Annotated in this window: 50 protein-coding genes and 1 pseudogene (1 of these 51 only partly in view); 17 read left to right on the top strand and 34 right to left on the bottom strand. The window is 64.9% G+C overall.

What is annotated here, in order from left to right:
- Positions 1–203: the 5' portion of a DUF2147 domain-containing protein gene (locus tag H1B27_RS35215; RefSeq protein ID WP_197969205.1), read on the bottom strand. 451 nt of this gene lie to the left of the window's left edge; only the first 203 of its 654 coding nucleotides appear in the window; its start codon is at positions 201–203; its stop codon lies off the left edge, out of view.
- A gap of 142 nt (positions 204–345) precedes the next feature.
- Between H1B27_RS35215 and hpnO the strand changes: the two genes are divergently transcribed.
- Positions 346–1737: an aminobacteriohopanetriol synthase HpnO gene (gene hpnO, locus H1B27_RS35210; RefSeq protein WP_028176727.1), complete on the top strand. Its 1392-nt coding sequence runs from the start codon at positions 346–348 to the stop codon at positions 1735–1737.
- Between the two features lie 10 nt (positions 1738–1747).
- Here hpnO and H1B27_RS35205 read toward each other — a convergent pair whose 3' ends face one another.
- From H1B27_RS35205 to H1B27_RS35190, 4 genes and pseudogenes are all read right to left on the bottom strand, one after another.
- Positions 1748–2053 carry a HigA family addiction module antitoxin gene (locus H1B27_RS35205; protein WP_197969204.1) on the bottom strand — a complete coding sequence of 102 codons (306 nt, stop codon included), beginning with the start codon at positions 2051–2053 and terminating at the stop codon, positions 1748–1750.
- A 12-nt stretch (positions 2054–2065) separates the two neighbouring features.
- Positions 2066–2331: pseudogene (locus H1B27_RS35200) on the bottom strand (type II toxin-antitoxin system RelE/ParE family toxin).
- Between the two features lie 315 nt (positions 2332–2646).
- Positions 2647–3525, bottom strand: a complete 879-nt coding sequence (locus H1B27_RS35195) for an alpha/beta fold hydrolase (protein ID WP_197969203.1) — start codon at positions 3523–3525, stop codon at positions 2647–2649.
- 12 nt (positions 3526–3537) lie between these two features.
- On the bottom strand, positions 3538–5157 hold the full coding sequence (locus H1B27_RS35190) for a GMC family oxidoreductase (protein ID WP_197969202.1): 1620 nt from the start codon (positions 5155–5157) through the stop codon (positions 3538–3540).
- A 174-nt stretch (positions 5158–5331) separates the two neighbouring features.
- Between H1B27_RS35190 and H1B27_RS35185 the strand changes: the two genes are divergently transcribed.
- On the top strand, positions 5332–6504 hold the full coding sequence (locus tag H1B27_RS35185) for a M20 aminoacylase family protein (protein ID WP_061878061.1): 1173 nt from the start codon (positions 5332–5334) through the stop codon (positions 6502–6504).
- A gap of 188 nt (positions 6505–6692) precedes the next feature.
- Here H1B27_RS35185 and H1B27_RS35180 read toward each other — a convergent pair whose 3' ends face one another.
- Both H1B27_RS35180 and H1B27_RS35175 read right to left on the bottom strand, forming a co-directional pair.
- Positions 6693–8135, bottom strand: a complete 1443-nt coding sequence (locus tag H1B27_RS35180; protein WP_197969201.1) for a UdgX family uracil-DNA binding protein — start codon at positions 8133–8135, stop codon at positions 6693–6695.
- Positions 8135–9370, bottom strand: a complete 1236-nt coding sequence (locus H1B27_RS35175; protein WP_061878059.1) for a putative DNA modification/repair radical SAM protein — start codon at positions 9368–9370, stop codon at positions 8135–8137. The genes H1B27_RS35180 and H1B27_RS35175 overlap by 1 nt, the downstream gene beginning before the upstream one ends.
- A 163-nt stretch (positions 9371–9533) precedes the next feature.
- On the opposite strand from H1B27_RS35175, the gene H1B27_RS35170 reads away from it, so the two are divergent.
- The 5 genes from H1B27_RS35170 to H1B27_RS35155 all read left to right on the top strand — a co-directional run bounded on the left by H1B27_RS35170 (position 9534) and on the right by H1B27_RS35155 (position 15974).
- Positions 9534–10322: an ImuA family protein gene (locus H1B27_RS35170; protein ID WP_197969200.1), complete on the top strand. Its 789-nt coding sequence runs from the start codon at positions 9534–9536 to the stop codon at positions 10320–10322.
- Positions 10219–11814, top strand: a complete 1596-nt coding sequence (locus H1B27_RS35165) for a Y-family DNA polymerase (protein ID WP_197969199.1) — start codon at positions 10219–10221, stop codon at positions 11812–11814. The genes H1B27_RS35170 and H1B27_RS35165 overlap by 104 nt, the downstream gene beginning before the upstream one ends.
- On the top strand, positions 11811–12530 hold the full coding sequence (locus H1B27_RS40505; RefSeq protein ID WP_246515920.1) for a PHP domain-containing protein: 720 nt from the start codon (positions 11811–11813) through the stop codon (positions 12528–12530). Before H1B27_RS35165 ends, H1B27_RS40505 begins: the two co-directional genes overlap by 4 nt.
- Complete coding sequence (locus tag H1B27_RS35160; RefSeq protein WP_311977552.1) at positions 12446–15148, top strand: error-prone DNA polymerase; 2703 nt, start codon at positions 12446–12448, stop codon at positions 15146–15148. Before H1B27_RS40505 ends, H1B27_RS35160 begins: the two co-directional genes overlap by 85 nt.
- A 136-nt stretch (positions 15149–15284) precedes the next feature.
- Positions 15285–15974: a hypothetical protein gene (locus tag H1B27_RS35155; protein WP_197969198.1), complete on the top strand. Its 690-nt coding sequence runs from the start codon at positions 15285–15287 to the stop codon at positions 15972–15974.
- 271 nt (positions 15975–16245) lie between these two features.
- Here H1B27_RS35155 and H1B27_RS35150 read toward each other — a convergent pair whose 3' ends face one another.
- Entirely contained in the window at positions 16246–17016 is a 771-nt protein-coding gene (locus H1B27_RS35150) for an SDR family NAD(P)-dependent oxidoreductase (protein ID WP_197969197.1), read from the bottom strand.
- A 164-nt stretch (positions 17017–17180) separates the two neighbouring features.
- Positions 17181–17468: a hypothetical protein gene (locus tag H1B27_RS35145; RefSeq protein WP_197969196.1), complete on the bottom strand. Its 288-nt coding sequence runs from the start codon at positions 17466–17468 to the stop codon at positions 17181–17183.
- A 139-nt stretch (positions 17469–17607) separates the two neighbouring features.
- Here H1B27_RS35145 and H1B27_RS35140 point away from each other — a divergent pair, with 139 nt between their 5' ends.
- From H1B27_RS35140 to H1B27_RS35130, 3 genes are all read left to right on the top strand, one after another.
- Positions 17608–19008 (top strand): CoA transferase, encoded by a 1401-nt coding sequence (locus tag H1B27_RS35140; protein WP_197969195.1) that lies wholly within the window; start codon positions 17608–17610, stop codon positions 19006–19008.
- A 144-nt stretch (positions 19009–19152) separates the two neighbouring features.
- Complete coding sequence (locus tag H1B27_RS35135) at positions 19153–20397, top strand: efflux RND transporter periplasmic adaptor subunit (RefSeq protein ID WP_061878053.1); 1245 nt, start codon at positions 19153–19155, stop codon at positions 20395–20397.
- Between the two features lie 206 nt (positions 20398–20603).
- Positions 20604–23720 (top strand): efflux RND transporter permease subunit, encoded by a 3117-nt coding sequence (locus H1B27_RS35130; RefSeq protein WP_197969194.1) that lies wholly within the window; start codon positions 20604–20606, stop codon positions 23718–23720.
- 3 nt (positions 23721–23723) lie between these two features.
- Here the strand turns inward: H1B27_RS35130 and H1B27_RS35125 are convergent, their stop codons facing one another.
- The 4 genes from H1B27_RS35125 to H1B27_RS35110 form a co-directional block, all read right to left on the bottom strand.
- Positions 23724–24686, bottom strand: coding sequence for an amidohydrolase family protein (locus tag H1B27_RS35125; protein ID WP_197969182.1), 963 nt, complete (start codon positions 24684–24686; stop codon positions 23724–23726).
- A 181-nt stretch (positions 24687–24867) separates the two neighbouring features.
- Complete coding sequence (locus H1B27_RS35120; protein ID WP_156504852.1) at positions 24868–26298, bottom strand: TolC family outer membrane protein; 1431 nt, start codon at positions 26296–26298, stop codon at positions 24868–24870.
- Between the two features lie 186 nt (positions 26299–26484).
- Entirely contained in the window at positions 26485–27264 is a 780-nt protein-coding gene (locus H1B27_RS35115; protein ID WP_061878049.1) for an enoyl-CoA hydratase, read from the bottom strand.
- A 144-nt stretch (positions 27265–27408) separates the two neighbouring features.
- Positions 27409–28080 carry a hypothetical protein gene (locus tag H1B27_RS35110; RefSeq protein WP_197969180.1) on the bottom strand — a complete coding sequence of 224 codons (672 nt, stop codon included), beginning with the start codon at positions 28078–28080 and terminating at the stop codon, positions 27409–27411.
- Positions 28081–28370: 290 nt separating this feature from the next.
- Here H1B27_RS35110 and H1B27_RS35105 point away from each other — a divergent pair, with 290 nt between their 5' ends.
- Together H1B27_RS35105 and H1B27_RS35100 are read left to right on the top strand one after the other, a co-directional pair.
- Positions 28371–28916, top strand: a complete 546-nt coding sequence (locus H1B27_RS35105) for a sigma-70 family RNA polymerase sigma factor (protein ID WP_197969179.1) — start codon at positions 28371–28373, stop codon at positions 28914–28916.
- A gap of 2 nt (positions 28917–28918) precedes the next feature.
- Positions 28919–29557 (top strand): NrsF family protein, encoded by a 639-nt coding sequence (locus H1B27_RS35100; protein WP_197969177.1) that lies wholly within the window; start codon positions 28919–28921, stop codon positions 29555–29557.
- Positions 29558–29573: 16 nt separating this feature from the next.
- On the opposite strand, the gene H1B27_RS35095 is transcribed toward H1B27_RS35100, so the two are convergent.
- Both H1B27_RS35095 and H1B27_RS35090 read right to left on the bottom strand, forming a co-directional pair.
- Positions 29574–30677 carry a DUF2336 domain-containing protein gene (locus tag H1B27_RS35095; protein ID WP_197969176.1) on the bottom strand — a complete coding sequence of 368 codons (1104 nt, stop codon included), beginning with the start codon at positions 30675–30677 and terminating at the stop codon, positions 29574–29576.
- Between the two features lie 63 nt (positions 30678–30740).
- The gene (locus H1B27_RS35090; RefSeq protein ID WP_197969174.1) at positions 30741–31898 is read right to left on the bottom strand and encodes a GGDEF domain-containing protein; all 1158 of its coding nucleotides are present in this window, start codon (positions 31896–31898) and stop codon (positions 30741–30743) included.
- Positions 31899–32333: 435 nt separating this feature from the next.
- On the opposite strand from H1B27_RS35090, the gene H1B27_RS35085 reads away from it, so the two are divergent.
- From H1B27_RS35085 to H1B27_RS35070, 4 genes are all read left to right on the top strand, one after another.
- A complete protein-coding gene (locus H1B27_RS35085; protein WP_061878044.1) occupies positions 32334–32903 on the top strand; it encodes a sigma-70 family RNA polymerase sigma factor in 570 nt (189 codons plus the stop codon).
- Complete coding sequence (locus H1B27_RS35080; protein WP_061878043.1) at positions 32900–33595, top strand: zf-HC2 domain-containing protein; 696 nt, start codon at positions 32900–32902, stop codon at positions 33593–33595. Before H1B27_RS35085 ends, H1B27_RS35080 begins: the two co-directional genes overlap by 4 nt.
- Positions 33596–33611: 16 nt before the next feature.
- Entirely contained in the window at positions 33612–35324 is a 1713-nt protein-coding gene (locus H1B27_RS35075) for a S8 family serine peptidase (protein ID WP_197969173.1), read from the top strand.
- A gap of 586 nt (positions 35325–35910) precedes the next feature.
- Positions 35911–36687: a TIGR03809 family protein gene (locus H1B27_RS35070; protein WP_061878041.1), complete on the top strand. Its 777-nt coding sequence runs from the start codon at positions 35911–35913 to the stop codon at positions 36685–36687.
- 129 nt (positions 36688–36816) lie between these two features.
- On the opposite strand, the gene H1B27_RS35065 is transcribed toward H1B27_RS35070, so the two are convergent.
- The 19 genes from H1B27_RS35065 to H1B27_RS34975 all read right to left on the bottom strand — a co-directional run bounded on the left by H1B27_RS35065 (position 36817) and on the right by H1B27_RS34975 (position 54467).
- Positions 36817–38187, bottom strand: coding sequence for a TIGR03808 family TAT-translocated repetitive protein (locus tag H1B27_RS35065; protein ID WP_197969172.1), 1371 nt, complete (start codon positions 38185–38187; stop codon positions 36817–36819).
- 223 nt (positions 38188–38410) lie between these two features.
- The gene (locus tag H1B27_RS35060; RefSeq protein ID WP_197969170.1) at positions 38411–39064 is read right to left on the bottom strand and encodes a pyroglutamyl-peptidase I; all 654 of its coding nucleotides are present in this window, start codon (positions 39062–39064) and stop codon (positions 38411–38413) included.
- A complete protein-coding gene (meaB, locus tag H1B27_RS35055) occupies positions 39061–40047 on the bottom strand; it encodes a methylmalonyl Co-A mutase-associated GTPase MeaB (RefSeq protein ID WP_061878038.1) in 987 nt (328 codons plus the stop codon). The genes H1B27_RS35060 and meaB overlap by 4 nt, the downstream gene beginning before the upstream one ends.
- 5 nt (positions 40048–40052) lie before the next feature.
- On the bottom strand, positions 40053–40412 hold the full coding sequence (locus H1B27_RS35050; protein WP_061878037.1) for a HepT-like ribonuclease domain-containing protein: 360 nt from the start codon (positions 40410–40412) through the stop codon (positions 40053–40055).
- Positions 40413–40727 (bottom strand): nucleotidyltransferase family protein, encoded by a 315-nt coding sequence (locus H1B27_RS35045; protein ID WP_197969168.1) that lies wholly within the window; start codon positions 40725–40727, stop codon positions 40413–40415. It lies immediately after the preceding gene.
- An 87-nt stretch (positions 40728–40814) separates the two neighbouring features.
- Entirely contained in the window at positions 40815–42326 is a 1512-nt protein-coding gene (locus H1B27_RS35040; protein ID WP_197969167.1) for a tripartite tricarboxylate transporter permease, read from the bottom strand.
- Between the two features lie 4 nt (positions 42327–42330).
- The gene (locus H1B27_RS35035; RefSeq protein ID WP_197969165.1) at positions 42331–42822 is read right to left on the bottom strand and encodes a tripartite tricarboxylate transporter TctB family protein; all 492 of its coding nucleotides are present in this window, start codon (positions 42820–42822) and stop codon (positions 42331–42333) included.
- A 271-nt stretch (positions 42823–43093) separates the two neighbouring features.
- Positions 43094–44086 (bottom strand): tripartite tricarboxylate transporter substrate binding protein, encoded by a 993-nt coding sequence (locus H1B27_RS35030; protein WP_197969164.1) that lies wholly within the window; start codon positions 44084–44086, stop codon positions 43094–43096.
- Between the two features lie 136 nt (positions 44087–44222).
- Positions 44223–44609, bottom strand: coding sequence for a hypothetical protein (locus H1B27_RS35025; RefSeq protein WP_061878033.1), 387 nt, complete (start codon positions 44607–44609; stop codon positions 44223–44225).
- A complete protein-coding gene (locus H1B27_RS35020) occupies positions 44606–46090 on the bottom strand; it encodes an AbeC-like domain-containing protein (protein WP_197969162.1) in 1485 nt (494 codons plus the stop codon). The genes H1B27_RS35025 and H1B27_RS35020 overlap by 4 nt, the downstream gene beginning before the upstream one ends.
- A gap of 199 nt (positions 46091–46289) precedes the next feature.
- Positions 46290–47060, bottom strand: coding sequence for an RsiV family protein (locus H1B27_RS35015; RefSeq protein ID WP_246515922.1), 771 nt, complete (start codon positions 47058–47060; stop codon positions 46290–46292).
- A gap of 57 nt (positions 47061–47117) precedes the next feature.
- Positions 47118–49274, bottom strand: a complete 2157-nt coding sequence (scpA, locus tag H1B27_RS35010; RefSeq protein ID WP_061878030.1) for a methylmalonyl-CoA mutase — start codon at positions 49272–49274, stop codon at positions 47118–47120.
- A gap of 23 nt (positions 49275–49297) precedes the next feature.
- Positions 49298–49762: a GFA family protein gene (locus H1B27_RS35005; protein WP_197969160.1), complete on the bottom strand. Its 465-nt coding sequence runs from the start codon at positions 49760–49762 to the stop codon at positions 49298–49300.
- A complete protein-coding gene (locus H1B27_RS35000; RefSeq protein WP_197969159.1) occupies positions 49759–51630 on the bottom strand; it encodes a methylmalonyl-CoA mutase family protein in 1872 nt (623 codons plus the stop codon). Before H1B27_RS35000 ends, H1B27_RS35005 begins: the two co-directional genes overlap by 4 nt.
- Before the next feature lie 81 nt (positions 51631–51711).
- Positions 51712–52203: a 2-amino-4-hydroxy-6-hydroxymethyldihydropteridine diphosphokinase gene (gene folK / locus H1B27_RS34995; RefSeq protein ID WP_197969158.1), complete on the bottom strand. Its 492-nt coding sequence runs from the start codon at positions 52201–52203 to the stop codon at positions 51712–51714.
- Between the two features lies 1 nt (position 52204).
- Positions 52205–52573, bottom strand: a complete 369-nt coding sequence (gene folB / locus H1B27_RS34990; RefSeq protein WP_028176687.1) for a dihydroneopterin aldolase — start codon at positions 52571–52573, stop codon at positions 52205–52207.
- Positions 52570–53430: a dihydropteroate synthase gene (folP, locus tag H1B27_RS34985; RefSeq protein ID WP_197969157.1), complete on the bottom strand. Its 861-nt coding sequence runs from the start codon at positions 53428–53430 to the stop codon at positions 52570–52572. Before folP ends, folB begins: the two co-directional genes overlap by 4 nt.
- Positions 53431–53668: 238 nt before the next feature.
- Positions 53669–54076 (bottom strand): DUF4332 domain-containing protein, encoded by a 408-nt coding sequence (locus H1B27_RS34980; RefSeq protein ID WP_028176685.1) that lies wholly within the window; start codon positions 54074–54076, stop codon positions 53669–53671.
- Positions 54077–54101: 25 nt separating this feature from the next.
- Positions 54102–54467 carry a hypothetical protein gene (locus H1B27_RS34975; RefSeq protein WP_061878025.1) on the bottom strand — a complete coding sequence of 122 codons (366 nt, stop codon included), beginning with the start codon at positions 54465–54467 and terminating at the stop codon, positions 54102–54104.
- Between the two features lie 344 nt (positions 54468–54811).
- Between H1B27_RS34975 and H1B27_RS34970 the strand changes: the two genes are divergently transcribed.
- Entirely contained in the window at positions 54812–56434 is a 1623-nt protein-coding gene (locus H1B27_RS34970) for a helicase HerA-like domain-containing protein (RefSeq protein ID WP_197969156.1), read from the top strand.
- The last annotated feature ends 317 nt before the right edge of the window (positions 56435–56751 follow it).

Genomic DNA, 56751 nt, shown 5'->3' with positions numbered 1-56751 from the left:
ACATCCGGATTGTTCTCGTCGCGCCCGCCGGGTTGCTTTTCCCAGGAGACCGCGCCCCACATGCTGCCATAACATTGGGCGACACGAATGTTGGCAACGCTGTCGGCCACCCGCCAGTCGCCGGTCGGGTCTGCAGCGAGCGCGGGTGTCAGGCAGGTGTAACCGCCAGCCAGTATTAGTCCGGTGTAAAGGGCTAAACGCATGATGGTTCCTTGGCAGTGCAACATGATCTAAAAGCTGTGCTTGCGAAGATGGTCCGAAAAAGGGCAAAAGGCCGCACAGACCGTTTTCAGCAGCGGTCCGTTTTCAGTTGACGAGACGGCCTCCAATCGAAGTATGTAGCGGATGCACAGCCCAAATCCAGACATGTCTCAGCTATTCGCGGACCGTCAGGCCCAGCGCAGCACCCTGCATAACCGGTATCTGAACGAGCAGTTCGTCCGGGTTCTCAAGACCATCGGCTACGATGTCGGCTTCCAGAAGGGGCAGGGGCAGTACCTTTACGATCGCGAGGGCGCTCGCTACCTTGACCTGTTGTCCGGCTTTGGCGTGTTCGCGATCGGGCGCAATCATCCTGTCATGCGCGATGCGCTCAAGAGCGTCCTCGATGCCGACCTGCCCAACCTCGTCCAGTTCGACGTCTCGACGCTCGCCGGCGTGCTGGCCGAGCGGCTGCTGAAATACGTCCCCTATCTCGACAAGGCGTTCTTCGCCAATTCCGGCGCGGAATGCGTCGAGGCCGCGATCAAATTTGCGCGTGGCGCGACCGGCCGCCCCGGCATCGTCTATTGCGCCCACGGCTACCACGGCCTGACCTATGGCGCGCTGTCGCTGACGGGCGATTCGAACTTCCGCACCGGCTTCGAGCCGCTGCTGCCGGGCTGCACCCCGGTCCCGTTCAACGATCTGGCTGCGCTGGAAAAGGCCCTGGCCTCGCGCGAGGTTGCGGCCTTCGTCGTCGAGCCGATCCAGGGCAAGGGCGTCAACATGCCCACCGACGAGTTCCTGCCCGGCGCGGCCGCGCTCTGCAAGAAATACGGCACGCTGTTCGTCGCCGACGAGATCCAGACCGGCATGGGCCGCACCGGCCGCTTTCTTGCTGTCGAGCACTGGAACGTCGAGCCCGATATGGTGCTGCTGTCGAAGTCGCTGTCGGGCGGCCACGTGCCGGTCGGCGCCGTGCTGACGCGCAAGAGCATCTTCGACAAGATCTTCAACCAGATGGACCGGGCGGTGGTGCACGGCTCCACCTTCTCCAAGAACGACCTCGCCATGGCTGCGGGCATTGCCACGCTCGACGTGATGGAATCGGAGAAGCTGATCGAATCCGCCGCCAAGCGCGGCGCCGAGCTGCGCCTCGCATTGACGCGCATGGTGCCCGGTTACGAGCTGATGAAGGAAGTGCGCGGCAAGGGACTGATGATCGGCGTCGAGTTCGGCCCGCCGAAGTCGCTGCGCCTGCGCGCCTCCTGGAACGTGCTGGAGACCGCCAACAAGGGCCTGTTCTGCCAGCTCATCACCGTGCCGTTGTTCAAGGATCACAAGATTCTGACCCAGGTCGCCGGTCACGGCAGCCACACTATCAAGCTGTTGCCTCCGCTCACCATCACCGAGGAAGACTGCAGCTGGATCGAGCGCGCCTTCGACGACGTCATCGCCGGCAGCCACAAGGTCCCCGGCGCGATCTGGTCGCTCGGCAAGACGCTGGTGGACAACGCGGTGCGACGGTCGGCGTAGGGCCGGTCGCTCAGGCTGCCTTGGGCTTGTTGACAGTCTCGATGCGGTCGAGCGCCTTGCCGAGGTCGCGTCTGGCGATCTGGATATCGTAATCATTCTGAAGATTGAGCCAAAGCTCGGCCGTTGTGCCCAGTGCCTTGGCGAGCCGAAGTGCGGTGTCGGCGGTGACGCCAGTCTGCTCACTCGCAATCCGCTCAATACGTGTGCGCGGCAGGCCGCATGTCCTGGCAAGCGCGCCGGCGGACATGTTCAGCGGGACCAGAAATTCTTCCCGCAGAACCTCGCCAGGATGCATGGGCTTGAGTTTCTTGGCCATCGTCGCGTTCTCCTAGTGATAGTCCACGATCTCGACCTCCGCGGGGCCCTGTGCCGTCCAGACGAAGCACACCCGGAACTGGTCGTTGATCCTGATCGAATGCTGTCCCTTGCGATCAGCCGTGAGGGCCTCGAGGCGGTTAAATCGGCGAGTTCACCTGCGGCGTGAAGATAGCGCAATTTCCGGCGTGCAACCTTCACGAGGTCGGCCGGAAAGCCTTTGGGACTATCGCCGTTAAAGACCGCTTCAGTCGCTTTGTCCCGAAACGTCCTGATCATGCGCGTAGTGTATCACTGTATGATACGTAAGGAAAAGAAATTGTATCGATTTCTGATACATTCCTGTAGCCCCCTTTGAGGCGCTGCAATCCCTCCACATTCTCCTTCATTGCCGCCTCGAACTCGTCGACGAATTCGGCGGGCTCGTCGGCGCCGATATCGCTGATGAGGCGGCAAGCGCGGAGACCGCCGAGCCGATCGCAAAGCCACGCAGCACGGAGCGGCGGGACCCAACAGGCTGCACAGTATGCGGCAAGATGGGCCCCGGCTCTCGAGCGTATCACTGTGTGCTGCGCGGCATCCGGGGCACCAGACCTATTTCGCGAACTCCCGCACGGCTGCGGCCACGGCCGCCGGCACTTCCTGAGCCACGCAATGGCCGGCGCCTTCGAAGACCAATGTGCTGACGCGCGGGATCAGCGACACGGCGCGTCGCGCCATCTCCTTGTAGATCGGCCCTGAATTTGCGGCGGTCGTGACGCGCACCGGGCAGTCGATCTCGGTCAGCCAGGCAAACGGATTGCCGCGGGCGTCGCCCATGTACACCTGCTCCATCGCCTCGTAGATCGGGCGCAGGATCGCGGACTCGATCTCGGGTGTGCAGCAGAGTCGGACGCGGCCATCGTCGAGCGGCACGAAGCCGTGGCGCACATAGGCGCGCAGCGAGGTCTCGGTCCAGTCCGCGAAGGCCGGCACGGCGCGATAGCGCTCGAACACGGCGTCGGCACTGTCGAACTCAGCGCGTCGGCGCAGCGTGCTCTCGACGCGGGACAAGGATTCCTCGCTCAGTCCGCCGGAGCGCGTCCTGCGCGGATCCATCACTGTCGGCTCCATCACGAACAGGCGCGTGAAGCGGCCGGGCAAGAGTTTCGCCGCGAGCAGGAGATCGGTCGCCCCCGCGCTGTGCCCAATGCCGTAGATGTCGCGGAGATCGAGCGCATCGATCACGTGGCAGACGTCCTGCGCATAGTCCAGGAAATGATAGGCGCGGGGCTTGTGGCTCGCGCCATGGCCGCGGCGGTCGAGCGCATAGACCGTGTAGGTCGATGCAAGCTCGCGCGCGACCTCGTCCCAGACGTCGGCGACGAAACCGGTGCCGTGCACGAGGAGAGCGGGCGGCTTCCCGCTCTCGCCCCATTGCAGCATGGCGATTTGTGCATCAGTGGGGCCGATTGAAAAGCGCTGACAGATCATGGTGATCGGATGCTACCTCGCATCCTCCAGGATCATCGTCGCGCCTTTCTCCGCAATCATCGCCGTCGGTGTGTTGGTGTTTCCGGACGTGATCGTCGGCATGATCGAGGCATCGACGATGCGTAAGCCCGAGAGGCCGTAGAAGCGCAACCGCTCGTCCACCACAGCCATCGGATCGCTTGCCGTCCCCATCTTCGCGGTGCCGACGGGGTGGAAAATGGTGGTGCCGATGTCGCCGGCGGCCTTCGCCAGAGAAGCGTCGTCATCGCCTACCGTCGGCCCGGGCAGATATTCGCTTGGACGATATTTTGCGAGCGCCTTCTGCTGCATCAGGCGTCGCGTGGTGCGGATGGCGTCGGCGGCGACCTGGCGGTCGTCGTCGGTCGACAGGTAGTTCGGCGCGATGATCGGCTTCTCATCAGGTGTCGCCGCGCGCAAGCGAACGGTGCCGCGAGAGGTCGGCTGCAGATTGCAGGCGCTGACGGTGATGGCGGGAAAGCGGTGCAGGGGATCGCCGAACTTGTCGAGCGACAGCGGCTGCACGTGAAACTGGATGTTGGCGCGGGCGCGCGTCGCGTCCGAGCGCGTGAAGATGCCGAGCTGCGACGGCGCCATGGTCAGCGGCCCGCGTCGGCGGAAGGCGTAGTCGAGACCCATCAGGCCGCGGCGGAAGAGATTGTAATAGGTCTCGTTCAGGGTGCGGACGCCCTCGACCCGGTAGATCGCGCGCTGCTGCAGGTGGTCCTGGAGGTTGCGTCCCACACCGGGCTTGTCCATGACGATGTCGATGCCGAGCGGCGACAGCCAGTCGGCCGGTCCGATGCCGGAGCGATGCAGCACCTGCACCGAGCCGATCGAGCCTGCCGAGAGGATGACCTCGCGTTTCGCGCTCGCCTCGACGATCTCGCCGTTCTGGATGAAGCGGACGCCGACGGCGCGGCCTTGCTCGATGATGAGGCGGTCGACCAGCACATGCTTCTCGAGCCGCAGATTGGGGCGGTTCAGTGCGGGCTTGAGGAAACCGCGCGCCGACGACCAGCGCCGGCCGCGCTTCTGGTTGACGTGGAAATAGCTCGTGCCTTCGTTGTCGCCGGTGTTGAAATCCGGAATGCGCCTGATGCCCATCTCCTCGGCGGCGTCACCGACGGCGTCGAGAACGGCCCATGACAGCCGCGGCGCCTCGATTCGCCAGCCGCCGCCGGCACCGTGATGATCGCTGGCGCCGAGGAAGTGATCTTCCAGCCGCTTGAACAGCGGCAGCACGTCGTCATAGCCCCAGCCGGTCAGCCCAAGCTGGCGCCAATGATCGTAATCGGCGGCCTGTCCGCGCATCGAGATCATGGCGTTGATCGCCGAGCAACCGCCGATCACCTTGCCGCGGGGATAGGCGAGCGAACGACCGTTCAGGCCGGGCTCCGCCTCGGTCTTGAACATCCAGTCCGAGCGGGGATTGCCGATCGCGAAGAGATAGCCGACCGGGATGTGGAACCAGATCCAATTGTCGTCGCCGCCAGCTTCGAGAATGAGGACTCGGTTGTTCGGATCGGCCGAGAGCCGGTTGGCGACGATGCAGCCGGCCGTACCGGCTCCGACGACAATGTAGTCAAACTCACCTTCGAGCCGCCTTGGCATTCTGTTTCCACCCGGATGGTCACTTCGCGTTTCGTCTAATAGGCAGACGCAGCGGATCGGGACAAGCCCGGCCATGACGAGAGAACAGAGCTACCCTGGACCCTCCGCCGGTTGGGTGGACCGGCGCTTGCATGGTAGAGAGTCCTGTATTGCCAACAAAGCTCGAGACCTTCCATGCCCATCGTGAACCGCGTCGCCGACCTTCAGCCCGACATCCAGGCCTGGCGGCGGGACATCCATGAGCACCCCGAGCTGCTGTACGACGTTCACCGCACCGCAGCATTCGTCGCGGATCGGCTGCGGGAGTTCGGGTGCGATGAGGTCGTGACCGGTCTCGGCCAGACCGGCGTGGTCGGAGTGATCAAGGGCAACAAGCCGGTCGGCGAGGGGCCCAAGGTGATCGGCATGCGTGCCGACATGGACGCGCTGCCGGTCGAGGAGCAGACCAATCTGCCTTACGCCTCCAAGATCCCCGGCAAGATGCACGCCTGCGGCCATGACGGCCATACTGCGATGCTGCTGGGGGCCGCCCGCTATCTCGCCGAGACCCGCAATTTTGCCGGCGATGCCGTGGTGATCTTCCAGCCGGCCGAGGAGGGCGGTGCCGGCGGCGCGGCCATGGTCAAGGACGGCCTGATGGAACGCTTCGGCATCGACCAGGTCTACGGCATGCACAACGGGCCGGGCATCCCGATCGGTTCGTTCGCGATCCGCCCGGGTCCGATCATGGCAGCGACCGACGAGGTCGACATCATGATCGAGGGCGTCGGCGGCCACGCCGCGCGTCCGCACAAATGCGTCGATTCCGTGCTGGTCGGTGCGCAGGTGATCACGGCACTGCAGTCGATCGTCGCGCGCAGCGTCGATCCGCTTGAATCGGCCGTGATCTCGATCTGCGAATTCCACGCCGGCAACGCCCGCAACGTCATTCCGCAGACCGCGACGCTGCGAGGCACCATCCGCACGCTGACGCCGGAGGTGCGCAAGCTGGTCGAGAAGCGCGTGCATGAAGTCGTCGCAGGCGTGGCGCAGATCACCGGCGCCAAGATCGACCTGCGCTACAAGCGCAATTATCCCGTCGTGAACAATCATGCGGCGGAGACCGAAGTGGCGCGGCGCGTCGCCGAGCAGGTCGCGGGCGAAGCCAATGTGCACGACATGGCGCCGCTGATGGGCGGCGAGGATTTCGCCTACATGCTGGAAGCACGGCCCGGCGCCTTCATCTTCTGCGGCAATGGCGACAGCGCCGGCTTGCATCACCCCGCCTACAATTTCAACGACGAGGCGATCGTCTACGGCACGTCCTACTGGGTCAAGCTGATCGAGCAATCGCTGGCGGCGTCGTAACGCTCCGTCGTCATTCCGGGATGGTCCGAAGGACCAGACCTCAGGTGCGCAATTGCGCACCGGGGAATCTCGAGATTCCGGGTTCGGTCCTGCGGACCGCCCCGGAATGACAGCCTGGTACTTGGGACGCGCCTAGTCGTCGGGCGCGTCCCCTAGCCGCATCGCACTGCGATGCAAGGGCCGGGACATCAGGCAGCGCGGGCGGCCTTCTTCTGCAAGGCAGCGGCGATCTTCAAATCCTCGACAAAGCGCCGATACTCCAGCACCTTGGCTTCCGGATCCGGCAGCCGCAGCAGATAGGACGGATGCACCGTCACGAGTGCTTTGCGTCCGTCGGGAAGGTCAATGAGCCGGCCGCGGTTCTTGCCGATCGGGGTGATCTTGCCGAACACGCTTTGCGCGGCGGTCGCGCCCATCGCCACGATGAGATCGGGCTGGATTGCCGCAACTTCCCGCTCGTACCATTGCCGGCAGGCTCGGATCTCAGGTGTGTTCGGCTTCTGGTGCAGGCGGATTTTTCCACGCGGCACGAATTTGAAGTGCTTGACCGCATTGGTGACATAGACCTTCCTGCGGTCGACGCCGGCTTCCTCCAGCGCACGGTCGAGCATCTGACCGGCCGGACCGACAAAAGGATGGCCGACGAGGTCTTCCTTGTCGCCGGGCTGTTCGCCGACCAGCATGATGTTGGCGGACTTCGGGCCTTCGCCGAACACGGTCTGGGTCGCGTCCTTGTAGAGATGGCAGGAGCGGCAATGCGCGGCCTCTTCGCGGAGCGCTTCGAGATCGTCGGCAGCAAGCTTGCGTTTCATCGGGGCCTCCGGCCGCTTCTGAGGCTTGTGCGGATCGGTTGCGGCATTGGCGATCATGGCACCGGTCATGCGCTCGGCGTCCTCGATCAAGGGCTTAATGATCGAAGCCTCGGGCAGGTTCCTCCAATATTTCTTCGGCATTTCGCCCTGCATCGCCTTCACCTTGAGCCGTGCCGGATTGAAGATGCTGGCGTAGTAGCGCCGCCAGGTTTCTTCCAGCCGGTCTTCGCTCGGTGCTTCGCTCCTTCTGACGCCGGATGTGAACGAAAGTGCGTGGCCATCCCAATGCGCGCAGAGGTCCGGTGTCAGGATCGACCAGGGCATGTCGGCAAAGCGCTTGGTGAAGAACGGCGCAGCGAGCTCGACGATATGATGCTCAGGCTCGAACCAGGCGACGTAATGCGCCTGGCGTTCCCGGCCGATCTCGCGGAAGCGGACGAAGGCATGCATCTTGTGCTCGTCGCGATAGACCGCTTTTGCCATGGTCGTGACCTGCGCGACGTCAGGATCGGTCGCAACCTCGATGAGGTCGTGATTGTCCCTCAATCGCCAGAGTAGGCGATAGAGGATCGCAAAACGCTCGACATCGCGGTGCAGGATGGCGGCCTTGGCCAGCTCGACGAATTTTGCTGATACGTTGAAGGTGCCGTCGTTCACCTCGAGGATCGGAGACGGCGCGGGTGGCGCAAACAATTCCACTTCGCCACCTCGCACGGTCCAGGTGATATCACGCGGCTCCACATGATGTAGAACGAGCGTACGGGCGGCTTTGCGCCAGCCGTCGAAATCGGTTTCGGTATCGAGGGTGATGTACTGCATCAGAAGCCAAACCCCAGTTGCGTTGCCTTCGGCTTGAACCGTTCGATCAGCCCGGCAGCGTCGAGCCGATGGAGCGAGGGTCGGTGATCGCTGAGGACGATGAACGGCAGCGCCTTGTTCCGGGGCACGTGTAGCCGCGCGAGATCGGCAAGACGGATCGTGGTGGTGCGCCGCGTCGCGATGATGCGTTCGACCGCCTTGGTGCCGAAGCCCGGCACGCGCAGCAATTCCTCGCGGCTGGCGCGGTTGACGTCGAGCGGGAAGCGGTCGCGGTGGCGCAGCGCCCAGGCCAGCTTGGGATCGATGTCGAGCGGCAGCATCGCGCTGTCGTCGACGATCTCGCCGACATCGAAGCCGTAGAACCGCATCAGCCAGTCGGCCTGGTAGAGCCGGTGCTCGCGCAGCAGCGGCGGCGCCCGCAGGGGCAGGGCGCGGCTGGCATCGGGGATCGGGCTGAAAGCGGAGTAATAGACGCGCCGCAGCCGGTAGGCGCCGTAGAGATTGGCGCTGGTGTGGAGAATGGTGTGATCGGAGGCCGCGTCGGCGCCGACGATCATCTGCGTACTCTGGCCCGCCGGCGCGAAGCGCTGCGGCTTGACCTTGCTCTTTGCGCTGCGGCTGTCCTCGGCCTCGTCCAGCTTCAGTCGCAGCCGGCCCATGGTGCGGCGGATCGCGCGCACGTCCTTCTCCGGCGCGAATTGCCGCAGGCTGGTCTCCTCAGGCATCTCGATGTTGATGGAGAGACGGTCGGCATATTTGCCGGCCTCCGCGATCAGCGCGTCGTCGGCTTCGGGAATGGTCTTCAGGTGAATGTAGCCGCGGAAGTGATGCTCCTCGCGCAGTTTTCGCGCGACGTTCACCACTTGCTCCATCGTGTAATCGGGGCTGCGGATGATGCCGGAAGAGAGAAACAGGCCCTCGATGTAATTGCGCCGGTAGAAGTCGAGCGTCAGCTTGACGACCTCGTCGATGGTGAAGCGGGCGCGTGGCACGTTCGAGGACGCGCGGTTGACGCAATAGAGGCAATCGTAATTGCAGGCGTTGGTCAGCAGCACCTTGAGCAGCGAGATGCAGCGTCCGTCCGGCGCGTAGGAATGGCAGATGCCCATGCCGGGCGCGGTCGAGCCCATCCCCTTGCCGTCGCTGGAATCCCGCTTCTCGGTGCCGCTGGAGGCGCAGGATGCGTCGTATTTGGCGGCATCCGCCAGAATCTCCAGCTTGCGTTGTACGTCCATGTTTGAATCTCTTTGATTCCGCTCATGAATCTTTGGATGCGCTAATTCGATTGACTCTGCCGGCGCCGTTAGCTTTGTATTAGAACATATCATGAACAAATGAGCCAGCCGCTGGTTCTTATTTTCGAGAACTTCGGCACTCACCTCTGAAGGAGCGGCGAGCATGAGCGGCGCACGCATCAGCGCGCTTGCGACCTTGCGCAGCCAGATCGAACGCATCGAGACGGCGGAGGTCGTACATCAACACGATCGCGTCGCGCTCGGCCACAGCGAGGCCGACACCGCGCTGAAGGGCGGGCTCGCGCGCGCGGCGATCCACGAGGTGTTTTGCGAAGGACGACAGGGCGCGGCCGCGACCGGCTTCGTCATGGGCCTTGCGGGACGCGTGAGCGCGCGTCGGCCGCTGCTGTGGGTGCGGCAGGATTTTTCGGAGATAGAGACGGGTGCGCTGTCGATGAGCGGGCTATCCGAGCTCGGCCTCGATCCGCGCCGCGTGGTGATGGTGCGCGCCGCCGATGTCGAGAGCGCGCTGCGCACCTCGGCCGATGCGCTCGCCTGCGATGCGCTGGGCGCCGTCGTGCTCGAGCTCTGGGGCGAGACCAGACAGTTCGATCTCGTGGCAAGCCGCAAGCTGACGCTCGCCGCGCAATCGTCAGGCGTCACCGGTCTGATGCTGCGCATGGCCGCGCAGCCACTGCCTTCAACTGCCGAAACGCGATGGATGCTGCGCGCTGCGCATTCGCCGCCGGGCTCAGCATGGAGCGCCTGGGGTGCGCCGCGCTTCGATGCCGAACTCTTGCGCAATCGTCATGGCCCCTGTGGCCGGTGGATCATGGAATGGAATTGTGATGAGTGCCAGTTCAGTGAACCGTCGACGTATCCTCAGCCTGTGGCTGCCGCGCCTGCCCATCGACAGGATTCAGCGGTTTTTCGGCAGCGCCGGGCTGGGTAAAGCCAATCATGAGCCTGATATCGTCGTCATCAAGGACAACAATGCGCTGGTGATCCATGCGCTGGACGAGGCCGCCGAGCGCCTCGGCCTGTATATCGGCCAACCCCTGGCCAATGCGCGGGCGATGTGCCCGGACTTGAAAGTGTTCGATGCCGATGTCGCGGCCGATGCGAAGACGCTCAGCGATATCGCCGACTGGTGCGACCGCTTCACGCCGCTGGTGGCGCTCGATGTGCCGCATGGGCTGTTCCTCGATATCACCGGCTGCGCGCATCTGTTCGGCGGCGAAGCCGCGCTGTTGCGGACGCTGGTCCGGGCGCTCGACCGGCAGGGCTTTGCCGTCAGTGCTGCGATTGCCGGGACCTCGGTCTGCGCGCGCACGCTGACGCGGCAGGCCACGGGAACCATCGTTGCAGATGGTGGGGAGGCGGCTGCGATCGACCAGTTTCCGGTGTCCGCGCTCGGGGCAGGCGAGGCGATCACCACCGGCTTGCGCCGCGCCGGGCTGAAGACCATCGGCGATGTCGCCTCGCGCAGCTCCCACGAGATCACGGCGCGGTTTGGTGCGCGGTTCTCCACGCTGCTCGCGCATGCGCTGGGACAGGGCGATGCGCCGATCAATCCGCGCAAACCGCTGCCCGACTACATCGTCGAGAAGCGTTTCGCCGAGCCGATCGCGACCGACACCATGATCGCGATGACGCTGTCGCGGCTGGCGGACACGTTGATCGCGTCCATGGAGAAGCAGGGCAAAGGCGCGCGGCGGCTGGAGGCTGCCTTCTTCCGCACCGACGGCGTGGTGCGCGCGATCACGGTCGAGACCGGACGCCCCGTGACGCGAAGCGCCGTGATCGACCGCCTGTTCCGCGAACGCCTCGATGCGCTCGCCGATCCCCTCGATCCCGGCTTCGGTTTCGACATGGTGCGGCTGTCGGCGAGCCGCACCGAGATCGTGGTGCAGGAGCAGCGCGATCTCGATGCGCATGTCCACGACAATGACGAGATTGCTGCGCTGATCGACCGCATCGCCGCGCGCATCGGGGGCAAGCGCGTCGTCGTGCATCTGCCGCAGGACACCCATATCCCCGAACGCGCGGTTTGGTCCGCCCCCGCCCAGCATCATCTCGCCGCTGCCATGCAGGCCGAATGGCCTGTTCGCACCGAGAGCGAGCCGCCGCTGCGTCCCTTGCGGCTGTTCGACAAGCCGGAGCCGATCAAGGTGCCGTTCGCGACCGTGCCGGATGGTCCGCCGCATCAATTCACCTGGCGCCGCGCGCTGCACGCGGTGGTGCGGGTGGAGGGGCCCGAGCGCATCGCGATGGAATGGTGGCAGCAGGACGGCAAGCAGCTGACGCGGGACTATTTCCGCATCGAGGATGCCGAGGGTCTGCGCTTCTGGATCTTTCGCGACGGTCTCTACGAGGGAGAGACGTTCGACGGCGAAGGCAAGCCCGTTTCCCCCAACTGGTATGTGCACGGTCTCTTCGCATGACCACGCCTGCCTATGCCGAGATCGGCATCACCACAAACTTCTCCTTCCTGCGCGGCGGCTCGGATCCGCGCGCCTATGTGCATCAGGCCAGCATCCTCGGCATCCCCGCGATCGGCATTGCCGATCACAACACGCTCGCCGGCGTGGTGCGGGCCTACAAAGAGCTCGACAATGACAAGGTGCTGCACAAGCCGAAACTGCTGATCGGCGCGCGCATCGTCTTCGTCGACGGCACGCCCGACGTCCTGGTCTATCCGCGCGACCGTGCCGCCTATGGCCGTCTGTGCCAGCTTCTCACCCGGGGCAAGCGCGGCGACGACATCACGCGGATCGAGAAGGGCGAATGCCATCTCGCCTTCGCTGATCTCCTGGAGTTTTCGGAAGGCCAGCTCCTGGTCCTGACGCTGCCGCATCGCTTTGATCCGGCCCAGGCGCTGGATGTTCTCGCAAAGCTCAAGGGCAGCCGCGCCGCGGGCGTGTGGCTGGCGGCGAGCCTGGTCTATCGCGGCGACGACCGGCGCCGTCTGGCGCGGCTCGATGATCTCGCCACCACAGCAAAAGTGCCCCTGCTTGCGACCAACGAAGTCCTCTATCACCACCCCGGTCGCCGTCCCCTCCAGGACGTGCTGACCTGCATCCGGGAAAAGTCCACGATCGATGCAATCGGACGGAATATTTCGGCGGCGAGATCGACGACAAGCTGCGCGCGACGCTGAAGAAGGAGCTCGCGCTGATCGCCGAGCTGAAATACGCGCATTACTTCCTCACCGTGCACGACATCGTGCACTATGCACGCAGCCAGAACATCCTGTGCCAGGGGCGGGGATCGGCGGCGAATTCGGCCGTCTGCTACGTGCTCGGCATCACCTCGGTCGATCCGACCAAGGTCGACCTGTTGTTCGAGCGCTTCATCTCCAAGGAGCGACTGGAGCCGCCCGACATCGACGTCGATTTCGAGCATTCGCGGCGCGAGGAGGTGATGCAATATGTCTATCGCCGCTACGGCCGCCACCGCGCCGCGATCATCGCCACCGTCATCCATTATCGCCCGCGCAGCGCCATCCGCGACGTCGGCAAGGCGCTGGGCCTGACCGAGGACGTCACCGCCGCCCTCGCCGACACCGTCTGGGGCAGCTGGGGCAAGGGCCTCAACGACATGCAGGTCAGGCAGGCCGGACTCGATCCCAACAATCCCATGATCAACCTCGCGGTCGAGCTTGCGACCGAGCTGATCGAATTTCCGCGCCATCTCTCCCAGCATGTCGGCGGCTATGTGCTCACCCAGGACCGGCTCGACACCTATGTTCCGATCGGCAACGCCGCGATGGACGACCGCACTTTCATCGAATGGGACAAGGACGATGTCGACGCGCTTCATATGATGAAGGTCGACGTGCTGGCGCTGGGCATGCTGACCTGTATCCGCAAGTGTTTTGATCTGATCGATCGGCACAAGGGCGAGCGTTTTGTGCTGGCGAGTGTTCCGCAGGACGACCCGGAGGTCTACGACATGCTGTGCCGCGGGGAGTCGCTCGGCGTGTTCCAGGTCGAGAGCCGCGCCCAGATGAACATGCTGCCGCGCCTGAAGCCACGGACCTTCTACGATCTCGTCATCGAAGTTGCGATCGTGCGGCCGGGGCCGATCCAGGGCGACATGGTGCATCCGTATTTGCGGCGAAGGAACGGGCTCGAGAAGGTGAGCTACCCCTCGCCGTCACCGGAGCATGGCGACAAGGACGAGCTCTACAAGGTGCTGCACAAGACGCTCGGCGTCCCGCTGTTCCAGGAGCAGGCGATGCGCATTGCGATCGAGGCTGCACATTTCACCTCCGAGGAAGCCAATGGCCTGCGCCGCTCGATGGCGACCTTCCGCAATGTCGGCACCATCGGCCAATACGAGGAGAAGCTGATCGGCAATATGGTGGCGCGCGGCTACGACCCCAACTTCGCCAAAAGCTGCTTCGACCAGATCAAGGGATTTGGCTCCTACGGTTTTCCCGAGAGCCATGCCGCAAGCTTTGCGCAACTGGTCTACATTTCGTCGTGGCTGAAGCACTACCATCCCGACGCCTTCTGCTGCGGCTTGTTGAACTCGCAGCCCATGGGCTTTTATGCGCCGGCGCAGATCGTCGGCGATGCCCGCAAGAACGGCGTCGAGGTTCGCGACATCGACGTGTCCTACAGCTTTGCGCAGAACACGCTGGAGCAGGGGAGTGGCAAATACTGCGCCGTGCGCCTGGGCTTTCGCCAGATCGATGGATTCCACTGGCTGGACGAGGACGAGGAGAGGCTGAAGAGGGGGCAGCAGCTGCGCAAGCGAAGCGTGGATGAACACGAGTCAGGGGCGCACAAATGGTTGGGCTCTCTCCCCCCTTGCGGGGGAGAGTTGGAGAGAGGGGTAAGCCACGACCAGCGCCCGTGCGGCTCACCCCTCTCCCTAACCCTCCCCCGCAAGGGGGGAGGGAACCCATCCACCTCTCGTGCGGCCTTGGACCAGATGTGCATTGAAGAAGCTGAGCTTGACTGGGCCGACCGCATCGTCGCCGCCCGCAACCGCCATCCCTTCACCTCGCTCGAGGACTTCGCCCGCGACACCGGCCTGCCCAAGCGGGCGCTGATCCTGCTGGCGGATGCCGACGCGTTCCGCTCGCTCGGGCTCGATCGCCGCGAAGCGCTGTGGCAGGTGCGGCGGCTGCCCGACGACGTGCCGCTGCCGCTGTTCGAGGCGGCGACCGCCCGCGAGCAGCCGGACGAGCACGCCAAGCCGCTGCCGGTGATGCCGCGCGCCGAGCAGGTGGTCGCGGACTACCAGACCATCCGGCTATCGCTGAAGGGCCATCCGATGGAATTCTTGCGCGAGATGTTTTCGCGCGAGCGCATCGTCGCCTGCAAGGACATCAGTCACGAGAACGAGCGCCGCCGCGTCCGTTGCGCCGGCGTGGTCTTGGTCCGGCAGCGGCCGGGCAGCGCCAGCGGCGTCGTTTTCATGACGCTGGAGGATGAGACCGGCATCGCCAATGTCGTGGTCTGGCCCAAGATCATGGAACAGTACCGCAAGGAGGTGATGGGCGCGCGCCTCATCCTGGTCGAGGGTTATATCCAGAGCAGCCCCGAAAAGGTGACGCATCTCATCGCCCAGCGCATGATCGACCGCTCGCACGATCTGATCGGCCTCGCCAACGATGCGCTCGGTCGCAAGCATCCGGTACCGGCAGGCGCCACCGTCGTCGAGCCGCTCAACGAAGACCCCCGCGCTCTTGCGGACATGCCAGCCCAAAAAATCCGCCACCCCCGCAACGTCCGCATCCTGCCGCCGTCGCGGGACTTTCATTGAGGGATTATGGACAACCGCGGGAATCGGCCGATCCTGCCCAACGATCAATACGATTTGAATCGAGTCTGTAAGCAACCTGAAAGCGAGGCGCGCCTATCATTCGTAGTGCCCATTTTGACACGGCGGGAGTCAATATTTGCAGCTGAAAGCGCCGCAACGATCGCGCGGCCTCGCCGTCGCCGTAAAGCTTGAGCGAAGGCCCTCCCGCATCGACAGGCTGGGCCTCTGGTTCTCCAAGAGCAGAACGATCGACGGGCTTTGGATCGGGACAACCGAAAGCAAGCCTTACCCGGCGTTGCGCCGCGTGGAAGAGGCGCTCCAACTCATCAAGCGTCACGACACACTCAACTATTCCCGTATCTCCCGCAATCTCGATCGAATATGGGTACATCTGCTCCCCAGCGCCCAGGCGCACTATGATCGGTCACTGAACGCCTGCGCCCTCGATGAACGTTACGTTCTCAACGAGACAATGACACTTGAGCGGATCGCCTCTACCATCGTCCATGAAGCGACCCATGCACGGTTAGAGGGATGGGGGATCATCTATGAAGAATCGAGCCGCTATCGAATCGAGGCGGCCTGTCTTCGGCGCGAGCTCAGCTTTCTCAAGAAGCTGCCTGACGCCGGGTTCATGCAGGAGGAAATCGTTCGTACATTGGAGTGGTGTGAAAGCGACGAGAGCTACCTTTCCGACGCCAGCTTTCGGAGCCGCGAACACCAGGGCCAGATTGATACATTGCGCTATTTGAACGCACCAGATTGGCTCATACAATTTGCAATGTGGCTCATTCGCAGGCGACGTTCGCGCGTATCCGCCCCATAAGCGTCTGTGCCTCTGCGAGGAGAGAAGCGGCGAAGCATCAGACTGTTCCCCGGAAAGATTCCGGGTTTCTTCTCTGAGCCCGTCATCGGGCCGCGCTATGCGCAATTAGTTGGCTCGCAAATGCCGAGTTTGTCGAGAGATCGCGCGCCCCACGCTCAGTCGTCATACCCGCGAAAGCGGGTATCCAGTACGCCGCGGCCTCTCGGCCCAATCACAACCGTCTCTGGAATACTGGATCGCCCGGTCAAGGCCGGGCGATGACAGTGCGCCCTCAGAAATTCACGCGGTTCGAGATCGCGCCGTCCACGACCAGATTCGATCCCGTCGTGAACCCCGACACCGGGCTTGCCAGAAACACCGCAGCGCTCGCGATTTCCTGGGGCGTTGCCATGCGTCCGGTCGGGTTGCGGCTCATCGCATCCTTGTAACGCTCGGGCATGTTCTGCTCGATCATCTCCCAGACGCCGCCCTTGAAATAGACCGTGCCGGGCGAGACGACGTTGACCCGGATCCTCTTCTTCGCATATTGCCGGGCCAGTCCCTTGGCCATGTGGATCAACGCGGCCTTGACCGGACCGTAGGAGCTGGCCGTGTCCGCCTGCGCCGCGGCGATCGACGAGATGATCACGAAAGCCGCATCGCCGCTTCTCGCGCCGCTGGCTTCGAGGAACGGTCGCGCGGCATCGAATGCATGCACGGCGCCGAGTACGTCGAGCCGGAAATTCTGCTCCCAGGACGCGGGATCGCCGCCTTGCGCCATCGCGCCGGCATTGGAGAACAGCAAGTCGACGCCGCCGAGCTCCTTCGCTGCATTCTCGATCCAGGATTGCAGCGCCGCGCCGTCGGTGACGTCGACCGGGCTGCCGGTGGCCTTGATGCCGCTCGCCTTCAGCTCTGCGACGGTGGCCGCAACCTGATCGGCGTTGCGCGCGCACACCGCGACATTGGCGCCTTCACTAGCCAGCGTCGCCGCAATCGCTCGCCCGATGCCGCGCGTGCCGCCGAGGACGATGGCGTTCTTGCCTTTGAGACCGAGATCCATTGTTAGCTCCTTCTTGTTGATCGCAGGGACTGTAGCTGCTTCGAGAGACGCCCAGAAGCCTCCACGTCGACATTGCGAGCGCAGCGAAGCAATCCAGACTGCATCCGCAGCAACGGTCTGGATTGCTTCGTCGCAAGGGCTCCTCGCAATGACGCGGAGAGACCTCACTCCGGTGCCGCCCCCACCGGCGGACCGCCGGGCGGGCGGTGCAGGAAGGTCAGCGACGCATAGGCGCCGGCCCAGGAGCCGATCGCGGCGAACGCGACATAGAACGCGTTATCGGTGTAGCTGATCACCGCATAGGAGGAGAGCAGGTACCAGACCGCGCTCCAGTTCGCCGCCGGCACGCGCTTGCGCGCGATCACCGCCGAGGTGAACATGACATAGACCGCGTCGGTGGCCGCCGTCGCGATGAACACGGCGCCTGCGGTGAGGGGATCGATGGCGGCCATTGCATTCCTTCTCGTGCTGATGAATGGTCGCGAAAATTAGAGCATGATCCGGAAAGGTGTGCAGCCGTTTTCCATCGCGACAAACGCGGACCGCGTTTGCGCGGAGATCATGCTCAAGCTTCAAGGGAGGGCACCGGCCATGCAAAGCCCCGCCGACATTCTGAAGGGTATCTGGACTTCCGCCGGCGGCGATGCGGGTCCGCTCGATCGCGTGCGGCTGACCGGCACCGAGCCACAAATCCCATCCTCGTTTCGTGTCGCCGTCGCCGGCCAGACGACGATAGCTGCCGCGGGGCTCGCCGCCGCCGAAATCTGGCGACTGCGCAGCGGCGAGGTGCAGGACGTCTCCGTCGACATGCGCCACGCCGTCGCCGAATGTCGTTCCGAGCGCTATTTGCGCGTCGACGACAAGCCGCCGCCGCCGGCGTGGGACGCGATCGCCGGCGTCTACTGGACCGGCGATGGCCGCTTCGTCCGCTGCCACACCAATTTCCCGCATCACCGCGACGCCGTCTGCGAGGTGCTCGGCTGCGCGGCGGAGCGCGAGCAGGTGCAGGCGGCGTTGATGCATTGGAGGGGGGAGGATTTCGAAACTGCGGCTTACGCAGCAGGCGGCGTCGTCGCCCTGATGCGGTCCTACGACGAATGGTCCGCCTTGCCGCAGGCGCATGCGCTCGCGCAATTGCCGCTGGTCTCGATCGAGAGGATCGGCGAGGCCCCGCCGAAGCCGTGGCCAAAAGGCGATCGTCCGCTCTCGGGACTTCGTGTGCTCGATCTCTCCCGCGTCATCGCGGGCCCCGTCGCAGGCCGCACGCTCGCGGCGCATGGCGCGGACGTGCTGCTGGTGTCAGGACCGGAACTGTCCGCCATTCCCTGGCTCACCATCGATACCGGCCGCGGCAAGCTCACCACCTTCATCGAGTTGAAGAGCGAGTTCGGACGGGCGCAGCTGCGCGAGCTGCTGAAGGACGCCGACATCTTCTCGCAAGGCTATCGCCCGCGTGCGCTCGCTGCCCTCGGTTTCGCGCCGGAGGCCGCAGCGCAAATCAATCCCGGCATCGTCTATCTCACGCTGTCGGCCTATGGCCACACCGGCCCCTGGGCCGAGCGGCGCGGCTTCGACTCGCTGGTGCAGACCACGACCGGCTTCAATCATGCCGAAGGCCGGGCCGCCGGCATCGATGCTCCCAGGGAATTGCCGGCGCAAATCCTCGACCACGCCACCGGCTATCTGATGGCGTTCGGCGCGATGATGGCCAGGGCGCGCCAGGCCCGCGAAGGTGGCAGCTGGCACGTGCGCGTCTCGCTGGCGCAGACCGGACGCTGGTTGTGGAGCCTCGGCCGGCTCGACGGCGGACTGAATACCCCGGATATTGCGGGCGAGGCCGTACATGCTGCGTTCATCGAAGATATGCCATCTGGCTTCGGCACGTTGAAGGCAGTGCGTCATTCGGCAGTGCTGTCGAAGACGCCGGCACAATGGAGCCGTCCCGCGATGCCGCTCGGCACTCATCCTGCAGAATGGCCTGCGCGAAGCTGACATGAAGCTGACACGTCGCAAAACTTTAACGCAAACCGCAAGGGACCAGCGTTTTTTAGGTTGTTTGAAATCCCAATTCGGCACTATTAGCGCGACCGATGAGGCAGTCATTTGCCGAGATCGTCGCAGACACGACCGGGGCCCATGGTATTTGAAAAGACCAAGCGATTGCAGGTGCTTACAAAACAACGGGTGATCGCATCCGTAGTTCTACTCGCTCTTGCAGGCGCCGGTGCCTACGGCTTGCTTTCTTCGGGGCCAAAGCAAAAAAAGCACTCCGAGATTTCCAGCCAGTCGCGCAGGAATGCGCAGACCTTCACGCCCACGCCGTCCGAATGGGCGACGCTGACGATCGAGCCGGTCAAGGCCAAGAGCTTCCGAGCCGAGTATGTCACAGAGGGCAAGGTCGCGGTCGACGAGGACCGCTCGACGCCGGTGTTCTCGCCCTACGCGGGCAGGGTCACCAAGCTGCTGGCCAAGCCGGGCGAGATGCTGAAGCAGGGTCAACCGCTGTTTACGATCGAGGCCGCCGACACCGTGCAGGCCCAGAACGATTTCATCGCGGCGATGACCTCTCAGAACAAGGCGAAGTCGGCGCTCGAGCTCTCCGACATCCAGTTCAAGCGCGCCAAGGATCTTTATGAGGGACACGCCATTCCGCTGAAGGATTATCAGCAGGCGGAAACAACCCAGGTCCAGGCGCAGAACGACATGCGCTCCTCGGTGACGGCGCTGGAAGCCGCGCGCAACAAGCTGCGCATCCTCGGCTTCACCGACGAGACCATCAAGGCGTTCCAGGACAAGGGCACGATCAATCGGGAGGTCACGATCTATTCGCCGATCTCCGGCACGGTCGTGCAGCGCAAGATCGGCCCCGGGCAGTACGTCAATTCCGGCGCCAGCGACCCGGTCTTCGTCATCGGCGATCTCTCCACGGTCTGGCTCACCGCCTTCGTGCGCGAGAGCGACGCGGCCGCGGTGTGCATCGGGCAGGACATCACCGTCAACGTGATGGCGCTGCCGGGCCGTCCGTTCACCGCCAGGATCAACTACGTCGCCGCTGCGATCGACCCCGCCACCCGCCGCCTTCTGGTTCGCGCCACCATCGACAACAAGGACGGCCTGTTGAAGCCGGAGATGTTCGCCAACGTCACGATCTATTCGGCCGGCGACCGCGCCGCGCCGGCAGTGCCGAAGCAGGCGTTGATCTACGAAGCCGACAACGTCCGCATCTGGGTCGCGCGCGAGGACAAGTCGGTCGAGCTGCGCAAGATCAGGATCGGCCTCATCAACGGCGACCTCGTCGAGGTCACCGGCAATCTCAAGCCCGGCGAGCAGATCGTCACCAAAGGCAGCCTGTTCATCGACCGTGCAGCCTCCGGCAGCTGATCCAGAATGAATGTTGACGTGAATCAGGTCACGCACGGGCTCGCGTCACCTCGCCCCGCTTGCGGGGAGAGGTCGGATTGCATCGAAGATGCAATCCGGGTGAGGGGGACTCTCCGCGAGTCCAACTCTCGCCGTCCCTGCGGAGACTCCCCCTCACCCCAACCCTCTCCCCGCAAGCGGGGAGAGGGGGAAGGCCGTTGACCTGAATGGATCGTCTCGTTGCCCTCGCCGTCGACCGGCGCTTCCTGATGGTCGGCATGTTCGCCGCCGTGCTGATCGGCGGCCTTATCGCGTTCAACCAGCTCAACATCGAGGCCTATCCCGATCCGACCCCGCCGATGGTCGACATCGTGACGCAGAGTCCGGGCCTGTCGGCGGAGGAGATCGAGCGCTACATCACGATTCCGATCGAGACTCAGGTCGCGGGTCTGAAGAATCTCACCACCATCCGCACCATCTCGCTCTACGGCCTCTCCGACGTCAAACTCCAGTTCTCCTTCGCCTACACCTATGACGAGGCGTTGCAGCAGGTGCTGAACCGCCTGGCGCAGCTCGCGCCGCTGCCGGGCAACGTGCAGCCGCAAATCTCGCCGCTGAGCCCGATCGGAGAGATCTTCCGTTACCGCCTGGTCGGCCCGCCCAATTACAGCGTGCTCGACCTCAAGACCATCCAGGACTGGATTCTCCAGCGCCGTTTCCGCGCGGTGCCCGGCGTCATCGACGTCACCGGCTGGGGCGGCAAGAGCAAGACCTACGAGCTCCAGGTCGACTTCAACAAGCTGGTCGCCAACGGCCTGACGTTGCCGCAACTGCTCCAGGCCGTCGGCAATTCCAACGTCAATGTCGGCGGCAACACCGTCGATATCGGCCAGCAATCGGCCGTGGTGCGCGGCGTCGGCCTGATCCGCTCGATCGACGACCTCGCCAACACCATGGTGGCGCAGACCGGCGGCAATCCGGTGCTGGTCAAGGACGTCGCAACCGTCACCGTCGGCCAGAAACCGCGTCTCGGCATCGCCGGCCTCGACGAAACCGACGACATCGTGCAGGGAATCGTCCTGATGCGCCGCGGCGAGCAGAGCTCGCCGACCATCAAGCGGGTCGAGCAGCTCGTTCAGCAGATCAACAACTCCACCATTCTGCCGCCGGGCGTGCGCATCGAGCGCATCTACGACCGCAAGGACCTGATCGACCTCACCACCCACACCGTGCTGCACAACATGGTGGTCGGCATCCTGCTAATCGTGCTGTTGCAGTGGATATTCCTCGGCAATCTCCGCAGCGCGCTGATCGTCGGCGCCACCATTCCGTTCGCGCTGTTCTTCGCCGTGATCATCCTGGTGCTGCGCGGGGAATCGGCAAACCTGTTGTCGGTCGGCGCCATCGATTTCGGGCTGATCGTCGATGCCACCGTCATCATGGTGGAGGCGATCTTCCGCCGCCTGACGCAGACGACGCCGATCTCGGAATCCGAGCATACGTCGCCCGAGATGCTGTTCGGCATGAAGAGCCATGCCATCCTCAGCGCGGCCGCCGACGTCTCGCGCTCGATCTTCTTCGCCGCGGCGATCATCATTGCGGCCTTCCTGCCGCTGTTCACGCTGTCCGGGGTCGAGGGCAACATCTTCGGGCCGATGGCCCGGACCTATGCCTATGCGCTCGCCGGTGGGCTCCTTGCGACCTTCACCGTCACGCCGGCGCTGTCCGCGATCATCCTGCCCGCGCATGTCGAGGAAACCGAGACCAAGGTGATGCTGATCCTGCACCGGTTGTACTCGCCGCTGCTGCATTGGGCGGTCGCCAATCGCAACATCGTCCTCGGCGGTGCGGTCGGCCTCGTGCTGACGACGGTGGCGCTCAGCCGGCTGCTCGGCCTCGAATTCCTGCCGAAGCTGGAGGAGGGCAATCTCTGGATCCGTGCCACGCTGCCGCCGACCATCTCGCTCCACGAAGGCAACAGCTATGTCAACGAGATGCGCAAGGTGATCCGCGCCCGGCCGGAGGTCGAGTCCGTCGTGTCGCAGCACGGCCGTCCCGATGACGGCACCGACGCCGCCGGCTTCTTCAATGCCGAGTTCTTCGCGCCGCTCAAGCCCGTGAGCCAATGGCCCGGAACGCACGACAAGGAAGAGCTGACCGCGCAACTGCTCAAGCAGCTCGACGACCGCTTTCCCGGCGTCGAGTTCAACTTCTCGCAATATCTCCAGGACAACGTCTCCGAAGCCGTCTCCGGCGTGAAGGGCGAGAACTCGATCAAGCTGTTCGGCAGCGACCTCCAGGCGCTGACCGACACCGCCAACAAGATCAAGTCGGTGCTGGCCACCGTACAGGGCGTCACCGACCTTGCCGTGTTCACCTCGCTCGGGCAGCCGACCATCCAGATCGACATCGACCGCGCCAAGGCCGCGCGCTACGGCCTTGCGCCGGGCGACATCAATGCCACTATCAAGGTCGCAATCGGCGGCGACACCGCCGGCGACCTTTATGAGCCCGGAAGCGACCGCCACTTCCCGATCATCGTTCGCCTCGCGCCGGAATACCGCCGGAGTGCCGAGGCGATCCAGAATTTGCGGATCGGCGCGCCCGGGCCGAACGGCACCGTCACGCAGATTCCCCTGAGCGAGGTCGCCACCATCAGCCTCGTCTCCGGCGCGGCCTATATCTATCGCGAGCAGCAGGAGCGCTATCTGCCGATCAAGTTCTCGGTGCGCGAGCGCGATCTCGGCAGCGCCATCCGCGAGGCACAGGACAAGATCGCCGAGCAGGTGCAGCTGCCGCCGGGCTCGCACATGGAGTGGGTCGGCGAGTTCGGCAATCTCCAGGACGCGATCCGGCGGCTGTCGATCGTGGTGCCGATCTCGCTGGCGCTGATCGGCGTGCTGCTCTGGTTCAATTTCGGCTCGATGACCGACACGCTGCTCGCGATGAGCGTGATTCCGATGGCGATCTTCGGCGGCGTGCTGGGCCTGCTGATAACAGGCACGGCGTTCAGCGTCTCCGCGGCAATCGGTTTCATCGCGCTGTTCGGCATCGCCGTGATGGACGGCATCATCATCCTCTCGCAGTTCAACCAGCTCATCGAAGAGGGCATGGACCGCATGAGCGCGGTGGTCCGCACCGGCGAGCTTCAGCTCCGCCCCGTGCTGATGACCTGCGTCGTCGCGGGCGTCGGCCTGTTGCCGGCGGCGCTGTCGGAAGGCATCGGCTCGCAGGTGCAGAAGCCGCTCGCGGTCGTCGTCGTCACCGGCATGATGCTGGCGCCGCTCGTGATATTGGTGACCTTGCCGGTCCTGATCTCGTTCTTTTCCCGCCGCGCGCGCTGACCGTCAGAACCCGTAGAGCCGCGCCGGATTGTCGACCAGGATCTTCTTGCGCACGTCCGCATCCGGCGCCCACACCGGAAGCTGGTTGAGCAGGCGGCCGTCGTCGATCTGATAGAAAGGAGCGATGTCGGTGGGCTTGCGTCCCTCGACGCGGCTGGAATCCGGATGTGGCCAGTCGGTGCCCCAGACGATCCGGTCCGCATTGGCCGCGATCAGCGCGCGGGCATAGGGCACCATGTCCTGATAGTCGGGTGCGAGCTTCGACGAGCGATAGGCGCCCGAGATCTTCACATAGGCCTTGCCGGACTTGACGAGGGCAACCAGGTCGGCAAATCCCGGCTGCTCCAGCCCAAATGAGGCCTCGAGCCCGCCGAAATGGTCGAACACGGCGGGCACGGGCGACGCCTGCACGAGATCCTTTATCGCCGAGATCATCGCCGGCGTCGTGTAGAGCTGCACGTGCCAGCCGCGCGCCTTCACGCGCTCGACGGCTCTGGTGAAGCGGGCGCGGCCGACATTGGGGTCGTTGATGCTCCCGGTCGCCAGATTGATGCGGATGCCGCGGAAGCCTTCCGCCTGCATGGTATCGAGCTCCGCTTCCGTGGTCTTGTCGTCGATCACGGCGACCCCGCGCGCGGTCGCGCCACGCGCCTTCATGCCGAACAAGGTGGAGGAATTGTCGGTGCCGTAGACGCTCGGCGTCACGATCACCACGCGCTCGATATGCAGCGCCTTGTGCAGCGCCGCCATTTCTCCGGGGCTCGCCGGCTCCGGCGTATAGACGCGCCCCGCGAAGAACGGAAATCTCTGGGGGTCGCCATGAATGTGGGTGTGGCAGTCGCAGGCATGCGCCGGGATGTCGAAATTGATCGGCGTTGCGGGTTGCGCCGCACGGGCGCGGGCTTTGCTGGTCATGGCTACTCCGGCGGCAAGGGAGGCAAGCAGGACGCTGCGTCGGTCGAGCACGGCTTCCCTCGTTCTTTGGAAATGCGGCTGGGACGGTATCAGATCCGCCGGGTGAGCTGCTGCCCCTGGCTGCATAGCTGCTCAACAAGGCCCGCAAGCGGACGTGAGCCGTCAACGCGTCCGACCGGGCACCGTCAAGACGGCGACCGGTGCGGAGAGCTTTGGAGGCGCTGCGGGACGCCTACTGCCCCGACGGCGTACGCAGGCCGTGCCAGGCGTCGCGGACCTGGTGGTAATGCACCTCGGGCAGGTAGTCCGGCGTGTTCAGGTTCAACGTCTTGACGTCGAGATGGCCAATGGCGCTGAGCAGCGTGTAGGAGGCGATCACGCGGTCGCGTTGCGCGCCGATGAGGCGGGCCTTGGCCTGGATCAGATCGGCTTGCGAGTTCAAGACGTCCACGGTCGTGCGCTGTCCGCCGGCCGCCTCACGCTGCACGCCCTGGAGCGCGACGGTCGCCGCCTTCACCTCGGACTCCGAGGCCGAGACCGTGACCTTGGCACCTTCATTGGCAACCCATGCGCTGACCACCGCCGTGCGCGCCTGGTTGCGCACCTGGTCGAGCACGAGCCGGCTCTGTGCCGTGATCTCCTTGGCCTGCCGGGTCTGTGCCGCAGCCTGACCGCCGTCGTAGATCGGCGCGGTGACGTTGGCGACGATGGAGGCTTGGTCTTCGGCGAAGGTGCCTAGCGTCGGGTCGTTGTTGCGGCTCTTGCTTGCGCTGCCCTGGATGCTGGCGCTCGGCAGCAGCGTGCCTTCGGCGATGCGGATGTTGGTGGAGGCGACATCGACGTCGAAGCTTGCGGCCATCACCGCCGGATGCTGGCGGATCGCCATCGTCACGGCGTCTTCGCGGCTCTTCGGCAGATAGCGGTCGACGGCCTCGGCGGGCCGAAGCTGCGATGGCGCATTGCCGATCACCTGCGCATAGGTCGCCTGGCTGACGGCGAGCGCGACCTCGGCCGCGTTGAGATCGGCAAGGCCGCGATTGAGACGGGCCTCGGCCTGCGCGGTGTCGGTCGGCGTGACATCGCCGGCGTTGAGACGGCGCTGGGTGACCGCCAGTGTTTCGCGCAAGAACGCGACGTTGGAACGCTGTGCCTCGACCAGCGACTGGTTGGCGAGCACGTTGGTGTAGGCGGTGACCGCATCGAGCAGGACGCCCTGGCCGACATTGCGCAGTGCCTCGCGGCCCGACTGCACCTGGAGTTCGGCGGCCCGCACGCTGTTGGCGGTGCGGAAACCGTTGAACAGGGTCTGCGTCACTGTGACGCCGATGATCCAGGGTTTCAGGTTGGCGGTCTGGATGGTGTTGTCGGGCAACAGATTGCGCACCGATTGCAGGCCGGCGCTGAGGCTGGCCAGGATCTGCGGCCGGTAGCCGGCGAGCGCCTGCGGTACGTTCTCGTCGGTCGCGCGCTGGCGCGCGCGCTCGGCATTGAGCTGCGGGTTGGTCTGGTAGGCCTTGGCCAGCGCCTCCGGCAGGGCCTCGGCCCAGGCGTTAGAGGGGAGGGCGCAAGAGAGCGCCAGCGTGGCCCATGTCGCAAACGCGGGACCCACGCCCGATCGATGCCGCGTCACCCCGCGACCAGCTCTGGCGATACGCCCAATCATATGTTCCCGCGAAATTCCCGGCTGTCCGCCCCCGCCGACGGCGGTCCTCTTAACTGTTAAACCAGCCAAGGTCCCGCAGGCAAACTGCCGCGGGGGAAACCCCCATGAAATCCGTGCTTGTTGCAGCTCCGTCACAGCATTCTGCGGGAGCGCGGCAGAGCCTTACGCCGGCCTGACCGGTTTGCCTTACCGGTTCTTGTTCACCGGCTTGCGCTTCTCGATGAACGCAGCCATGCCCTCGGAGCGGTCCTCGAGCGCGAAAGTCGAGTGGAACAGATTGCGCTCGACGCTCATGCCCTCGGCGAGCGTGGTCTCGAAGGCGCGGTTCACCGCTTCCTTGGCCATCGCGGCCGCAGGGCGCGACATCGCGGCGATCTTCTCGGCTGCCGCCATCACTTCGTCCATGAGCTTGTCGGCGGGTACGATGCGGCTGACGAGGCCCGAGCGCTCGGCTTCCGCCGCATCCATCATCCGGCCGGTGAGGCAGAGGTCCATTGCCTTGGACTTGCCGATCGCGCGTGTCAGGCGCTGGGTACCGCCGATGCCGGGAATGGTGCCCAGCGTGATCTCGGGCTGGCCGAACTTCGCGGTGTCGGCGGCGATGATGAAATCGCACATCATGGCGAGCTCGCAGCCGCCGCCCAGCGCATAGCCGGCAACCGCCGCGATCGTCGGCTTGCGGCAACGCGCGACGCGGTCGCCGCCGATCGCGGCGAAATCCTCCGAGAACATGTCGATGAAGCCCTTGGGCTGCATCTCCTTGATGTCGGCGCCGGCGGCAAAGGCCTTATCGTTGCCGGTCACGACGATGCAGCCGATGGCATCATCTGCCTCGAGATCGTCGACCGCCGCGGCGATCTCGCGGAAGACGCCGAAGGAGAGTGCGTTGAGCATCTTCGGCCGGTTCAGCTTGACGATGCCGACCGCGCCTTTGCTTTCGACGATGATGTGTTCGAACGTGCTCATGCTCCACCCACGCTTTTGATTGGGTGGGCAATGTGCCCGCTGGCGCGATGGGCTTCAAGGGGCTGCAGGCCGCCGGAACGCGACGAGGGCGCGTTCCGGACGAGGTCCGTCAGGCAGGTACCCGGGCCGGGAAGCGGCCGGCAATCACGCCATGAGCATCCGCGCGGCGGACGCCAGCGTCAGCAGCGTGCCGACGCCGATGAAGATCTTGCCGATCAGGGAGCTCTGATCCCAGGCCGAGCTCTGGTGGCTGCTTGCCATCACCGGCGCGGGCCGCGGCTGTGCCTCGGTTGCGGCAATCACCGCCTTCTGCCCCGGCGTCTCCTGTTGCAGGGCGCGATCGATGTCGTTGAGCTGATCGGGTGCGACGACCTGGCTTTCGGCCGGCGCGACGTTGGTATTATCGGCTGCAGCCTGGACATTGTCGTTGGCGCGGTTCGTCATCGCGGAGGCGGCAGCCGCAGTCGGCGTATCCGTGGCGAGCTGCGCGTTGGCATTGGCGACCTCCGGCGGCATCTGGCTCGACACCGGCACCTCACTGCCTGCCTTGTTGTCGTTCTTGTTGCCGTTCCTGGCCTCGTCAGCACGTGCCGCGGCGCCCTTCCTGTCGGCCTTGTCGTCGGATTTCTGCGTCGTCTTGCTGCTGCTGGTGCGACGCGAGTCTTGGCGCCGGTGCTTGGCCGTGTCGGCCTGCTGGTCCGCGCTGTCCGCTTTATTGCTTGCGGCCGAATTCGGCGCCGCCTGTGCAATGCCTCCGAACAGCAAGAAAAGCCCGGCCAAGACGATCAGGGCCGCGCGTGCGCTGGCTTTCATCATGTTGACGATCTCCCCAATTCCGCCCGTCCCGGCAGCGAACAGAGACCCCGCGGCGTGACGACAGCGGGGCAGAAAATGGGAATCTTCGGGCTAGAGCCGGCAAAAACGGGGCAGACCGCCCCTCGCGGCCGGCCGCCCGATGCGGAACGCGCCGATCGGTGTTATGAGCCGCCCCAGAGATGTTTACGGCCGCTTCGGTCGCGAGGTGCCGGCTCGATCACGAATTCGTGATCTATCCGGCGCCACGTAACAAATTGAAAGAGCGGCCGAATTGCTTGGTGAGGGCGCGCGTGCGCGGACGTGAGGACGAATGGACCGGCCTGATGCGGTCGGCCATGGCTGGCGATGACGCAGCGTATCATCGCCTGTTGAAGGCCATCACGCCGGTGCTGCGCGCTGCCGCGAGGCGCGGGTTGGCGCGGGCAGGTCAGCCTCCCGACCAGGCCGAGGATATCGTGCAGGAGATTCTGTTGGCGGTGCATCTGAAACGGCACACTTGGGACAGCGAGGCTCCCTTCGCGCCCTGGCTGTTTGCGATCGGCCGCAACAAGCTGATCGACGCGCTCCGCCGGCGCGGCAAGCGCGTGTTCGTCAACATCGACGATTTCGCAGAGACGCTGCCGGGCGAGGTGCCGCAGGAGACCGCGTCGGCCGCCGAGGTCGCCGCCCAACTGGGCACGCTGCCGCAGCGTCAGCGCGACGTGCTGCAATCGGTCGCCGTCGAGGCGGCCTCGATCAAGGATACGGCGGCGAAGTTTTCGATGAGCGAGGGTGCGGTGCGGGTCGCGCTGCATCGCGGACTTGCGGCGCTGACGGCCAAACTGCGAGACCATTAGTCATGGACACCGATCAACTCATTCGCTCGCTCGCAGCCGACAACGCGCACCGCGCTCCACGCGTCGGCGCCGTGCTGGCCATGGCGCTGCTGGTGGCCGCGCCGTTTTCGATCCTGTTTTTTGCGACATTCCTCGGCGTGCGCGCCGACGTGATGAGCGCCATGCACAACCCGTTCTTCGACATGAAGTTCGCGGTGACGCTGTCGCTCGCAATCCCCGCGATCATCATCAGCCTGCATTTGTCGCGTCCCGAAGCCCTGCTGCGCGGCTGGGCCTGGCTGCTGCTGCTGCCGGTCGGGCTGCTGGCGGTTGCGATCGGCAGCGAGGCGATGATGGCCCCGGCCATGCCGATGACGATGCGCTTGATGGGCAAGAACTCCAGGATATGCCTGGTCGCGATCCCTGCGATGTCGCTGCCGCTGCTTGCGGGGGCGCTGTTCGGCCTGCGCCACGGCGCGCCGTCAAGCCCCGCGCTCGCCGGCGCGCTCGCCGGGCTGGTGTCGGCCGGCCTCGCCGCGACCCTCTATGCCTCGCACTGCACCGACGACTCGCCCCTGTTCGTCGCGACCTGGTACACGCTCGCGACCGCGCTGGTAACGGCGATCGGCGCGCTGGTGGGATCGAAGGTCCTAAGATTCTAGTCCAGATCCTGCGGCTTCACTCCGCCGGCGTCGCGCCCAGCTGCATGCGGTGGAAGCGCAGCACCTGCTGCGCGGTCGATGGACGCAGCGCCTCATAGCTGTCGCGCAGCGTCAGAATGTCGGTCTGCGACCCGCCGGAGAGCTTCTCGCGCATGGCGATGATGGCGCGCACGCTCGACCATTGCATGCCAGCGACCTTGGCGAGGATCATCACGCCTTCGGTACGGCTCTCGATCATCATGGTCTCGGCCGTCTCGACCGTGACGCCGGCGAGCGCAGCCAGCCCCGCATTGGTCTCGTCGAACTTGCCCTGCTCGGCGAAGGTTGTGACCTGAAACTCGTTGAGCCGGCCGTCGTCGTGCAGCGATTTCACCAGCGCGCGGGCCAATTCGGTCTGCTTCGTCATGGCGGCAGCGCGAACCCGTTGGGCCGCTTGCTGGACTACGCTCGAGACCTCATCCGCAAGCTCGGGATGCGCGGCCGCAAGCTTCCTGCGCACGCTCGAGGATGCCTTGGCGACCAGTCTCAGATAGTGATGGCGCGGCAGGTCGGGCCGCAGGCCGATGCAGCTGGCGAGGTCGTCGTCGCGCTCGGCGCGGATGACGAGCTCGGTGAGACTTCCATCGGAAAGCCGCGCGCCCGGATTCCGGACGGTCGACTGCACCACGTCCTCGTTGCCGCGCGTCACCAGCACGTCGGTCAGTGCTTCCGACAGCATCCGCCGTAGCGAGATCGCCTTGAGATGCGCCTGGCCCCTGGTGCGTGCGATCTCGAGCAGGGTCGCCTCGTCCAGCCGTTCCGATTTCGACAGCACCGGGCCGGAGACCTCGATGACCTCGTCGAGCGCGAGCGTGCGGATGATTTTCGGCGGCGCAGCCGCGATCGGTGCGAGGCGTTCGGCGAGCAGCGCCCTGGCCGACGTCTCGATCTGCCCGATCAGGCATTGGAACACGTCGTCGAACACGCGAATGTGGTCGTCGGAATAGTCCACTGCATTGCCCACGAAGAGATCGGTGATGCGGCGCAGCGTCTCGACCCGGCGCGCAACGGTGCCGTGCGTGAGGGCAGCCTGTAATTCGTCGAGCAGGTTTTCGGATGGTCTTGCGGATTTGGATCTCATTGCCCTGTCCTGGAGCGTTCGGCCCGGCAACGGCTTCTGCCGCGCCGGGAGAAAATGGATTGGTCAGCTCGTCACAATGGAGTTGCGCCCTTGCGCCTTGGCGGAATAGAGCGCGCGGTCGGCGCGCGCGAGAAACGTGTCGGCAGTATCGATGTCGCGCAGCGTCGCGACGCCCGCGGAAATGGTCACCCGCATGCCCGGAGAGAACGCGCTCCAGTCGAGATCGGCGACGATGCCGCGCAACCGCTCCAGCATGCGCTGCGCGACGTCGCCCGGCATGCCCGGCAGCAGCAGCAGGAATTCCTCGCCGCCGTATCGGCCGAAACTGTCGGCCGGGCGGATGTTGGCGAAAATGGTGATCGCGAAGGTGCGCAGCACCTCGTCGCCGACGGGATGGCCGAAGGCGTCGTTGATGCGCTTGAACCAGTCGAGATCGATCAGCGCGATCGCGCACGGCGTGGATGCCTGCCGCGACTTTTCGATCTCGGCGTCGAGAAGCCGCATGATGCAGCGGCGGTTGTAGGCGCCGGTGAGTTCATCGAGCTCGGCCAGTTCCTCGATGCGCTGATAGGCCGCCTTCAGTTCGATGCTGCGCCGGTACAGGATCTTGCGCAGGGTGGCGCCGAACAGGCCGAGAAAGGCGCACTGGCCGATCACCAGCACGAAGCAGAGCATCGAGGCGGCTCGCTGCAGACGCGTCGTGACCGGCAGTCCGATCGGCAGGTCCGATCCCAGGAAAACCGCGGCGAGCCCGCAGGTGGCAAGGCCCCAGGTGAGCATCGCCTGCCCCGACGTCATACGCAGTGTGCCGAACGCGAAGATCAGAAACAACACGGCCAGGAACGCGACCCCGACGGTCGGTACCGCGAGCAGGAACGCCAGTTGCAGCGCCATATGCGCCGAGATCTGATAGACGGTGAGGTAATGATCCTTGAACCGGTCGCCGAAGCCGGCTTCGGACAGCACCGTGAACGTACCGATGATGATGAGGCCGCCGATCCAGAACAGTGACGGAACGCCCATCGAGATCGTGCCGTCATAGGCGTAGAGCAGCAGGACCGAGGCGCCAAGCGAGTAGCTTGCGACCTGGCCCATATACATCTGGCGGCGCTGCCGGGCCCGGCGCGCCCTGACTTCGGGGGCTGCCGTCTCAGGCGCGAGGACGAGGTCCGCGGCCTCTGCGGCATTCCTCTCGGGAAAGGACGTCGCGGCCGTGCTCATGGTCCCGCCAATGGTGGATGTCAGCGCAAAAATCTACGTGGCAAGCCTTTAGGTTTGGTATCCTTTGAAACCGAATCCGAATCCTGCAGCACGGAACAAGATGATCAGCCATCGCGCGATCTTACCGGCGATCCTGCATCGTGTGCGATGCGGTCGAGCCAAAGCAGGGCTTGGTGCGACAAACCTGGTGCAGGACTGCTATGGAACCGGACCAGGCCGGCGCCTGTGCCGCAAAGGCCGTCCGCAGGGAAAGTATCTCAGTACTATGTTACCGATTGGGATAGACGCCGCTAACCGCCGCGGATGGGACGATAAAAGTGCGCCTGTGTGGGGTAGCTCACACTGGCCCCCGGATGATTGCGGTAGTTTGAACAATTTTGCCTTCCCCGTCGAACCGCCTGCCGCATCGACCCGACCAACTTTGCGAGACGGCCATTGAGCGTGACACAAGCGGCTTCCGACGAGGTCCTGATCGCCAGGATCGCCCAAGGTGACCGGCTCGCCATGCAGGTGCTGTACGGGCGGCACCATGTCAGGGTTTACAGGTTCGGACTGCGGCTCGTGCGGGACGAGCAGGCGGCGGAAGACCTCATCAGCGAGGTGTTTCTCGACGTCTGGCGTCAAGCCGGCAAGTTCGAGGGCCGATCGGCGGTTTCCACCTGGCTGCTGGCAATCACCCGATTCAAGGCCCTGTCTGCGCTCCGGCGCAGGAAGGATTTCGAACTGGACGAAGAGGCCGCGAACGCGATCGAGGACACGTCCGACGATCCGGAAACGGTGGTGCAGAAGAAGAATACCAGTGAGGCGTTGCGGGAGTGTCTGACGGGCCTTTCGCCGGAACACCGGGAAATCGTCGATCTCGTCTACTACCACGAGAAGTCCGTGGAAGAGGTGGCCGGAATCGTCGGAATTCCCGAGAACACTGTGAAGACGCGCTTGTTCTATGCGCGCAAGAGACTGGCCGAACTGCTGAAGGCAGCCGGCGTTGAGCGAGGCTGGCCATGATGGCGTTGAGCAAGAAGATGCTGGAGCAAGAGCCCAGTGAGATTGAACTGCTGCTGCCGTGGCACGCCGCCGGTACGCTGAGCGCGCGCGATGCGCGCCGCGTCGAGGAAGCGCTGGCGCGCGATCCCGAGCTTGCCAGGCAATATGCCGTGATCCGCGGCGAGTACGAAGAGACCATCCATCTGAACGAGAGCCTAGGAGCTCCGTCGGCGCGGGCGATGCAGAAGCTGTTCGCCGCGATCGACGCTGAGCCGGCACGGGCGAGCGCCTCGTTGCCGCTGTCGGCGCGCATCTCGACCTTCTTCGCGAGCCTGTCGCCGCGCACGCTGGCGTGGTCGGCGGGCCTCGGCGCTGTCGCGCTCGTGCTGCAGGCCGGAATCATCGGCGCCGTGCTGATGAGAAACCAGCCGGCGACCTTCCAGACGGCTTCGCTCTCGACCAGCGCCCCGATCACACGCGAATTTGGCAGCACGGCCGCGCCTGCGCGCGCGCTGGTGCGATTCACGCCGGAGGCACGCGTCGCCGACATCACGGCGCTGCTCGACAGCTATCAGGCTTCGATCATTGGCGACGCCAAGGGCGGCATGTTCCGCCTCCAGTTCGACAAGGCGATGAGCCAGGACGAGCTCGCCTCGCTGCTCGGCAGGATGCAGCGCGAGAAGGTCGTCAACCTTGCCGTGGCGGCGCCCTAGGCGCGCCGCTGGGCCGATGACGGGCAATTCCGACAGCAGGGTGCGTGCCGGGGCGTACGCTTCGTCCATCGGAGCCGCCCTTCTGGTCGCCTCTTGTCTCGGCGTCGAGGTTGCGCAGGCGCAGGCGATCATGCGTACGCCTACGATCAGCGTTCCCTCGCGCATCCCGACGATCTCCCCGAGCATTGCCCCGCGGGTCAACCCGACCCTATCCGCCAGGGCGGTGTCGGTCGACCGCGGCCCGCGTCCGATCACGACCGCCCGGATTCCTTCGGCGCGGATCGGATTGACGCCGGTGCTGCCCTATGCGCGCTACTCTCCCAACCTCTATCCGGCCTGCACGGCGCCCTATCGGTCTGCCGACGGCGAATGCCTGGCACAGGCGAACGCGGGCGGCGAGGGCAGTGGAAAATCGGGCAACAAGAAGAGCGCCCGTAAGGGGCGCGGCAACAACACGCCGGTCGCGGTGAACCAGCGCAGCTTCGCAGGCGAATTCGTCGCCGAGATCGACGGCAGTCTGTCGGTGACGGAGGCCGACGAGCTTGCGCGTCGCCACGGCCTCGCGCGCGTCGCATCCCAGAATTTTCCGCTGATCGGGGCGACGTTCGGCCTGTTCCGCATCACCGACGGCCGGCCCGCCGAGACGGTACGGCGCGAGTTCGCGGCCGACGGCAGCGTGCGCTCGGTCCAGCCGAACTTCCGCTACGCGCTCCAGGACCAGAAATCGTCCGTACCGGTCGAGGGCGATCCTGCGCAATATGCGCTGGCAAAACTCCGCCTGCCGCAGGCGCATGCGCTGGCGCACGGAGCCAACGTTACAATTGCCGTGATCGACTCCGGCATCGACGCCAAGCATCCCGAACTCGCGAATTCCGTCGCCGACAGTTTCGACGCGCTCGGCAGTGCCGAGGGGCCGCACGTCCACGGCACCGGCATCGCCGGTGCCATCGTGGCGCATGCCCGCCTGATGGGCAGCGCGCCCGAGGCGCGCATCATCGCCATCCGGGCCTTCGGCGGCACCAACGGCGGCGCCGAGAGCTCGTCCTACATCATCCTGCGGTCGCTGAATTACGCCGCCGAGCACGGCGCGCAGATCATCAATATGAGCTTTGCCGGTCCGAAGGACGCGATCATCGAGCGCGCGATCGCGGCGACGGCCGCACGCGGCCTCGTGCTGATCGCGGCCGCCGGCAATGCCGGCGCGAAATCGCCACCGCTCTATCCGGCTGCCAATCCCAATGTGATCGCGGTCAGCGCGACGGATCAGCAGGACAGGCTGTTCTCCGCCTCCAACCGCGGCAACTTCATCGCGGTCGCAGCCCCCGGCGTCGACATCTTCCTGCCGGCCCCTGCCGGCAAGTACCAGATGACGTCGGGAACCTCGTTCTCGGCGGCCTATGTCTCCGGCGTCGCGGCGCTGCTCCTCGAGCGCAACCACGCCTTGAAGCCGGAAGCGCTGCGCATGACGCTGGCGAAGACCGCGCGCGATCTCGGCTCACCAGGACGCGACGACCTTTTCGGCGACGGTCAGGCCGACGCCTTTGCCGCGGTCATGGCGGTGCCCGCCGACAGCGCGACGCCCGTTGCGGCTGCGTCCGGTACAACAAAACGTGAAGATGCCGAGAAGCGTCGCGGCGAGCCCGGCAGCCGTGCGATCGAGCAACCGTCGTTGTCGGGCTCGGACGAAAAGTCCGCGGTTTCTCAGGCAGATAGACCGGCGGCGAGATAGCGGCTGCGACAAGGATGCGCACGGGCCGAAGCTCAAAAAAGCGAACCCTCGCATTGAACGTTCAGCCAGCTGCCACGACCAACTGATGTGGGAGCGGTCATCCCTCCCCATCAGTCATATCAGGCGCGAGCGCCCATCCACCCCAAGCGCCCATATGGCTTGACCCGTCCGGTTGTCCCCCCGGACGGGTCTTTTCTTTTCAGCGCGTTCTTGAGCGAAGTGGCCGCCGGTTCGCGGGACGAAAACGCGTCAAACCGAGGATCCAGAGCGTCGGTTCTGATTCAACCGGAACCGAAGCTTTCGGCATCCGGTCTTTTGAGGCTCCGCATTCGTTCAGCTTGCGGTTGAGGATCACCGCAGCCGTCCGTTGCCGTCGCTCGCGCAACGAACCGCAACTCCGTTATGCTTGTGCGAAGCTTGACTCGAAAACGCAGCAAATTTCCGAAGGACTACGGTATTTGATGACGAATGCCGTGTCGCTGCTGGACAAGTCAAATCTTTTCCACAAAATATTCATGTCGCGTCTAAATTGATTCGTGTGCGTTGCGTCCCCCGCGTCCGTATTTTTTTCCTGACGGGCTGGTTCATGACACATCGCCAAGAGTTCGTTCGCGACGCAGCCGCCGGCCGCGCCATCGCGGCGCGCTGGTGCGCTCTCGCCGAACAGCGCCTGCAACATCTCTCCGAGATGTTCGAGACCGGCCGCTGGCGCCGGTATCATTCCGAGATCGAATTCCTTGAAAACATCCAGGAAGCCAAGCGTGCGGTCCAGACCTGGCGCGCGCTCGCAACCGGCGGGGACGTCGCCGAGGCGGCTGCAAGCGTGACGCCCGCATTCGGTTGGTCGCCGGCGACGATGCCCCGCATGGCACCGCGCGAGCACCAGGCGCAGACCGTCCAGCCCAAGGCCGTTCACATCGCGCCTGAGACCACGGTGGCAGTCAGGCTCGATCAGAAGCCGGACGTGCTCGCGGAGATCACCGAGGCGCCGATCGCGGCGGTGTTGCCATCCGTCGCGATGGCGCCGCCCACTGCACCTGTCGCGGTGGCTTCGTTTACCGCCCCCGCCGAGATGCCGCCGCTCAAGGCTCCCGCCGCGAGGGCGCCGCTAAGCGCACCTGCCGTGAGATCACCCCTTGCGCCCGCCGCCATGACGCCGTTCACCGCGCCCGAAGTGAGGCCGCCGCTCGCGGTGCCTGCCGCGAAGTTGCCGAAGTCGGCGCCTGCGGCGATGGCAGCGCTCCTCCCGCAGTTCGCCCCGCCGGCCGAGGAAATCGTCGCAGCCCCCGAGCGCGTCGTCGAATTCACCTTCAGCCTCGACGGCCTCGAAGCCAAATACCCGCTGCTCAGAAACGCGTTCTAAGGCGGTGGGTGAGGCCCGAGCAGAGTCGGCCGCCTCTCTCGCCCCCTCATCCTGAGGTGCTCGGCATGGGACGCGACGCGTCCCATGCCGAGCCTCGAAGGATGAGCGGCCCATCTGCCGACAGCGCATCTAACGTCGCACCGCATTGCCGCCGACCACAACCTGCGCGAAGCGTTGCGCCCCTTCGGCAGACAGATCCGACGTCACCGCCCGCGCGTGGTCTAGCCCGACCACGGCGCCTCGTGGCGTTTCCGAGATCATGTTGTTGTTGACGAGCGCGGTGCCCGCGCCCGGCACGACCGAGACCCCGACGCCGGCCAGCGCCTTGCGGATCACATTGCCGGTGATCGCGACGTCGCGCAGATATTTGCCCCAGCCGGCGACGATGCCGTAGGACGGCGCATTCTCGATCACGTTGCCGGTGACCGATGTGTCAGCCTCGATGTAGATGCCGACGCCGGCATCGTCGTCCGGTGCGGTGCCGATCGGCCGCTTCGGGATCAGATTGCGGATGATGTTGCCCTGGACCACCGCGATGCGGCCGCCCTCGTTGAAATTGCACACGGAGACGCCGACGGCGGCGCCATCCACCGTGTTGTTGGCGATCACCGCGGCTTCGAACGCAAACTCGGAATAGAGCGCGACCTCGCGCACGTCACTGACGCTGTTGCCGGTGATGTGGATGTTCGAGGCCGAGTTGCCGCGCACCGCCGAATAGTCGCAATTCCTGATGCGGTTGCCGCGCACGATCACGTTGCCGGCGCGAAACGCGTTGATGGCGTTGCCGTACTGGCCGGAGCCACCGGGGCCTGCCTTGATGTCCTCGATGCGGTTGTCGGCGACCAGCGTGCCGTCGTCGCCGATCGCGGTGCGCAGGATCTCGATGCCATTGTCGTTGGTGCCGATGATGGTGTTGCGCGAGACGCTGAGCCCCCTGGCGTCGAACGAGACCACCGCAGTCAGAGCGATATTGGTGAAGATGTTGCCGGAGACGTCGCCCGCGACCTGCTCGAGCCAGATGCCGCTGCCGCCCGATTGCGTGATCTGGCAATCCGCCATGCGCACATCTCGTCCGCCGAGAACATGGATCAGGCCCCGCCGGGTCGGCAGCGGAATGTTGCCGCCGTCGAAGGTGATGCCGGTGAGGCCGATCGCATCGGAGCCGTCGCTCTGGATCATCGAGGTTCCGCCCGTGAAGACCAGCCTGGTCGCACCGCGCACGCCGATCAGTTGCGACCCGTTCGGGAGCCGCAGCAACCCGCTGCGATAGACGCCCGGCGGCAGCGCCAGCGGCATTTGCGCCCGCGCAGCCTCGTCGATCGCCCGCTGCAGCGCTCGCGTCTGATCCTCGCTGCTTCCAGGTCGCACGCCATATTGCGTGGCATCGCGCCCGAGCAGGGACGTCAGCGGCGCCGCGCGCGCAGCGTCGGCCGGCATGGCGAGCGCGCCAGCGATGCCCGCGGTCGAAGCCCCGATGAGATGACGGCGATTGAGGTCCATGACGCGTCCTCCGGCGGACGCGGGAGGTCCGCAGCGGTTTCGTAGCCCAGCGCGGCGAGGGCCGTGAGGATTGTTCGCGGTAGGGTTAAATGTTTACGCAAAGACGGTGCTGTAGGGTGGGTTATTAGCCTTGCGGCTGCGCGAAGCGCAGTCCGTCAGGCGTAACCACCACGGTCTCTATCCGCGGAGACAGAAGAGGTGGATTACGCTTCGCTAATCCACCCTACGAGACCGGCGTGTTCCGCCGCTTCCGCGCCAACTGCACCACCTCCATCAGCATGGCTTCCCCCGCATCCACCAGTTCCTCCAGCGTGATCCGGGCTGAACCCTTGCGCCGCACGGCGCCGCTGCGCGCAAGCAGCGGAATGTGGATGAAGGTCGCAAGCTTCGGCCCGCCCGACCTGACGTTCTCGATCGCGCGCCAGCTCAGGTAATTGCAGAGATAGGCGCCGGCATCGCGCGAGGGCCGCGCGTCGATGCCGGTGAGGCGCGCGGCGCGCAGCAGCCGTGCGGTGTGCGGGCCGAACGTCATCGCATCTGCATGGCCGGCGATGCCGCGTTTGCTCGAGCGGGTGTTGGCGGCATCCGGCCAGAGCATGGTCACGGCGTTGCGGGCGCGGGTCTCGATCCGCAGATAGGGCGTGCGCGCCGCGAGGCCGAACATCAAGAGCGCGTCGGGCTTTTGGGCGGCGAGCACGTCCGGCAATTGCCGGTCGACGGCAGCATAGGTGACCGGGAAGATGTGGCTCGACAACTCGACATCGTCGAGCGCCGGCCTGCGCAACTGCATCAGCCGGGCCACCAACGCCTGGGTCGGATTGTAGGGCGCGCCCGGAAATGGCCCGAAGCCGGTGAGGAGAATGCGGGGCCCGGTCATTGCAGCAACTCCAGAATACGCTCGGCGGCGAGCGCCGGCGTGAGATGGCCCTCGGCGACCTCGGCCTCGATCTTCCGGACCTTGGTCCGCACCGACGCTTCGCTGCGCAACCTCGCCAGCATGCGCTGCTCCAGCATCGACCACATCCATTTCACCTGCTGGTCGCGCCGCCGCGCGGCGAAGTCGCCGGACGCATTCATCGCCTTGCGGTGGTCCAAAACCTTCTGCCAGAGCTCGGCGATGCCGGTGCCGGCCAGCGCTGAATATGTGACAACAGGCGGGTGCCAATGCTCGGATCTCGGCGCCAGGATGTGCAGCGCGCCGCGATAATCCGCGGCGGTGATGTTGGCGCGCTTGAGATTGTCGCCGTCGGCCTTGTTGATGGCGATCATGTCGGCGAGTTCGACCAGGCCCTTCTTGATGCCCTGCAGCTCGTCGCCGCCGCCCGGCAGCATCAGCGCCAGGAAGAAATCCGTCATGTCGCACACTGCGGTCTCGGACTGGCCGATGCCGACGGTCTCGACGAGCACGACGTCGAAGCCGGCGGCTTCGCACAGCAGCATCGCCTCGCGCGTCTTCGCCGCGACGCCGCCGAGCGTGCCCGAGGACGGCGAGGGGCGGATGAAGGCACTGTCCGAGGCCGAGAGCCGCGCCATCCGCGTCTTGTCGCCGAGGATCGAGCCGCCGCTGCGTGCCGAGGACGGATCGACCGCGAGCACCGCGACTTTGTGGCCCTGCTCGATCAGATACGTCCCGAGCGCATCGATGGTGGTGGACTTGCCGACGCCGGGCGAGCCGGTGATGCCGACGCGAAACGCCTTGCCGGTGTCGGGCAGCAGCATCTGCACCAGCTCGCGCGAAAGCGCCTGATGATCGGCGCGCCGGCTCTCCACCAGCGTGATGGCGCGGGCGAGCGCCGCGCGGCTGCCGGCGCGGAGCTCTCTGGCGAGGGTCTTGATGTCGATGGATTTGCCAATGGTCATGATTGTTATCGCGTCCAGCCGCTAGGGGCCCGACATGCGAAGGTGTCTTCAGCGCAGGATTTCAACGGTGGAAGGTGAGTTCGAATGATGTCCCAGACGATCTCGGCTTTGGTCATATGGTAGGCATGACGTAGAAGATTTCCGAAGTCGATCATCTTGCGCCAGTCGATTCCAGGCTCGGTTCGCTTGATCTCATCCGGGATGAATCTCGAAGCCTCGCAGACGATCTCGAGAAGGCGTTCGATTGCCAGACGAGAGGTCCTTTCAGAGACGAACTGATCGAAGCTGAGGCCCTTCACGACGCTTTCGATGTCGGTGATGGCTTCCAGAATATCTCGCAGCCGGTCTTCCGCGGTCGGCGGCATTCAGAAGACCTCAACCAGATCATCCGCGATCCGTTCAGCCACGCGCGGCTTCAGCAGGTCCCGCATCGAGAGCTGCGCTCGAAGGCCGACCTGATCCTCGATCAGGTGCAGGACCCTGAAATAGTCGAACCGCGGCGTTTCCTCGCGCGAGGTCGTCTCGATCAGGACATCAAGATCGCTGTGGGGGCGGGCGTCGCCACGTGCGCGGGACCCAAACAGGTACAGGCGGGTGACCCCCGCGGCCCTCAAGGCGGGAGCAAGCTCTCGGAGCTTCCCGACAATAGTCTTGAGTTGAACGTCTGCGACCTCTGTCATGGCTCTATAATAGCACAGGGTTCCGGCCCGGCCCAGCCGCCGGCCTCGACCGCCCGGGCGAGGCAGGCGAGAGCCGCCCGCCCGATATCAACGGGTGGTCGCCGCCGCGGCTTGCGGCTGTTTCACCTTCCGCCACACCCACACCATCACCGGCCAGAGCAGCGCGCCGATCGCCATCGCGGCGAGGATCGCCGCGACCGGCCGCTCGAAGAACGGCAGGATGCTGCCGTCGGACTTGATCAGCGAGGTGACGAAGGCCTGCTCGACCATGGTGCCCATGACGATGCCGAGCACCATGGCGGCGACGGGATAACCGTTCGCCTCCATGACGTAGCCGATCACGCCGAAGGCGGCGACGGTGACGACGCCGAACATGTTGTTGCCGATCGCGAACGAGCCGACGGCGCAGCACAGCATGATGATCGGCATGATGGCCGAGCGCGGCGCCAGCAGGATGTAGGCCGCGACCCGGATCATGGCGATGCCGAGCGGGATCATCATGATGTTCGCGATGATGAACATCAGATAGATCGCGTACATGCTCGACGCCTTCTCGGTGAACAGCGTCGGACCAGGATTGAGGCCCTTCATATAGAGCACGCCGATCGCGATCGCGGCGATGGTGTCGCCGGGGATGCCGAACAGCAGCGAGGGCACCCAGCCGGAGGCGATGCTGGCATTGTTGCTGGCGCCGGCTTCGACCAGGCCTTCGACATGGCCGGTGCCGAACTTTTCCGGCTCCTTGGAGAAGCGCTTCGACATCGCATAGGAGACCCAGGCGGCCATGTCGGCGCCGGCGCCGGGCAGCACGCCGATGATGATGCCGACGATGTTCCCGCGCGTCATCTGCCAGTGATACAGCTTGGTCAGCCTCCACTGGCCGGCCAGAATGCTTCCGAACTTTCGGCGCGGCAGCGGCGGCGGCTCGGGCGTCAGCATCGCGCGCATCACCTGCGCCACCGCGAACACGCCGACCAGCGCCGGGATCGGCTCGATGCCGCCGAACAGATCGGTGAGGCCAAAGGTGAAGCGCGGGACGCCGCCGGGATTCTCGATGCCGATGCAGGCGACGAGCAGGCCGATGAACATGCCCGCGATCGCCTTCACCGGCGAAGAGCGCGCAACCAGGGTGGCGCACATCAGGCCGAGCAGCGCCAGCCAGAAATATTCGAAGGTCGAGAACGACAACGCGATCTCGGCCAGCGGCGGCGCCAGGATCATCAGCGACAGCACGCCGGCGATGCCGCCGACCGCCGAGAACCAGACGCCGGCCCCGAGCGCGAGCTCGGCCTGGCCCTTGCGCGTCATCGCGTAGGCCTCGTCCGCATAGGCGGCGGAAGCGGGCGTACCGGGAATGCGCAGCAGCGCGCCCGGAATGTCGCCGGAGAAGATCGCCATCGAGGAGGCCGCGACGATGGTCGCGATCGCCGCGATCGGTGAGAGATAGAAGGTGACGGGGACGAGCAGAGCGGTCGCCATCGTCGCCGACAGGCCCGGCAGCGAGCCGATCACGAGCCCGTACACGGACGCCGCGAACATCGCGATGATGACCTCCCAGGTGGAGATCAGCGCGAACGCATCGATCAGGGTTTTCAGCATGGGACTACCAGGGCGCCGGCAACAGGCCGGCGGGCAGCGGCACGCGGAGCAGCTTGCCGAAGATGAGGTGGATGGCGAAGGGCGAGAGGGCCGCGAGCGGCAGGGCCAGCTTCCACCTGGCCCCGAGCGCGGTCGAGGTGACGTAGACCATGATCGCGGCGGTGATGATGAAACCGAGCCGGTCGGCCGCCGCGACGTAGAACAGCAGCAACGCCGGCGGCAGCAGCGCGCGCAGGCCGTAGAGCCTGCCCTGCGGTGGCGGGGCAGCGGCCCGGCCGTCCTCCAACGGGACCAGCACTTCCTCCTCCTCGAAGGAACGGCCGATGCCGAACACGATCGCGAGCCCGCAGAGTGCAAGGCCGCAGCCGATCACCAGCGGAAACACGTTGGGGCCGACCGGCTGGCCCGGCACCGGCGGCAGGATCCAGCCGCCATAGGCAGCTGCTGCGCCGAGCACGACGAGAAACGATCCCGTCACGGAGTCGGGAAGACGCATGGGAGGGGTCCTGTCAGAATTCCGGGAGGTGCGCTCCCTCTCGCCGCATGGGCTGGGCCAGCGCATATGCCGAAGGTGCTCGGCCTGCATGGTTCGAGACGCCCGCTTTCGCGGGCTCCTCACCATGAGGTTTTGATATCTCGCCGCAAAACGCGACCTCATCCTGAGGGCCCGCCGTAGGCGGGCGTCTCGAAGGATGGGCTGCAGGCGAGCTACTCGCCACCTTCTTCATATGCCGATAGCCCTGCCGCGTGCGGGGAGAGGCGAAACATCACGCCTTGCTCAGGCCTGCCGCCTTCATGGCTTCGCCCATCTGGGCGTCGCCCTTGTCCATGAAGCTGGCGAAGTGAGCGGCATCGCCCCACACGGTGCCGAAGCCGCGATTGCTCATGAAGTCCTTGTACTCGGCGGAATCGTAGACCTTCTTCAGTGCCGCGGTGAGCTTCGTTGCGATCTCCGGCGGAAGGTTCTTTGGCCCGGCGATGCCGCGCCAGGCGCCCGTCGCGTAGTCGATGCCCATCGCCTCCTTCAGCGTCGGCACGTCCTTGAAGATCGGGTTGCGGGCCGGCGCCATGATGGCAAGGCTCCTGGCCTTGCCCGCCTCGATGATGGCGCGCGCCTCGGGCACCGAGCAGGTGGTGAGGTCGAGGCCGCCGGCGGCGAGATCCTGCATCGCCGGCGCCGCACCGTTCGAGGGCACCCACGCGACCTGATTGGCAGGCAGGCCCATGGCCTGCATCCAGCCGACCAGGGCCAGATGCCAGATGCCGCCCTGGCCGGTGCCGGAGGCCTTGAACTTGCCGGGAGGCGCCGCCTTGATCGCATCGGCGAGCTCCTTGACCGTCTTGTAGGGCGACGAGGAGGAGACCTGGATGCCCGGAGGGTCCTCGTTCATCAGCGCCAGCGGGGTGTAGCTCTTCGGCGTCAGCTCGGTCAGGCCCTGCCAGTGCATCATCGAGATTTCGACCGTGAGCATGCCGATGGTGTAGCCGTCGGGCTGTGCGGTCGCGATCGCGCTGTGGCCGACCACGCCGGAGCCGCCGGTGCGGTTGACCACGTTGAAGGGCTGACCGAGGTCCTTCTCCAGCAGCGCCGCGACAATGCGCGCCGTCGCGTCGGTGCCGCCGCCGGCGCCCCAGGGCACGATCACGGTGATCGGCCGGGCCGGGTAGGCTTGTGCGAGCGCGGGCTTGAAGCCGAAGGCGGCGGATGCTGCGACTGCGGCGGTCGAGGCCGCAAAGGTGCGGCGCGTAATCTTGGACATGAAGCCTCCCAGCGGCGCCCGTGACGTCGGGCGCTCTTGTCAATGGCGGCATTCTAGTCGGCTTTGCGGAGCCGCCGCAAGATAGCGCTACCAGTGGTGTACCTTCGCCCTGTGGAAGGCCGTGGTACCGGGTTCGTCAAAACAGGGCGAAGCCGAGAAATGCAGCGATCTTGGTGATCGGAGCAAGGATTTTGGAGGCATCCGACACGAACTCGCCGAGCAGCTTGGCCGAAGAGAAAACCGCCTTGATGGCCGTCTCGATCCGGCTGCGGTCGGGCTCAGGTTTCGCAGCCTCCTGGGCCAATTGATCTATGTGCTCGGAGATCGTGGCCTTGGCCTTATTCGGCGCCTGGACCTTTGCAAGCTCGTCGCGCAGCTCGGCCACGAAAGCGCTGAGCTGCCTGGACTCGCCAGCCGAGAGCGTCTGGATCGCAGTCGAGTTTTGACCGACCGCAATGACCTGAGCGCTGACGTTCGTTGCGATGATGCCCTCGTTGGACGTGGTCTGCGCGGGCTTGGTCATGACGCGAGAACCGTTTGCTGTGCATTGTGGGAGGATGTCGCGTTGGCGCCTTGTCCAACCGCCATCGCCTGTGCTGTCACGTCGCCGCCCTGAACCAGTATGCCGGAATTGTAGATTGCCATCACTTTCTTGCGCAGATCGGAGACGTCCACGCCATGGGTTTCCATGTAGCCGCAGACGAGCTCGACAATGCATTGATCGAAAGCCTTGATAGCAAAGTCCAGATCGGTCTTCTGGAAGTAGTGCTCGAACTTTTCGTCCATGACTTCCCGCCGGGTGCTCTCGGTCGCGCCATAGTCATATCTCGGGTTCGCTTCCACGCTGTCGCGATACTCCCTTTTAAGACTCCGCCCTGAGTGCCCAATCGCGGCGAACAACGCGATCAGATTGTAGACTTCGCCAAGTACCACGAAGGGACTTGCGATGACCTCGCCGACGAAATGGGAAATCCTGGTCTTCAGTCTGTGATCGTGGAAGTTCGTGGTATCGACCGTTCTGAACTCCTTGAATGGCGGCGTAAGCAGGAACCTGCTCGCCTCGATATAGAAGATCCTGCCTTTGTGTGTTGTCTTGACCGCATGAGTGAGTATCAGCTCCCCGTCCCATCTGACGTCATGGAACAGAAGGTACTCCCTGACGAAATCTGGATGCATGGCGACGATATCCGAAAGCGCCATCTCATTCAGCGCGACTGTCGGTTGCTTCGCCCAATCGTTGCGTGAGACAAGGGGTAATGTCCAAGCATCCGTGCCACGCAAAGCGACGATTCTCTGCGTGATCAGGTCTCCGAACCCGCTTTGTGGCAGCTGCTGAGCAATGAGGTCGTCGATCTCCGCCAGAGATATCGGGACCAGATCGGATTTTCCCGATGCCGTGTGCGCGGGCTTTTCGACGTCGACAGTGAACGACCATCGGCCGATCGCAGCTCCGGCACATTTGAACGGCTCGAAGTCTCTGTAGACGAGCACGCGCTGCTGGCGGCCTCCGATTCCGGCCTCGAGCCGCCGGTCGTGCGGCGCTTCCAGGAGCGACGCTGCCATTTCCAGATTAAAGTTCTCTCTCGTGAATCGCTCGAGCGAGCTGCGCTGGCGGGCACTGTGCGTCATCGTCCAAAACGCGCCGCCGGCGAAAACACCGATCATGACGAGTGTCAGTCCATCGGGGTCGTCACCGTTCGAGCCCAGGGCAAGGCGGAATGAGAGAACGACGATGTAGGCGAGGAGAATCAGCGCGCAAACTGCGCGATAGCCTAAGCTCTCACGTTCCACCTTCCATGCGAGATGGATAGCTGGACGAGGGTCGAAGCCGATTTCCAAAGGTGGTGCATGAACGGGGTCCATCGCTTTGATCAGTAGGCCGCGTCGAAACGCTGCGCCGTGCGAGTAAACTCCAGCAAGAATCAATCTCGTGAATTCGGTGCAGCTCGGCCACGCAAGTGCCGAAGAACCGGAATTGATCAAAACCTTGCCCCGATCGAGCATGACGCCACTCCCCGGACAATGAAAATGCAAAATAACTACTAAGAAATGCAACTCAAAGTATAGTAGCACAAGAGCGTTCTGACAATCGAAACTTGGGTGCGCATTGCTGCCGTATTGGGTACGGCCACGCGGACGATCTGTGCGTTTCGAAGCTTTGCGGCGACCAGAACTACCGGAACGCGCGGTCACTGTGCCGCGATCATTGCGGCTCCTCCGCGTCGTCCTTCGGCCGCGCGCCGCCGAAGATTCGCGTGCCTTCTGCGCTGAGATACGGCTTCAGCGCCTCCCAAGGCACGAATGCAACATACTCGCCCTCGGCGTAGGGACCGACGGCGTAGGGCGGGTAGTGAAAGGTGAGGCCGGAGCTCTTGCCTGCTTCAGTTGACGGCGCAAGCGTCACCGCGCCGATCTTGAGCAGGCTCGGTTCCACGCCCTTGAACCATTCGTCGGTCGCGGTCTCGCCGGCACCGCGCTTCTTCTTCTCGGCCTTGAGCGAGGTGATGATGGCCGTCACCATCGCCTTCATGGCCGGACCCTTGTCGGCGGTCTCGGTGAAGAACGGGCGGATCGAGATGCGCTTGTTCGCCGCCTTGTCCCACAGGATCGTGTTCACATCCGAATTGGGATGCGCGCCGCGAGTGTTCATGTAGTCGTTGCGGAGGATGCTGACATAGCGATCGGCGACGACCGAGCGGATCTCATATTTGCGCTCGAAGTCCCAGCCACCGTCCGTGAAGAACTGTGGGTCCGCCTTGCGCGAGGCGGCGGCCTCGGCCGCATTCTTATCGAGCCATTTCCTGCCTTCGGCCAGGCAATCCGCCGCCAGCGCCGCATCCGCCTTGATCCTGTCGTCGAGGAAAACGCGCGCCTCGATGCTCTTGGTCTTGACGACGGCGTCGGGCTTGGGGTCGGCGGCGAGGGCGATGCCGAACAGCGCGCTGCAAACTGCGGTCGCAGCCAGCGCGCGCATGAACGTTGGCGCGAGAAACATCACGCAAATCCTTCTTGCCGGAAGTTCGAGCGACGGCTACTCCGCCGCCTCGCTATGGCCGAGCCGGGCGTTCAGCTTGCGGATCAGCTCCTCGGCGGCGTCCGCGATCACGGTGCCCGGCGGAAAGATCGCCTCAGCGCCGGCGGCGTAGAGCGCGTCGTAGTCCTGCGGCGGCACCACGCCGCCGACGATGATCATGATGTCGTCGCGGCCCTGCTTCTTCAGCGCGGCCTTCAATTCGGGCACGGCGGTGAGGTGGGCGGCGGCGAGCGAGGAGACGCCGAGAATGTGGACGTCGTTCTCGACCGCCTGCCGCGCGGCCTCGTCGGCAGTGGCAAACAGCGGCCCGATGTCGACGTCGAAGCCGATGTCGGCAAAGGCGGACGCAATCACCTTCTGGCCGCGGTCGTGGCCGTCCTGGCCGATCTTGGCGACCAGGATGCGCGGGCGGCGGCCTTCCGCCTCCTCGAACGCGTCGATCAGCGCCTGAACCTTCTCGACCTGGTTACCCATGCTGGACGCCTCCCGCTTGTAGACGCCGGTGATGGATTTGATCTCGGCGCGGTGCCGGCCGAACACCTTCTCCATCGCGTCCGAAATCTCGCCGACGGTCGCCTTCGCCCGCGCCGCGTCGATGGCGAGCGCGAGCAGGTTGCCGTTGCCCTCGCCGGCCGAGCGCGTCAGCGCGGCGAGCGCGGCATCGACGTCCTTCTGGTTGCGCTCGGACTTGAGCCGCTTGAGCTTGTCGATCTGGAGCCGGCGGACATTGGTGTTGTCGACCTTCAGGATCTCGATCCTGTCCTCGTCGGTCGGCTTGTACTTGTTGACGCCGATCACCGCCTGCTTGCCGGCATCGATCCGCGCCTGGGTCTTGGCCGAGGCCTCCTCGATGCGCAGCTTCGGCAAGCCGGCCTCGATCGCCTTGGCCATGCCGCCGAGCTCCTCGACCTCCTGGATGTGGCTCCACGCCTTCGCCGCGAGGTCGCGCGTGAGCCGCTCGACGTAGTACGAGCCGCCCCAGGGATCGATGATGCGGGTGGTGCCGCTCTCCTGCTGAAGGAACAGCTGGGTGTTGCGGGCGATGCGCGCCGAAAAATCCGTCGGCAAGGCGAGCGCCTCGTCGAGCGCGTTGGTGTGCAGCGACTGGGTGTGGCCCTGCGTCGCGGCCATGGCCTCCACCGTGGTGCGCATCACGTTGTTGAAGACGTCCTGCGCGGTCAGCGACCACCCAGAGGTCTGGCTGTGCGTACGCAGCGAGAGCGAGCGCGGGTCTTTCGGATTGAAGGGTTTCAGCAGCTTCGCCCAGAGCAGGCGCGCGGCGCGCATCTTGGCGACTTCCATGAAGAAGTTCATGCCGATCGCCCAGAAGAACGACAGGCGGGGAGCGAAACGATCGACGTCGAGCCCTGCGGCGAGGCCGGCGCGCAGATATTCGACGCCGTCGGCGAGCGTATAGGCGAGCTCGAGGTCCTGCGTCGCGCCGGCCTCCTGCATGTGATAGCCGGAGATCGAGATCGAGTTATATTTCGGCATCTTTTGCGACGTGTAGGCGAAGATGTCCGAGATGATCCGCATCGAGGGCGCGGGCGGATAGATGTAGGTGTTGCGCACCATGAACTCTTTCAGAATGTCGTTCTGAATGGTGCCCGACAGCTTCTCCGGCGGCACGCCCTGTTCCTCGGCGGCGGCGACGTAGAGCGCGAGGATCGGCAGCACCGCGCCGTTCATGGTCATGGACACGCTCATCTGGTCGAGCGGAATCCCCGCGAACAGCGTGCGCATGTCGTAGATGGAATCGATGGCGACGCCGGCCATGCCGACGTCGCCGCCGACGCGCGGATGGTCGCTGTCATAGCCGCGATGGGTGGCGAGATCGAAGGCGACCGAGAGGCCTTTCTGGCCGGCCGCGAGGTTGCGGCGGTAGAACGCGTTGGAATCCTCCGCCGTGGAGAAGCCGGCATATTGCCTGACCGTCCAGGGCTGGTTGACATACATGGTCGGGTAGGGGCCGCGCAGATAGGGCGCGATGCCCGGATAGGTCTCGAGGAAATCGAGCCCGGCAAGATCGGTCTCGCCATAGGCGGGCTTCACCAGAATGCCCTCGGGCGTCAGCCACGGTTCGGCGCTGCCTGACGGCGCGGTGGTGGCGGTGCGCTCGAAGGCGACATCGGCGAAATTGGGAATGCGGCTCATGGCTTCAACCATATTATAAGCGCTCAATCATGATCCGGATGCTGATGGCTGACGATGGTCGCCATCTTCTCCGGTCCGTAATTCTGCTGCGTGGTCTGGCTTGGCAGGTTGGCGATGCCGACCACCCAGCCGAGGCGGGATTCGGTGCCGAACTGGCGCGTCGGGATCACCCAGTCGGGGTGATCGAAGGTGCCGGTCATGATCTCGATCCGGTCGCCGTCGATGCGGCCGAAGCTCAGCGGCGTGCCGCAGGCGGCGCAAAAGCCGCGCTCGGCGATGGTGGAGGAGCGGAAGAACGAGGGGTGTCCCCTGGTCCAGGCGAAGTCCACTTTGTTGATGTCGGCAAAGGAGGCGAATGGCGCGCCGGCCGCCTTCTGGCACATGCGGCAATGGCAGATCGAAACCCTGGTCGGCGCCGTCATGACGGCAAAGCGCACGGCACCGCATTGGCAGCCGCCGGTGAGAACGGGTTTGCTGGTGCCGGTCATGGCTGCTCCATCCGTCGATAAGCGTCTTGCAATGTCGCAAGCGCATCGCCTCCGGCGAAGACAAAACCCGTGACGCCGGCGGTCCGCAGCGCCGCCTCGGCATCAGTCGGGCGGCCCGCCAGATAGATATGTCTGCTGCCTGCCGTTTGCAGGGCCCGGGCGGCGGGTTCCGCCTGACCGGCATAGACCTTGTCGCTGGAACAGAGGCACGCAAGCTCCGCACCTGATGCCTTGAACGCGGCTGCCAATTTGGCTGGGTCGGCAAAGCCCTCGCTGTCCAGGGCCTCGATGCCGCCGGCCTCGAAGAAGCTCTTCGCGAAGGTGGCGCGCGCCGTGAAATCGGCGGGCGTGCCGAGATTGGCCAGGAACACCTTTGGCCGCGCGCCACGTGCCTTCAACGCCGCGTCGGATTTGTCGCGCAGCGCCTCGAACGGTTCCGCCAGCCGGATCGGCGGCAGCGCATCGAATTTGTATGTCTGTTCCCCGTAAGGCGGAAGCGCGATCGGCGCTGTCGTCAGCACGGTCGCTTCGCGCTCATGCAGGTTCGGAAACTCGCTGGCGCCGGTCAGCACGTCGCGGCGCTTTGCGATGTTGGCCTCACGCGCCTTTCGCGCGGCCGCCACCTTGCTCTGGAACACGCCCTGCTGAAGCGCCGCGAAGGCACCACCGGCTTTCTCGCTTTCCTGGAACAGCGCCCAGGCGGCCTCGCAAAGCTGCGCCGTCAGCGTCTCGATGCCACCTGCGCCTGCCGCGGGATCGCTGACCCTGGCGAGGTTGCTCTCCTCCAGCAGCAGAAGCTGCGTGTTGCGCGCTACGCGCCGCGCGAACGGATCGGGCAGGCCGAGTGCCAGCGTATGCGGCAGCACCGTGATCGCATTCGCGCCGGCGAGGCCGGCGGCGAACGTCGCCATGGTCGCGCGCAGCATGTTCACGTAAGGGTCGCGCTGCGTCAGCATGCGCCAGGCTGTATCGGCAGCGATGAACAGCGGTCTCGGCGTCAGCCCGCAGGCCTGCTCGATGCGTGCCCACAGCAACCGCAGCGCGCGGAATTTGGCCATGGTCAGGAACTGGTCAGCATCTGCGGCAAGCCGCGCATAGACCATGCCCTGCGCCTGCTCGAGGGAAATGCCGGCGCCTTCGATCGCGCGCAGATAAGCGACGCCGCAGGCAAGCATGAAGGCGAGCTCCTGCACCTCCGAGCCACCGGCATCATGGATCACGCGCCCGTCGGCGGAGGCAAACGGTCCCTTGAAGCCGAGCGCGGCAAGGCCCTTGATGGCGCCGGCGAGCGCAGGAACGATCTCGTCCCAGGTATAGGGGCTGTGCCCCCACATTGCGGCGGCCGCGAGCGGATCGAGCCCGAAGCGGATGTTGCAGGCTGCGGGATCGAACCCCTTGCTCTTGACATATTCCGCGACATGGATCGCAGCCATCCGCGATTGCGGGCCGATCTGAAGCTCGAGGCCGATGCCGGCGTCGAGATGAATGTCTTTCAAAACCTTTGCGACCGCATCCGCCGACGGTTCCAGGCCGAAGCCATGGGCGCCACTGCCGCCGGCGAACACCAGCGCGAGCCCCGTCGCGCCGTTCTCGAGGTCGGTCAGGGCCTGTGCATTCGCGAGCGCCGCGTCGGGATGGTCAATCCGCTGCACGATCTGCCACGGCGCAGCCGGCGCGCGTCCCACCACAGGCGCAACGCCCTTGGCGCGCGGATAGAGCGGATCGATCTTGATGCCGTCATAGGTCTTGCCGACCAGCTTCTCGAACGGCGCGCCCTTCAGCACGCCGTCGACCAGCTTGCGCCAGTCCTCAGGCGTGGACTTGGGAAAATCCGCCGCCAGCGGCAGGTCGTCAGTCACGGAGGTCATGCGGCGAGGGGCTCCCAAACGTGTCGTTGTTCTCAGGCGAAATTGCCACGGCAGACCGTCCCTGCAAACGGTTGTTTTTGGTTAACCGGTATCCGGAAGCCGCTCAATGCCTTGCGTGGAGACGCTGGCGAGGCCGTCACGCACACGAATACCCGAGATCATGCGCTCGGGCGCGATCTCGGCCAGCGGCACCAGCACGAAGGCGCGCTCGAACAGGCGCGGATGCGGCAGCGTCAGGTCGGGCTTCTGCAAGCTGACGTCGTCATAGGCGATCATGTCGAGATCGAGCGTGCGCGGACCCCAGCGTCGGTCCTTCTCCCGCGTGCGGCCGAATTTCTGCTCGACTTTCTGCAGCACGAACAGAAGCGCGTGCGGATCGAGGCCGGTCTCGATCTCGATACAGGCATTGATGAAGGGGGCCTGGTCCTCGTCGCCCCAGGGTGGGGTGGCGTAGTCCGAGGAGCGCGCGATCAGCGCGCCCTGCGCCATGCCGCAGATGTGGGTGATCGCCTTGCGGAACGTCGCGCGGACATCGCCGACATTGCCGCCAAGTGCGATCAGCACGCTCGCCATGTCAGGGATGCCGCGAGCGTGTCAGCATGATGCCGACATCGTCGAAGATCGCGGCGATCGGCGCATGCGGCTTGTGCACCGTGATCTTCACGGCGCGGACGCGCGGGAAGTTCGACAGGATGGCGTCGGCCACGGCGCCGGCTGCGCGCTCCAGCAGCTTGTAATTGGTGTTCTTGAACGCCGCCGTCGTCGTCGCCACGACATCGGCGTAGGACACCGTGTCCGCGAGCCGGTCGCTGCGCGACGGCTCGGACAAGTCGGTATAGAGTTCGAGATCGATGACGAAACGCTGGCCGACTTCGGTTTCGTGATCCATCACGCCGTGGCGGGCATGGATCGACAGGCCGGTGACGAAGATCGTATCGGTCATTGCTTGCTCTCGATTGCATGCGCCACCCGCAGCGCCTGCAGGGTTTCGCCGACATCATGGGTCCGGATGATCTTGGCGCCGCGCTGCGCGGCGATCAGATGGGCTGCGATCGAGCCGGCCAGCCGCTCCGATGGTTCCGACGGCGACACCGAGGCGATGAAGCGTTTTCGCGAGGCACCGACGAGGATCGGCAGGCCGAACATGTCGAGCTCGCGTAAGCGCGCCAGCGCGGTCATGCTCTGCTCGGCCGTCTTGCCGAAGCCGATGCCGGGGTCGAGCACGATCTTGTCGCGCACGATGCCGGCCTGCGCGGCGATATCGAGCGAGCGCCGAAAGAACGTCTTCATGTCCGCGATGATATCGATCGCGGGATCGACACTGTCGCGGTTGTGCATGGCGACGACGGGAACGCCTCTTGCGGCGATCAGCGGCGCCATGTCGGGATCGCGTTGCAGGCCCCAGACGTCGTTGGCGATCGCCGCGCCATGGTCGAGCGCGAAGGCCACCACCTCGGCCTTCATGCTGTCGATCGAGACGGGCACGCCGAGCGCCACCACGTCGGCCAGCGCCGGCTTCAGTCGTGCCAATTCGTCTGCCGCGGTGACCGGCCGGGCACCCTTGTAGGGCCGGGTGGATTCGGCGCCGATATCGATGATGTCGACGCCATCGGCGATCATCGCCCGCGCCCGCTCCAGCGCCCGCGCCGGTGCGATGAACGCGCCGCCGTCGGAGAAGGAATCCGGGGTGATGTTGAGCACGCCCATCACCGCGGGAAGCGACCGCTCCAGCAGCGTCCGCAGCGCATCAGGCCCGGCCGAGCCGGCCGGCGGGACGGAAGGGGAGAGCGAGGCGTTCATGCGGCCCGCTTTGCGCGGTCGGGCAGGGGGAGTCAAGCGGGGATGGGGTGGACGAGCACCGCTCTAGCACCGTCACCCCGGCGCAACGGCGAAGCCGTTGTCGCTGGAGGTGGCCGCTTCTTAGCGGCCCTCGAAGGGCGACGGCCCGGCGCTCTCCGTGCGGACGCGGCGGTGGCCGTGCATCCTTCGAGGCTCGCCGAAGAGACGAGCACCTCAGGATGACGGAGAGGGAAGTGGGCTAATACGTGATCTTCGGCGGCAGCTTCTTGGCCTTCGCGATGATGTCGCCGACCGATTTCTCGGAAGGCAGGATGCGGACGAGCTTCTTCTTCTCGTTGGCTTCGCGCATGCTCTGGGCAAGCCTTGCGGGATTTCGATAGGCGAGCTCGCGCACGGTGGTGACGCCGGCGGCGCGGACCAGGCCGACCTTGGCCTTGCCCATGCCGGGAATGCGCATGTAGTCGGAGACGTTGGCCCATTCCAGCAGCGACTGCTCGCTGATGCCCGTCTTGGCGGAAAGCGCCTTGCGGCCCTTCACGGTCGAGGCCGCCTCGAGCAGCGCGTCGGTGGTGCGGATTCCTTGCGCCTTCAACTTGTTGGCCGCAAAGGTCGACAGGCCCTCAATCTCGGAGATTGGATATGTCATGACACTCGGTGTGAAATGCGTGGCTTCAGGCGAATTGGCTGAGGCCCGGAGTCCCAGCAATGATCTTGCCCATCTGATCCGCTCCGATTTTGTCTCGCCCGTAGCGGAAAAGTTCACGGGCGACCTTTTGAATATCGGACATGCCGAGTCCCAGGCCCATCAGGCGCGTGCCGACCGCCATCAAGCCGCCACCCATCAGCCGCGACAGGCCGCCGCCGCTCCTGGACGCCTCGATTGCAGCTTCCGCTCCTGGGATCTGGTCGATCAGGGCCTCTACGCTCTCGGAAGGACCCTCGCTGCGGAGGAATCCCAGGATAATGCCGACGGTCTTTTCAGCGACAGCACCATCTATGCTGGCGTTTGCCGCCAGCCGTCCGATCAGCTCGTCCATAAGGCCCCTCAGCCGGTTTGCACGCCGGAGTATTGCTTCCGAAAATTGATCTTGAGCCGGTGTGATGTGAAATTCAAGCGATGAACGCATGCGCGGTCGCGATTCATCCCCGAACGCGCGAAAGGTGTTGCAGCCGTGCACGAGCCGAGATCGAATCGGCAAGAAATTGCCGCGCTGCGAATACCTCGTTCCTACTTTCGGCTGATGTTGTCCCTTCGTGTCCGACAATGTCCCATGCTCGGGGCGCGCGTTGAATGGTTTTAATCGGTGCGCGACATGCGCTAAACTACGGAACTGGTGCATTTGAGTTTCAATACGCGAAACTCGGCAGAGAGATCAGAATAATGACCGCACAGGACAGCAAGCTCGGCGATACCGACGACAAGATTTTCGTCGGCAAGGGAAACGAGCAGGTATGGCTGACGCTGGCGCTCGCCAATCGCCACGGCCTCGTTACGGGTGCAACCGGAACCGGCAAGACCGTGTCGCTTCAAGTGCTGGCGGAAGGATTTGCGCGCGCCGGTGTTCCCGTATTCGCGGCCGACATCAAAGGTGACCTCTCCGGAATCTCGGAAGTCGGCGAGGCCAAAGACTTTATTCTCAAGCGCGCCGGCGACATGGGTCTCAAGTTTCAGCCGGACCAGTTCTCGACCGTGTTCTGGGACGTGTTCGGCGAGCAGGGACATCCGGTCCGCGCCACCGTCACCGAAATGGGGCCGCTATTGCTGGCGCGGATGCTCGATCTGAACGAGGTGCAGGAAGGGGTTCTCAACGTCGCCTTCCGCGTCGCGGACGAGAATGGCCTGCCATTGTTGGATATGAAGGATCTGCGATCGCTGTTGGATGCGATCGTTCCCGCCAGTGGCAAGAAGGGACCGGATGCTGAGGAAGATCCGTTAGCCGAGGTCCGCAAGGCCGCGCAGAGCTTCGGCAATGTCAGCAAGGCGACGGTTGGAACCATTCAACGCCAGCTGCTGGTGCTGGAAAACCAGGGCGGAGCGAAATTCTTCGGTGAGCCGGCACTGGAGCTGAAGGACTTCATGAAGACCGATAGCGACGGTCGCGGCATGGTCAACATTCTGGTTGCCGACAAGCTGATGGAGAGCCCCAGGCTCTACGCTACCTTCCTGTTGTGGTTGCTGTCGGAGTTGTTTGAGGAACTGCCTGAAGCCGGCGATCTGCCGAAGCCAAAACTTGTGTTCTTTTTCGACGAAGCGCATCTGTTGTTCAACGATGCGCCGAAGGCACTGATGGACAAGATCGAGCAGGTGGTTCGTCTGATCCGTTCCAAGGGCGTCGGCGTCTATTTCGTCACGCAGAATCCGATCGACGTGCCGGACAAGGTGTTGGCCCAGTTGGGCGGTCGCGTGCAGCATGCGCTGCGTGCCTTCACCCCGCGCGACCAGAAGGCCGTCGCTGCTGCAGCCCAGACCTTCCGGCCCAACCCGAAGCTCGACACGGCCAAGGTGATCACGGAGCTCGGCAAGGGCGAGGCGCTGGTGTCCTTCCTCGAGGGCAACGGCACGCCGTCGATGGTGGAGCGGGTGATGATCCGGCCGCCGTCGGCGCGCATTGGACCGATCACGCCGGACGAGCGCAAGGCCATCATGGCTGCAAGCCCAGTGAAGGGCAAATATGACACCGCCGTCGATTCTGAATCCGCCTACGAGATGCTCCAGAAGCGCATCGCCGACACCGCGGCCACGGCGGACAGTCCAGCGGGTGGAAGCGGCGGCGGCATCCTGGGCCAGATCGGCTCGATCGTCGGCACCATCTTCGGCACCAACGTCAAGCGAGGGCGTCTGTCGACCGGCCAGGTCATTGCGCGGGACGTGACGCGATCGGTCACCAACCAGGTGATCGGCGGGATGGCCGCCAATATCGGCAAGTCGGTCGGCGGCCAGCTCGGCGGCTCGATCGGCCGCACGCTGGTCCGCGGCGCGCTCGGTGGATTGCTGCGGCGGTAGAGCATGATCCGGAAATGTGTGCAGCGGTTTTCCGAAAAGATCATGCTCAAATAATAACCTAAAGCGCGATGACGATTCATCCTAATCGCATCGCGCTTTAGGCAGGACGCCCGACGGGAAGGCAATTCGTCCGCCGGGCTCATCGACCTGTCCCTCGCTCGAGGGGCCGAACGTCGCACATATGCCGAACGTCGCACACATTCAGGTGAGGGGGCTCTCCAAGCCCCTGCGGGTCTGCTACGTCCTGTTTCGTCGCCGCACCGGACCCCCGCCCCGTGACCCCGCCCGCCCCCTTAGCCAAGCCTGATGCGCCGAGA

The sequence above is a fragment of the Bradyrhizobium diversitatis genome (assembly GCF_016031635.1).
Classification (GTDB): Bacteria; Pseudomonadota; Alphaproteobacteria; order Rhizobiales; family Xanthobacteraceae; genus Bradyrhizobium; species Bradyrhizobium diversitatis.
This window is presented reverse-complemented; position numbering and strand designations above follow the sequence as displayed.

What these genes read in the sequence shown, in the direction of transcription:
- H1B27_RS35185 (WP_061878061.1), top strand. Translation starts at nt 5,332, where the DNA reads ATGCCCATCGTGAACCGCGTCGCCGACCTTCAGCCCGACATCCAGGCC.
- H1B27_RS35045 (WP_197969168.1), bottom strand. Translation starts at nt 40,727, where the DNA reads ATGACAGAGGTCGCAGACGTTCAACTCAAGACTATTGTCGGGAAGCTC.
- H1B27_RS35040 (WP_197969167.1), bottom strand. Translation starts at nt 42,326, where the DNA reads ATGCTGAAAACCCTGATCGATGCGTTCGCGCTGATCTCCACCTGGGAG.
- H1B27_RS34980 (WP_028176685.1), bottom strand. Translation starts at nt 54,076, where the DNA reads ATGACATATCCAATCTCCGAGATTGAGGGCCTGTCGACCTTTGCGGCC.
- H1B27_RS35025 (WP_061878033.1), bottom strand. Translation starts at nt 44,609, where the DNA reads ATGACCAAGCCCGCGCAGACCACGTCCAACGAGGGCATCATCGCAACG.
- H1B27_RS35095 (WP_197969176.1), bottom strand. Translation starts at nt 30,677, where the DNA reads ATGAGATCCAAATCCGCAAGACCATCCGAAAACCTGCTCGACGAATTA.
- meaB (WP_061878038.1), bottom strand. Translation starts at nt 40,047, where the DNA reads ATGACCATTGGCAAATCCATCGACATCAAGACCCTCGCCAGAGAGCTC.
- H1B27_RS35005 (WP_197969160.1), bottom strand. Translation starts at nt 49,762, where the DNA reads ATGACCGGCACCAGCAAACCCGTTCTCACCGGCGGCTGCCAATGCGGT.
- H1B27_RS35050 (WP_061878037.1), bottom strand. Translation starts at nt 40,412, where the DNA reads ATGCCGCCGACCGCGGAAGACCGGCTGCGAGATATTCTGGAAGCCATC.
- H1B27_RS35145 (WP_197969196.1), bottom strand. Translation starts at nt 17,468, where the DNA reads ATGGCCGCCATCGATCCCCTCACCGCAGGCGCCGTGTTCATCGCGACG.
- H1B27_RS35195 (WP_197969203.1), bottom strand. Translation starts at nt 3,525, where the DNA reads ATGATCTGTCAGCGCTTTTCAATCGGCCCCACTGATGCACAAATCGCC.
- H1B27_RS35110 (WP_197969180.1), bottom strand. Translation starts at nt 28,080, where the DNA reads ATGATGAAAGCCAGCGCACGCGCGGCCCTGATCGTCTTGGCCGGGCTT.
- H1B27_RS35190 (WP_197969202.1), bottom strand. Translation starts at nt 5,157, where the DNA reads ATGCCAAGGCGGCTCGAAGGTGAGTTTGACTACATTGTCGTCGGAGCC.
- H1B27_RS35150 (WP_197969197.1), bottom strand. Translation starts at nt 17,016, where the DNA reads ATGGATCTCGGTCTCAAAGGCAAGAACGCCATCGTCCTCGGCGGCACG.
- H1B27_RS34975 (WP_061878025.1), bottom strand. Translation starts at nt 54,467, where the DNA reads ATGGACGAGCTGATCGGACGGCTGGCGGCAAACGCCAGCATAGATGGT.
- H1B27_RS35130 (WP_197969194.1), top strand. Translation starts at nt 20,604, where the DNA reads ATGGATCGTCTCGTTGCCCTCGCCGTCGACCGGCGCTTCCTGATGGTC.
- H1B27_RS35035 (WP_197969165.1), bottom strand. Translation starts at nt 42,822, where the DNA reads ATGCGTCTTCCCGACTCCGTGACGGGATCGTTTCTCGTCGTGCTCGGC.
- H1B27_RS35075 (WP_197969173.1), top strand. Translation starts at nt 33,612, where the DNA reads ATGACGGGCAATTCCGACAGCAGGGTGCGTGCCGGGGCGTACGCTTCG.
- H1B27_RS35065 (WP_197969172.1), bottom strand. Translation starts at nt 38,187, where the DNA reads ATGGACCTCAATCGCCGTCATCTCATCGGGGCTTCGACCGCGGGCATC.
- scpA (WP_061878030.1), bottom strand. Translation starts at nt 49,274, where the DNA reads ATGAGCCGCATTCCCAATTTCGCCGATGTCGCCTTCGAGCGCACCGCC.
- H1B27_RS35120 (WP_156504852.1), bottom strand. Translation starts at nt 26,298, where the DNA reads ATGATTGGGCGTATCGCCAGAGCTGGTCGCGGGGTGACGCGGCATCGA.
- folP (WP_197969157.1), bottom strand. Translation starts at nt 53,430, where the DNA reads ATGAACGCCTCGCTCTCCCCTTCCGTCCCGCCGGCCGGCTCGGCCGGG.
- H1B27_RS35030 (WP_197969164.1), bottom strand. Translation starts at nt 44,086, where the DNA reads ATGTCCAAGATTACGCGCCGCACCTTTGCGGCCTCGACCGCCGCAGTC.
- H1B27_RS35000 (WP_197969159.1), bottom strand. Translation starts at nt 51,630, where the DNA reads ATGACCTCCGTGACTGACGACCTGCCGCTGGCGGCGGATTTTCCCAAG.
- H1B27_RS35180 (WP_197969201.1), bottom strand. Translation starts at nt 8,135, where the DNA reads ATGCAGTACATCACCCTCGATACCGAAACCGATTTCGACGGCTGGCGC.
- H1B27_RS40505 (WP_246515920.1), top strand. Translation starts at nt 11,811, where the DNA reads ATGACCACGCCTGCCTATGCCGAGATCGGCATCACCACAAACTTCTCC.
- H1B27_RS35115 (WP_061878049.1), bottom strand. Translation starts at nt 27,264, where the DNA reads ATGAGCACGTTCGAACACATCATCGTCGAAAGCAAAGGCGCGGTCGGC.
- H1B27_RS35090 (WP_197969174.1), bottom strand. Translation starts at nt 31,898, where the DNA reads ATGAGCACGGCCGCGACGTCCTTTCCCGAGAGGAATGCCGCAGAGGCC.
- H1B27_RS35070 (WP_061878041.1), top strand. Translation starts at nt 35,911, where the DNA reads ATGACACATCGCCAAGAGTTCGTTCGCGACGCAGCCGCCGGCCGCGCC.
- H1B27_RS35140 (WP_197969195.1), top strand. Translation starts at nt 17,608, where the DNA reads ATGCAAAGCCCCGCCGACATTCTGAAGGGTATCTGGACTTCCGCCGGC.
- H1B27_RS35020 (WP_197969162.1), bottom strand. Translation starts at nt 46,090, where the DNA reads ATGCTCGATCGGGGCAAGGTTTTGATCAATTCCGGTTCTTCGGCACTT.
- folK (WP_197969158.1), bottom strand. Translation starts at nt 52,203, where the DNA reads ATGGCGAGCGTGCTGATCGCACTTGGCGGCAATGTCGGCGATGTCCGC.
- H1B27_RS35015 (WP_246515922.1), bottom strand. Translation starts at nt 47,060, where the DNA reads ATGCGCGCGCTGGCTGCGACCGCAGTTTGCAGCGCGCTGTTCGGCATC.
- H1B27_RS35100 (WP_197969177.1), top strand. Translation starts at nt 28,919, where the DNA reads ATGGACACCGATCAACTCATTCGCTCGCTCGCAGCCGACAACGCGCAC.
- H1B27_RS35060 (WP_197969170.1), bottom strand. Translation starts at nt 39,064, where the DNA reads ATGACCGGGCCCCGCATTCTCCTCACCGGCTTCGGGCCATTTCCGGGC.
- H1B27_RS35170 (WP_197969200.1), top strand. Translation starts at nt 9,534, where the DNA reads ATGAGCGGCGCACGCATCAGCGCGCTTGCGACCTTGCGCAGCCAGATC.
- H1B27_RS35175 (WP_061878059.1), bottom strand. Translation starts at nt 9,370, where the DNA reads ATGGACGTACAACGCAAGCTGGAGATTCTGGCGGATGCCGCCAAATAC.
- H1B27_RS34970 (WP_197969156.1), top strand. Translation starts at nt 54,812, where the DNA reads ATGACCGCACAGGACAGCAAGCTCGGCGATACCGACGACAAGATTTTC.
- H1B27_RS35165 (WP_197969199.1), top strand. Translation starts at nt 10,219, where the DNA reads ATGAGTGCCAGTTCAGTGAACCGTCGACGTATCCTCAGCCTGTGGCTG.
- hpnO (WP_028176727.1), top strand. Translation starts at nt 346, where the DNA reads ATGCACAGCCCAAATCCAGACATGTCTCAGCTATTCGCGGACCGTCAG.
- folB (WP_028176687.1), bottom strand. Translation starts at nt 52,573, where the DNA reads ATGACCGATACGATCTTCGTCACCGGCCTGTCGATCCATGCCCGCCAC.
- H1B27_RS35135 (WP_061878053.1), top strand. Translation starts at nt 19,153, where the DNA reads ATGGTATTTGAAAAGACCAAGCGATTGCAGGTGCTTACAAAACAACGG.
- H1B27_RS35080 (WP_061878043.1), top strand. Translation starts at nt 32,900, where the DNA reads ATGATGGCGTTGAGCAAGAAGATGCTGGAGCAAGAGCCCAGTGAGATT.
- H1B27_RS35205 (WP_197969204.1), bottom strand. Translation starts at nt 2,053, where the DNA reads ATGGCCAAGAAACTCAAGCCCATGCATCCTGGCGAGGTTCTGCGGGAA.